56 protein-coding genes (2 of these 56 cut by a window edge) are annotated in these 57,671 nt (G+C 39.3%); 41 read left to right on the forward strand and 15 right to left on the reverse strand.

What is annotated here, in order from left to right; genetic code table 11:
* On the forward strand, positions 1-625 hold the end of the coding sequence (locus EHQ58_RS11010) for a thrombospondin type 3 repeat-containing protein (protein WP_135623943.1). Its footprint begins 1,001 nt before the window's first position; only the last 625 of its 1,626 coding nucleotides appear in the window; its start codon lies beyond the left edge, outside the window; the stop codon is at positions 623-625.
* Positions 626-645: 20 nt separating this feature from the next.
* On the opposite strand, the gene EHQ58_RS11015 is transcribed toward EHQ58_RS11010, so the two are convergent.
* Positions 646-1,020, reverse strand: coding sequence for a response regulator (locus tag EHQ58_RS11015; RefSeq protein ID WP_135623944.1), 375 nt, complete (start codon positions 1,018-1,020; stop codon positions 646-648).
* 1 nt (position 1,021) lies between these two features.
* Positions 1,022-2,866, reverse strand: a complete 1,845-nt coding sequence (locus EHQ58_RS11020; RefSeq protein ID WP_135623945.1) for a PAS domain-containing sensor histidine kinase — start codon at positions 2,864-2,866, stop codon at positions 1,022-1,024.
* Between the two features lie 253 nt (positions 2,867-3,119).
* On the opposite strand from EHQ58_RS11020, the gene EHQ58_RS11025 reads away from it, so the two are divergent.
* The 5 genes from EHQ58_RS11025 (at position 3,120) to EHQ58_RS11045 (ending at position 9,804) form a co-directional block, all read left to right on the forward strand.
* Positions 3,120-4,163: an esterase/lipase family protein gene (locus tag EHQ58_RS11025; RefSeq protein WP_135623946.1), complete on the forward strand. Its 1,044-nt coding sequence runs from the start codon at positions 3,120-3,122 to the stop codon at positions 4,161-4,163.
* A 125-nt stretch (positions 4,164-4,288) separates the two neighbouring features.
* On the forward strand, positions 4,289-7,186 hold the full coding sequence (locus tag EHQ58_RS11030; RefSeq protein WP_135623947.1) for an Ig-like domain-containing protein: 2,898 nt from the start codon (positions 4,289-4,291) through the stop codon (positions 7,184-7,186).
* Positions 7,187-7,193: 7 nt separating this feature from the next.
* The gene (locus EHQ58_RS11035) at positions 7,194-8,543 is read left to right on the forward strand and encodes a hypothetical protein (RefSeq protein WP_135623948.1); all 1,350 of its coding nucleotides are present in this window, start codon (positions 7,194-7,196) and stop codon (positions 8,541-8,543) included.
* Between the two features lie 136 nt (positions 8,544-8,679).
* Positions 8,680-9,375, forward strand: coding sequence for an OmpA family protein (locus EHQ58_RS11040; RefSeq protein ID WP_135623949.1), 696 nt, complete (start codon positions 8,680-8,682; stop codon positions 9,373-9,375).
* A gap of 6 nt (positions 9,376-9,381) precedes the next feature.
* Positions 9,382-9,804 (forward strand): globin domain-containing protein, encoded by a 423-nt coding sequence (locus EHQ58_RS11045; protein ID WP_135623950.1) that lies wholly within the window; start codon positions 9,382-9,384, stop codon positions 9,802-9,804.
* Here the strand turns inward: EHQ58_RS11045 and EHQ58_RS11050 are convergent, their stop codons facing one another.
* Positions 9,805-10,734, reverse strand: coding sequence for an ornithine carbamoyltransferase (locus EHQ58_RS11050; protein WP_135623951.1), 930 nt, complete (start codon positions 10,732-10,734; stop codon positions 9,805-9,807).
* A 101-nt stretch (positions 10,735-10,835) separates the two neighbouring features.
* Positions 10,836-11,177 (reverse strand): LEPBI_I2431 family sigma-54 regulated protein, encoded by a 342-nt coding sequence (locus EHQ58_RS11055; RefSeq protein ID WP_135623952.1) that lies wholly within the window; start codon positions 11,175-11,177, stop codon positions 10,836-10,838.
* Between the two features lie 257 nt (positions 11,178-11,434).
* Here EHQ58_RS11055 and EHQ58_RS11060 point away from each other — a divergent pair, with 257 nt between their 5' ends.
* From EHQ58_RS11060 to EHQ58_RS11070, 3 genes are all read left to right on the forward strand, one after another.
* Positions 11,435-12,421: a cytochrome-c peroxidase gene (locus tag EHQ58_RS11060; RefSeq protein ID WP_135623953.1), complete on the forward strand. Its 987-nt coding sequence runs from the start codon at positions 11,435-11,437 to the stop codon at positions 12,419-12,421.
* A 102-nt stretch (positions 12,422-12,523) separates the two neighbouring features.
* Positions 12,524-13,084, forward strand: a complete 561-nt coding sequence (gene pyrE / locus EHQ58_RS11065; RefSeq protein WP_135623954.1) for an orotate phosphoribosyltransferase — start codon at positions 12,524-12,526, stop codon at positions 13,082-13,084.
* The gene (locus tag EHQ58_RS11070) at positions 13,081-13,830 is read left to right on the forward strand and encodes a hypothetical protein (protein WP_135623955.1); all 750 of its coding nucleotides are present in this window, start codon (positions 13,081-13,083) and stop codon (positions 13,828-13,830) included. The genes pyrE and EHQ58_RS11070 overlap by 4 nt, the downstream gene beginning before the upstream one ends.
* Positions 13,831-13,832: 2 nt before the next feature.
* Here the strand turns inward: EHQ58_RS11070 and EHQ58_RS11075 are convergent, their stop codons facing one another.
* The 3 genes from EHQ58_RS11075 to EHQ58_RS11085 are packed head-to-tail and all read right to left on the reverse strand — an operon-like array spanning position 13,833 to position 17,929.
* A complete protein-coding gene (locus EHQ58_RS11075; RefSeq protein ID WP_135623956.1) occupies positions 13,833-14,726 on the reverse strand; it encodes a hypothetical protein in 894 nt (297 codons plus the stop codon).
* Positions 14,727-14,765: 39 nt separating this feature from the next.
* The gene (locus tag EHQ58_RS11080; RefSeq protein WP_135623957.1) at positions 14,766-17,246 is read right to left on the reverse strand and encodes an ABC transporter permease; all 2,481 of its coding nucleotides are present in this window, start codon (positions 17,244-17,246) and stop codon (positions 14,766-14,768) included.
* On the reverse strand, positions 17,243-17,929 hold the full coding sequence (locus EHQ58_RS11085; RefSeq protein ID WP_135623958.1) for an ABC transporter ATP-binding protein: 687 nt from the start codon (positions 17,927-17,929) through the stop codon (positions 17,243-17,245). Before EHQ58_RS11085 ends, EHQ58_RS11080 begins: the two co-directional genes overlap by 4 nt.
* 67 nt (positions 17,930-17,996) lie before the next feature.
* On the opposite strand from EHQ58_RS11085, the gene EHQ58_RS11090 reads away from it, so the two are divergent.
* The 8 genes from EHQ58_RS11090 to EHQ58_RS11125 all read left to right on the forward strand — a co-directional run bounded on the left by EHQ58_RS11090 (position 17,997) and on the right by EHQ58_RS11125 (position 26,250).
* Positions 17,997-18,290 carry a hypothetical protein gene (locus EHQ58_RS11090; RefSeq protein ID WP_135623959.1) on the forward strand — a complete coding sequence of 98 codons (294 nt, stop codon included), beginning with the start codon at positions 17,997-17,999 and terminating at the stop codon, positions 18,288-18,290.
* 66 nt (positions 18,291-18,356) lie between these two features.
* Positions 18,357-20,060 (forward strand): proton-conducting transporter transmembrane domain-containing protein, encoded by a 1,704-nt coding sequence (locus tag EHQ58_RS11095; protein ID WP_246047327.1) that lies wholly within the window; start codon positions 18,357-18,359, stop codon positions 20,058-20,060.
* Positions 20,060-20,944: a respiratory chain complex I subunit 1 family protein gene (locus EHQ58_RS11100; RefSeq protein WP_246047329.1), complete on the forward strand. Its 885-nt coding sequence runs from the start codon at positions 20,060-20,062 to the stop codon at positions 20,942-20,944. The genes EHQ58_RS11095 and EHQ58_RS11100 overlap by 1 nt, the downstream gene beginning before the upstream one ends.
* 7 nt (positions 20,945-20,951) lie before the next feature.
* Positions 20,952-21,563 (forward strand): formate hydrogenase, encoded by a 612-nt coding sequence (locus EHQ58_RS11105; protein WP_135623961.1) that lies wholly within the window; start codon positions 20,952-20,954, stop codon positions 21,561-21,563.
* Positions 21,563-22,777: a proton-conducting transporter transmembrane domain-containing protein gene (locus EHQ58_RS11110; RefSeq protein ID WP_342776241.1), complete on the forward strand. Its 1,215-nt coding sequence runs from the start codon at positions 21,563-21,565 to the stop codon at positions 22,775-22,777. The genes EHQ58_RS11105 and EHQ58_RS11110 overlap by 1 nt, the downstream gene beginning before the upstream one ends.
* On the forward strand, positions 22,770-24,197 hold the full coding sequence (locus EHQ58_RS11115) for a hydrogenase large subunit (RefSeq protein WP_135623963.1): 1,428 nt from the start codon (positions 22,770-22,772) through the stop codon (positions 24,195-24,197). Before EHQ58_RS11110 ends, EHQ58_RS11115 begins: the two co-directional genes overlap by 8 nt.
* Complete coding sequence (locus tag EHQ58_RS11120; RefSeq protein WP_135623964.1) at positions 24,194-25,009, forward strand: 4Fe-4S dicluster domain-containing protein; 816 nt, start codon at positions 24,194-24,196, stop codon at positions 25,007-25,009. The genes EHQ58_RS11115 and EHQ58_RS11120 overlap by 4 nt, the downstream gene beginning before the upstream one ends.
* A 5-nt stretch (positions 25,010-25,014) precedes the next feature.
* A complete protein-coding gene (locus EHQ58_RS11125) occupies positions 25,015-26,250 on the forward strand; it encodes an adenylate/guanylate cyclase domain-containing protein (protein WP_135623965.1) in 1,236 nt (411 codons plus the stop codon).
* A 1-nt stretch (position 26,251) separates the two neighbouring features.
* Here the strand turns inward: EHQ58_RS11125 and EHQ58_RS11130 are convergent, their stop codons facing one another.
* The 3 genes from EHQ58_RS11130 to EHQ58_RS11140 all read right to left on the reverse strand — a co-directional run bounded on the left by EHQ58_RS11130 (position 26,252) and on the right by EHQ58_RS11140 (position 29,659).
* Positions 26,252-27,094 carry an HDOD domain-containing protein gene (locus EHQ58_RS11130; protein ID WP_135623966.1) on the reverse strand — a complete coding sequence of 281 codons (843 nt, stop codon included), beginning with the start codon at positions 27,092-27,094 and terminating at the stop codon, positions 26,252-26,254.
* A 61-nt stretch (positions 27,095-27,155) separates the two neighbouring features.
* Positions 27,156-28,283 (reverse strand): SpoIID/LytB domain-containing protein, encoded by a 1,128-nt coding sequence (locus EHQ58_RS11135; RefSeq protein ID WP_135623967.1) that lies wholly within the window; start codon positions 28,281-28,283, stop codon positions 27,156-27,158.
* A 59-nt stretch (positions 28,284-28,342) separates the two neighbouring features.
* Positions 28,343-29,659 (reverse strand): class I SAM-dependent RNA methyltransferase, encoded by a 1,317-nt coding sequence (locus tag EHQ58_RS11140; RefSeq protein ID WP_135623968.1) that lies wholly within the window; start codon positions 29,657-29,659, stop codon positions 28,343-28,345.
* A gap of 46 nt (positions 29,660-29,705) precedes the next feature.
* Between EHQ58_RS11140 and EHQ58_RS11145 the strand changes: the two genes are divergently transcribed.
* Positions 29,706-31,760, forward strand: coding sequence for an adenylate/guanylate cyclase domain-containing protein (locus EHQ58_RS11145; RefSeq protein WP_135623969.1), 2,055 nt, complete (start codon positions 29,706-29,708; stop codon positions 31,758-31,760).
* Here EHQ58_RS11145 and EHQ58_RS11150 read toward each other — a convergent pair.
* From EHQ58_RS11150 to EHQ58_RS11160, 3 genes are read right to left on the reverse strand one after another with little or no spacing between them, the layout of a single operon-like run.
* Entirely contained in the window at positions 31,750-32,463 is a 714-nt protein-coding gene (locus EHQ58_RS11150) for a DNA alkylation repair protein (protein ID WP_135623970.1), read from the reverse strand. The genes EHQ58_RS11145 and EHQ58_RS11150 overlap by 11 nt on opposite strands.
* Positions 32,460-32,750: an ATP-dependent Clp protease adaptor ClpS gene (locus EHQ58_RS11155; RefSeq protein WP_135623971.1), complete on the reverse strand. Its 291-nt coding sequence runs from the start codon at positions 32,748-32,750 to the stop codon at positions 32,460-32,462. The genes EHQ58_RS11150 and EHQ58_RS11155 overlap by 4 nt, the downstream gene beginning before the upstream one ends.
* On the reverse strand, positions 32,747-34,249 hold the full coding sequence (locus EHQ58_RS11160; protein WP_246047333.1) for a cryptochrome/DNA photolyase family protein: 1,503 nt from the start codon (positions 34,247-34,249) through the stop codon (positions 32,747-32,749). The genes EHQ58_RS11155 and EHQ58_RS11160 overlap by 4 nt, the downstream gene beginning before the upstream one ends.
* 282 nt (positions 34,250-34,531) lie before the next feature.
* Here EHQ58_RS11160 and EHQ58_RS11165 point away from each other — a divergent pair, with 282 nt between their 5' ends.
* The 23 genes from EHQ58_RS11165 to EHQ58_RS11275 all read left to right on the forward strand — a co-directional run bounded on the left by EHQ58_RS11165 (position 34,532) and on the right by EHQ58_RS11275 (position 55,498).
* A complete protein-coding gene (locus EHQ58_RS11165) occupies positions 34,532-35,923 on the forward strand; it encodes an ammonium transporter (RefSeq protein WP_135623972.1) in 1,392 nt (463 codons plus the stop codon).
* Between the two features lie 17 nt (positions 35,924-35,940).
* The gene (locus EHQ58_RS11170; RefSeq protein ID WP_135623973.1) at positions 35,941-36,285 is read left to right on the forward strand and encodes a P-II family nitrogen regulator; all 345 of its coding nucleotides are present in this window, start codon (positions 35,941-35,943) and stop codon (positions 36,283-36,285) included.
* Between the two features lie 134 nt (positions 36,286-36,419).
* The gene (locus tag EHQ58_RS11175; protein WP_135623974.1) at positions 36,420-37,703 is read left to right on the forward strand and encodes an adenylate/guanylate cyclase domain-containing protein; all 1,284 of its coding nucleotides are present in this window, start codon (positions 36,420-36,422) and stop codon (positions 37,701-37,703) included.
* A gap of 77 nt (positions 37,704-37,780) precedes the next feature.
* Positions 37,781-38,635: an alpha/beta fold hydrolase gene (locus tag EHQ58_RS11180; protein WP_135623975.1), complete on the forward strand. Its 855-nt coding sequence runs from the start codon at positions 37,781-37,783 to the stop codon at positions 38,633-38,635.
* On the forward strand, positions 38,620-39,255 hold the full coding sequence (locus tag EHQ58_RS11185; protein WP_135623976.1) for a TetR/AcrR family transcriptional regulator: 636 nt from the start codon (positions 38,620-38,622) through the stop codon (positions 39,253-39,255). The genes EHQ58_RS11180 and EHQ58_RS11185 overlap by 16 nt, the downstream gene beginning before the upstream one ends.
* 243 nt (positions 39,256-39,498) lie before the next feature.
* Positions 39,499-40,167, forward strand: a complete 669-nt coding sequence (locus tag EHQ58_RS11190) for a hypothetical protein (RefSeq protein WP_167883611.1) — start codon at positions 39,499-39,501, stop codon at positions 40,165-40,167.
* 64 nt (positions 40,168-40,231) lie between these two features.
* On the forward strand, positions 40,232-42,145 hold the full coding sequence (gene thrS, locus EHQ58_RS11195; RefSeq protein WP_135623978.1) for a threonine--tRNA ligase: 1,914 nt from the start codon (positions 40,232-40,234) through the stop codon (positions 42,143-42,145).
* 225 nt (positions 42,146-42,370) lie between these two features.
* The gene (gene infC / locus EHQ58_RS11200; RefSeq protein ID WP_135623979.1) at positions 42,371-42,928 is read left to right on the forward strand and encodes a translation initiation factor IF-3; all 558 of its coding nucleotides are present in this window, start codon (positions 42,371-42,373) and stop codon (positions 42,926-42,928) included.
* A 12-nt stretch (positions 42,929-42,940) separates the two neighbouring features.
* Positions 42,941-43,141 carry a 50S ribosomal protein L35 gene (rpmI, locus tag EHQ58_RS11205; RefSeq protein WP_135623980.1) on the forward strand — a complete coding sequence of 67 codons (201 nt, stop codon included), beginning with the start codon at positions 42,941-42,943 and terminating at the stop codon, positions 43,139-43,141.
* Positions 43,142-43,144: 3 nt separating this feature from the next.
* Complete coding sequence (rplT, locus tag EHQ58_RS11210) at positions 43,145-43,498, forward strand: 50S ribosomal protein L20 (RefSeq protein ID WP_135623981.1); 354 nt, start codon at positions 43,145-43,147, stop codon at positions 43,496-43,498.
* A 58-nt stretch (positions 43,499-43,556) separates the two neighbouring features.
* Positions 43,557-44,198: a hypothetical protein gene (locus EHQ58_RS11215; RefSeq protein ID WP_135623982.1), complete on the forward strand. Its 642-nt coding sequence runs from the start codon at positions 43,557-43,559 to the stop codon at positions 44,196-44,198.
* Between the two features lies 1 nt (position 44,199).
* On the forward strand, positions 44,200-44,517 hold the full coding sequence (locus EHQ58_RS11220; protein ID WP_135623983.1) for a cell division protein ZapA: 318 nt from the start codon (positions 44,200-44,202) through the stop codon (positions 44,515-44,517).
* A complete protein-coding gene (locus EHQ58_RS11225; protein ID WP_135623984.1) occupies positions 44,514-45,098 on the forward strand; it encodes a 5-formyltetrahydrofolate cyclo-ligase in 585 nt (194 codons plus the stop codon). Before EHQ58_RS11220 ends, EHQ58_RS11225 begins: the two co-directional genes overlap by 4 nt.
* 36 nt (positions 45,099-45,134) lie before the next feature.
* Positions 45,135-45,638: a chemotaxis protein CheW gene (locus tag EHQ58_RS11230; RefSeq protein ID WP_135623985.1), complete on the forward strand. Its 504-nt coding sequence runs from the start codon at positions 45,135-45,137 to the stop codon at positions 45,636-45,638.
* Positions 45,639-45,655: 17 nt separating this feature from the next.
* The gene (locus EHQ58_RS11235) at positions 45,656-48,856 is read left to right on the forward strand and encodes a chemotaxis protein CheW (RefSeq protein WP_135623986.1); all 3,201 of its coding nucleotides are present in this window, start codon (positions 45,656-45,658) and stop codon (positions 48,854-48,856) included.
* Positions 48,853-49,926, forward strand: a complete 1,074-nt coding sequence (locus EHQ58_RS11240; protein WP_135623987.1) for a protein-glutamate methylesterase/protein-glutamine glutaminase — start codon at positions 48,853-48,855, stop codon at positions 49,924-49,926. The genes EHQ58_RS11235 and EHQ58_RS11240 overlap by 4 nt, the downstream gene beginning before the upstream one ends.
* A gap of 1 nt (position 49,927) precedes the next feature.
* Complete coding sequence (locus tag EHQ58_RS11245; RefSeq protein ID WP_135623988.1) at positions 49,928-50,290, forward strand: response regulator; 363 nt, start codon at positions 49,928-49,930, stop codon at positions 50,288-50,290.
* Between the two features lies 1 nt (position 50,291).
* Positions 50,292-51,032, forward strand: a complete 741-nt coding sequence (locus EHQ58_RS11250; RefSeq protein ID WP_135623989.1) for a segregation and condensation protein A — start codon at positions 50,292-50,294, stop codon at positions 51,030-51,032.
* Between the two features lie 2 nt (positions 51,033-51,034).
* Positions 51,035-51,724 carry an SMC-Scp complex subunit ScpB gene (scpB, locus tag EHQ58_RS11255; RefSeq protein ID WP_135623990.1) on the forward strand — a complete coding sequence of 230 codons (690 nt, stop codon included), beginning with the start codon at positions 51,035-51,037 and terminating at the stop codon, positions 51,722-51,724.
* Positions 51,721-52,809, forward strand: coding sequence for a prephenate dehydratase (pheA, locus tag EHQ58_RS11260; RefSeq protein WP_135623991.1), 1,089 nt, complete (start codon positions 51,721-51,723; stop codon positions 52,807-52,809). Before scpB ends, pheA begins: the two co-directional genes overlap by 4 nt.
* Positions 52,806-53,702: a prephenate dehydrogenase gene (locus tag EHQ58_RS11265; protein WP_135623992.1), complete on the forward strand. Its 897-nt coding sequence runs from the start codon at positions 52,806-52,808 to the stop codon at positions 53,700-53,702. The genes pheA and EHQ58_RS11265 overlap by 4 nt, the downstream gene beginning before the upstream one ends.
* Positions 53,699-54,850: a DUF1343 domain-containing protein gene (locus EHQ58_RS11270; protein ID WP_135623993.1), complete on the forward strand. Its 1,152-nt coding sequence runs from the start codon at positions 53,699-53,701 to the stop codon at positions 54,848-54,850. Before EHQ58_RS11265 ends, EHQ58_RS11270 begins: the two co-directional genes overlap by 4 nt.
* Positions 54,851-54,907: 57 nt before the next feature.
* Complete coding sequence (locus EHQ58_RS11275; protein WP_135624287.1) at positions 54,908-55,498, forward strand: LemA family protein; 591 nt, start codon at positions 54,908-54,910, stop codon at positions 55,496-55,498.
* Here EHQ58_RS11275 and EHQ58_RS11280 read toward each other — a convergent pair.
* Positions 55,495-56,925, reverse strand: a complete 1,431-nt coding sequence (locus EHQ58_RS11280; protein ID WP_135623994.1) for an MBOAT family O-acyltransferase — start codon at positions 56,923-56,925, stop codon at positions 55,495-55,497. The two genes, EHQ58_RS11275 and EHQ58_RS11280, sit on opposite strands and share 4 nt — an antisense overlap.
* Positions 56,925-57,671, reverse strand: partial view of an LA_2490 family SGNH/GDSL-type esterase gene (locus EHQ58_RS11285; RefSeq protein ID WP_135623995.1) — the 3' portion only. 501 nt of this gene lie beyond the right edge of the window; only the last 747 of its 1,248 coding nucleotides appear in the window; its start codon lies beyond the right edge, outside the window — the gene reads right to left on this strand; its stop codon occupies positions 56,925-56,927. The genes EHQ58_RS11280 and EHQ58_RS11285 overlap by 1 nt, the downstream gene beginning before the upstream one ends.

Below are 57,671 nucleotides of genomic sequence, written 5' to 3' on the forward strand. Positions count from 1 at the left end.
TACAGACCTTGACGGACTTATGGATGTAGAAGAAAGATATCTTGGTACAAATATAAAATTATCCGATACTGATAAAGATGGATTAAATGATGGAGCAGAAGTCGCGCTTGGAACAAATCCATTAGTTCCTGATTCACCAAACATCTTTGAAAATCGCTTAGAAATAAACGGACCCGTGTTAGATGGAAATGCGAGTGATTGGGATTTTATATCAAAAAAGAAGGTGGCAACATCTCTCGCAAATCCTAAGATCGCTGGACATTTTGATCTCGTTATGTTTCAATATTTCCTGGTAGATGACATACTGTATGGATTTTTAAAAACAAGAGAACTTCCCAGGATTGACAAAACTACCAAAGGGTTTTATTATTTTTTTGTGGATCAGTCGACAGCCGCGAAAACGGAAGGCTTTGGTTTTTGGTATGCCAGTGATGCACGTATTGGATGGGAGATTCGAAAAGAAGGTTCACCCGAAGTCGTATATGGAAAGGTGGGCGAGGGATTTGAATTTAAAATCAAGATTCCAAAGTCTGACCCCAAGCCCAAAAAGCTGATACCTATCCTCCGAAAAACAGAAAATGTTGGATTTTGGAGGGATTATATCCCGATCGAAATTGAAAAGTGAATCGATTAACAGAAGGCGCGTTAGACGTCTTTCAAAACACTCGCTATTAATTTTAATAGCACAGTTTCACTGATTGGTTTTGTTAGCTTCCAAGTATTCGTTATCAAGCTAGTTTTTTTGAGTGTTGCTTCGTCGTTATATCCAGATATAAATATAACAGGAAAATTATATCGTTTTCGTAGAATATTCGTAACTTCTATCCCATCTATGGAATTCCTCAAAGTAATATCCATTAACGCAATGTCGGGGCAATCCTTTTCAACACTTTTAAAAACCTCGTCTCCAATAGAAACAACACCACTGATTTCAAAACCTTTATTCTTGAGGATTTTCTTCAAATGAAGGGCATGTAAGGCTTCATCCTCGACAATTAATATTTTCTTTTTTGCCTCCATATCAAATTCTATCTGCGTTTAGCGTTTCCTTAAAAGCCAAAGTAAAACGTGTTCCTTCTTTTTTTTCCAATTCCAAGGAACCACCCAGCTGTAATTCTGATAACATCACAATTGCTTCTAAGCCATAGGATTCGGTATTTTTTAGATCAATCGAATCAGGGAAACCAATGCCATCGTCCGTTACGGATATCAGAATCTCGTCGCGTTCAGTTTTCTTCATTTGGATTTTAATAGTACCTTTCCGCCCGTCAGGAAATGCATGTTTGACAGCATTTGTGAATAGTTCATTTACAATGAGTCCACAGGGAATGGCTGTGTCAATATTGGCATTCACTTCTTCCATTGCTGTGACAATCACAATATTAGCACTCTCTATTAGTAGATTATTCTTAAGCAACTCTACCAATTCAATTAAATAAATTTTTAAATTAATTCTAGATAGGTCATTCGATTGGTATAATTTTTCATGTACCAAGGCCATACCTAGAATTTTGTTTTTAGTCTCATCAAGCAGGTTTTTTATTTCTTCGTTTTGGGAATATAAAGATCTCATAGAAAGCATAGAACTGATGACCTGCATATTGTTCTTTGTGCGATGATAAAGTTCTCTTAATAGTATCTCTTTTTCTTTCAGAGATTTCCGAATTTTTTCCTCTGTTTTTTTTAATTCAGTAATGTCTTGGCTTGTCCCAGCTAAGCTGACTACTTCTCCCTGTATATCTAAAACAGGTTGGCAAATGGCAATCACGATCTTTTGATCCAGGTTAGGCAAACAAATACGATGCTCTATTTCGTACGGGGTTCCCTGGTGAATCGCTTTGTTCACATAGGTTAAAAATAAGTCTCTGTCATCTGTATGAATTCTTTCTACCATGCTTTCAAAATCTGGTGCACCTTGCTCGAGATCGAATCCCCAAATATGAAACATTTCTTCTGACCATTCGATTTTCTGCGATTCAATATCATATAACCAACTGCCAATTTGAGCTAATTTCTGTGCGTTGTTTAAAGCCTTTTCAATGTTTCCTAAGCTGATTTTGGCTTTTAGAGTGTCTTCTTCGATTTGCTTCTGTTTGGTGATATCTTGAGTGACACCAAAGATTATATTTTCGTTTTCGCTGCCTATCTCTCCAAGTTCGAGCGCAATGATATAAACATTTCTAATCTCTCCCGACGGACGTTTGATTCTAAATTCAAAGGGTTCGAATATTTGATTTTTTAATAAGCTTTCCACTCCCTTTTCTAGCTTTGGCAAATCTTCTGGGATAACCGTTTTCGTTACGTTCTTATTTGAGGGATAAAAGTTCTCTTTGGTGACTCCATAAATGCGATACATTTCATCAGACCATTCTGCTTCATCGGTGGCCATATTCCATTTCCAACTACCGACATGGCTTAATTTTTGAGCTTGGTTTAAGGTAGTATTAAGTTCATGTAATTTCTTGTTTTGTAAATCTAATTCTTTCCGAAATAAATCTTGATTGGTAATCTCTCGCATAACATAGAGACTCACTTCGTCTTCTTTGTCTTGAATGACGGATATTTGAACATCTACAATTCGACTAGCGCGATCTTTTCTTGAAACCGAAAATTCTCTTCGGCCAAGGGAAGTAGGTGCCTTGTAGATGGACTGCTCTTCTTTGTTTGTAAGCTCTTTACCCATGGATGTGTCGATCCAATCAGAAAGTCGTTTACCAATACAATCTGCTTCCTCCAAAGTTCCAAATAATTCCAAAACAGCAGGATTTACAGACTCGATGAGTCCGTTTCTTGTGATGACAAAAGAATCAGCTGACGAATCAATTAATATTCGATAGGTAGACGCATTCATTTTTGTAATTTCCAAAGATGATTTTCTTTCCAGAAGAAGAGCGTAAAAATCGATAAGGATGCCCAATCATTGAGCATAAACTAAACAATAGTTATCAGATATGGCAAGTTTATTTTCAACTCGGATACCAAACCAAACCGTTGCCGTAACGGATGGAAAAGGGCGGAAAACAAAGAGAAACAAGTCGATTTTGTAGCAAAGGATGGTAAAATCGCATGACGTAAGTAGGCAGTACATCTTAATTACGCCTTAGGTAGATGAAAAGAAGATGAAAGATAAAAACAAGAATGGAAGTGTCGACACACCTAAACAAGGCAAAGAACCGATCGACTGGGCTGAAAAATGGGACACCACCAAAAAAGTTCTCAAACAATCTAAAACCACAAGCATATCGGTGTTAAATGGAGTCGTTGGGAACCATCTAGAAAAAATCGACATCCTTTCTCAAGAAATGAATTTTTATCAAAACCAAATGCCGATCAAGCTCAGTAAGGAGGAATTGAAGGCACTCAATATCGGCAATAAAATTTGTATTCTTGTTCACGGTCTTGTCAGCGACGAAACCATGTGGTCTTTTCCTAAATCGAATGAAAACTACGGAACACTCCTTAAAAGAGATTTTAAGTATGATCCATTCTATCTCCGTTATAATAGTGGTAGGCACATCTCCGATAATGGTAAAGATCTCGATCTATTGCTCCATCAATTGCTGCAAAATGCACCAAAACCGATTAAGGAAATCGTTTTCATTTGCCATAGTATGGGCGGGCTTGTGACGCGAAGTGCTTGTTACTATGGAACCAAACAGAAATCAAAATGGGTTTTGTTGACTAAAAAAATCATCTTCATCGGTTCCCCCCACCACGGCGCACCATTGGAAAAATTTGGCAACGCAGTCACAACGGTGCTTGGCAAAATACCAAATCTATTTACTCATCTCACCAAAAAAGCCATCAACTTACGGAGCGCCGGCATCAAAGACCTTCGGTATGGACTTCTGGTTGAAGAAGATTGGAAGGGAAAGGACCCCGATAGTTTTGTAAATTCAGAAAAAACGCACGTGCCTCTCTTAAAGCATATCGCATATTATGTGATGACAGGAACGTTGATGAAAAATCCGAATCATTTCCTTTCTGAATTTTTCGGAGACGCCATCGTCGGAAAATGGAGTGCCAAGGGAAAATCTGGCAATGCCAAATACGACCTCGAGTTCCTCGAAAAAAACACCAAAGAATTTCCTGGCATCACCCACATCAAACTGATGCACGACCAAACTGTGTATGATCAGATTTGCGTCTGGATGAAAAGGTGAACGCCGTTCAGAACGTAGTTCAGAAAAAAATCTAACACCCATCATATTTTTGCTTGCCCGTCTACGGATAAGACCTCATTCCTAGTGTAATTGTAAAAAGCAATGTTAAAAATTAGGAATCGAAAATGCAAACAATACGAAAATGGGTGGGCGCCGCTTACGCTCTAATTATATTCTCTAGCTCTTTCATGTCTTGTGCCGCCTTTCTAGATGAAAAAGGCAAGTTTTCTCTCTTTTCCGAGAGCAAAATCCAAGACCCCATTGCACTCCGGAACCAGTTCTTAAGTGCCTCTGTTTTTTTTCGAGGAAACGGAACGGTCACAGAAAATGTGGGCACAAGTGGTGGTCGCGTTTCCAACGGATCTGTGGCAGTTGATGTACCTTCTGGTGCCCTTTCTTCCGACACACAAATTTCCGTGAGTGTTGAAGAGATGTCGGAATCCGATGTCCCAGGCCTCACGCCAGTGGCTGCAAAAATTGTTCTCTCTCCAGACGGTCTGACATTCGCAAAACCGGTGACTTTGACGGTTAAGTATGATGCAGCAAAAGTGGCATCCAAAGTCCAAAACGAGCTCACTCAAATTTATTATTATAATCCTGCGACCAATGATTGGGAACAACAGACAACGACAGTTGACATTGCCAAAGGGACGTTAACGACAGAACTAAATCATTTTTCTACCTACGGTGCCCTTCATATCAACATCGAGAAAATTGTGAGCCGCATCATTACAGATTCCTCCTCCATCCGCACGGCCGCGACACAATTCAGAACTTACCTGCAAAGGTTCAGAAGGACAAACGACCGAAATAATTTTTACTCTCTTTACAACCAAACCTTGCTTCCCTTTTTAAACATTGTAAAAGCAGAGTATGCTCCTGCGAAAGACCCTTTGCTACTCACATTTACGAACGATGACTTTGACCAGGATGGTGCCAGAAACAGTTCCGATACATACCCTTACGATCCGTCAAACGGGAATGATACCATTGCGCCAACTGTTGTTAGTGGAACTCCCGTAACGAATGTTTTGCCTCTTGCTCCTGGAAATAATTTTGTTGTAACATTTAATGAACCAGTAAACGAACTCACCGTGCTTTATGCCGGGTTTGTTTCAAAGGATCAAAATTTATATGCTCCTCTAAAATTCAAATCGATCTCAAGTGATCGCAAAACGGTCACTTATACAAATGAATTCACTTTGGATTCCGATTCAAACTATGCCTTTTATATAAATGGCGTGACGGATGAAATCGGAAACTACCTTGCGGGCTATCGCATTGTGACTTCCTTTCATACGGCAGACGTGACCTCACCACAGGTCGTAAAAATGGAGCCGGAAGGTATGGGACTTGATCCCGCGGGGATCACGCAAATTGTGGTTCATTTTAACGAACCGATGAAAGAGGCGGGACTTGAGCTAACAAAGTTGATAGGATTTGGAGACCCGGAACTTGAATACGTGAGTCTTTCCGCTGATAAAAAAATCGCAACCTATAACATCAAAGCGACGACACCGCTTAGGGGGAGTGCCGCCTATGGATTAAAGGTGGATGAATCACTGAAAGATTTATCGTCAAACCCAATTGCCGTGGGTGGCAGGATTTATTTTTTTGGCACAGCAGACAATGAGCCTCCAACGATTACAAATTATGAGCCTCAAGGAAACACTGTTGCGCAAACAACACGAGACCTTTATTTAACTGTGAGCGAAGATATTGATAGTAGCAATCTTAGTTCCCTCATTTCCGTGGAAGACGAAACGGGAGCCAATGTCATCCCAATCACAAATGTCTCTTATGATTCTTCACTTCGTAAAATTTCAATTCAAGTTGCCGCCAATAGTTTCACCGAAAAGAAAAAATATAATATTAAGGTTTCAGCTGGTCTCAAAGATGGTATTGGCAATGCAACGCAGGTTGCCTCACTCCATCCGTTTGAAATAGGTGATACAACTCCGCCTTCGATACTTTCGGTCTCTCCGGAAATGGAGTATAATTTAGTTCATTTTGGTGGTCTCCAACTTAAAATTAAATTCAATGAAGCCATGGATCGGCAATCCCTGTTTACGAATCCTATAGTTCTGAAAAATCTAACAGACAATACAGAACTTCCGATTTCCCTCTCCTCCTACGATGACTACCTAAATGAGGCAACGTTTTATGTCGATGGAGAGATTCTTGGTAGCTATAAAGAGTATAATTTCATGACATCAACATCGTATACTGATAGAGCTGGTCTTATTGTACAGAACTCGAAGACAGGTTACTTTACAACTACAGCTGATCAGTTGATCCCATCGAATCCGACTGTCTCAAAATCAAATCTAGTTACGTGTAATAATGGATACCGTCTGAGAACAGAATTCAGTCGTAAAATTGCGTTTCCTGAGGAACCTAACTACCATTCAGTGGAAGCAAAATTTAATTACAGTCTTTCAAGATATACGTATGGCTATTTGCCCGGTGTTGTTGGAACGAATCGGAATTTCTGTGAGGTTCGTAGACAGGATTACTACAAACCAAATCCAGAGTTTATATCTTGCATTAGTATTTTATGGGGAAACCCGTGGGGGATCGTATGCTGGCTTCTTCCTACAACAGTCTATGCTGGATCTTATGATATTGCTGGACCTTGTAAAGGATATAACTATTCAGGCGTAACGAGACAAACATCATTGGACTTAAGGACGGTCTCGTATTCTGCTGATGCAAAAACATCAACGTTTTCCACTCAGTTGGGCACTTCATTTAAAGTGATACCTACAAATGATAATTTTTGCCAAAGGATGGATTACAATACAAACTATGCTTATATTGGTAGCATCAAATATCCAGTGATTGCTCCAGAAGGATATAACTGCAATGAATTGAATACATATGTTTGGCCAGAGATTACTTCTCATTCTTATGCCACTGACTTTGTAGACTTAAACAATAAAACTTTTAGATTCAGTCGTTGGAACTATGGGTATTGGCAGGCATATTCTCAAAATCCGAAAACCAACGAATGTTCGAACTGAGATAAAAATGAAAGAAAGATACATTTTAGCCTTATTTCTGGCTATCAGTTTTGCATGTAAGCCTGGGCAAAGTGATAGCAATGATTTGGTGCGATTACTTTTGGTTTCCGATTTATTCGGAAACCAAATCAATTTACAATTAGACCGACAAGGATCGGTTATATCTACAAGAGCATCATCGGATACTCTTTCCTCTTTACCAGAAAAGTTTAAGGATGGACGACCAACTCAGGTAGTTCCCGCGAAAAATTTCCGCCTGGACTTGTTACGCATTTTCCTTTGGAAATCAAAGGCTATGGGTGGTGTAGAATACGGGAAGGAAACCATTGCCAATGCGGATGTCACGATTTTAGATATGGGCGCGCAAGGTACAGGGGCTGAAGCTTCTGGTAAGGTAGCATATGGGGTCTTTGAAGGAAACATACTTCAGAATTCGTATGCATATGGAGATTTTGATGGAAATGTTGTTACCCAATGGTCGGTCAGCGAACAGTGGAAAGATGGTAGCTATGACCGCATCGGACTAGAACTTTCAGAGATAGTATTCGAGTATGATATGGCGCGTCTCTCTTCGAAGGCAAGCAGAGTTGTTTCTTTAGAAGTGAAGGGAATCGCAACTCCAAATAATGCCGTTAGCAGTATGGATCGTTATGTGCAAGCCAAAGCAGTACCTGTTATGTATGTTCTTTCCTATCCAAGTAAATACAACACGGAAACCGATACTCCTTGCTCCGACAGAAATCCGAACTTTGTTTCTACTGTGAGTGGAAGCCAAAATCTCCGTTGCACGGGTGTAGATGTAGATAGATTCTATGTCGACGCAAGAACGGGAGGTCCTTCTCTAGGAAATCCTTTTTATTTTCGCAGTTTTGCTTCCAATCTTACAAACGTTCCAAACTTTACAGCAGCCGAATACGATCGTTTTGCTACGGATGCGTTGCCTTATCCGAGAGTTCCTATCGATATCAAAAGTCATTTTTTAAATTGGGAAACGCCGACAAACACTGCTGAATACGAAAATGAAATCTGGAAAACAGAGCGAGTCATTCTCCTTAAGCTACCCAATGCCTCCAATAAACGCAAAAAGATTAACATCAATATAGATGCCTCCGTCTCCTTTGTTTACCAGACTGCCGCCACGGATGCCAAATTTGAAAGGAACGAAGTTCCGACGTTTAACTATCCGGCTCTATCTGCTTCCGATTTGTCGGTCAAACTCGATTCCACTTGGCTCACTGCCTACGGCAATGACTACTCCGCTTGGTCCTATGCTCCGAAAAATGGGAACCAACCAGATCCGACGAACGGGCGCGATTTTGGATATTTTTTACCTAAGTTTAGTGTGACTGCGGAGTAGGGGAACCGAGATTTGAATCCGTCGAAGGACTTGCAAGCTTCAATTTCCGTGAGCCTAACATCGAAATCCGTCCGAACGCTCATAAAAAATTTGGTTATTTTCTTCCCAGAATCTCGGTGAAAGTAAAATAGCTTTTATGTTACGTTTTTTTTTACCATTCCTAATCCTATTCTTCTTATCTTGTAAAAGTTTGGGCATTAAACTTTCGGAACTCAAACCTGTGGATTCATCTAATAAGTGCAATACGGAAAGTGAAGTGAGAAGTTACCGAGTCCTCTTCCTGTTGCCATTTTATCAGCAGAAATTGAGTGAGCCAAATTTTGGTACCAAAAGCAAAATCGTAAATATCCGGGAATATGCCAAACCTTGGGACATTGCTTTTACTTTTATTGGATTTTTATTCTCTCTCAATTCCTCGACTAAAATCTACACGTTTTGTGATTCGACCGATATGGAAACCATGGAAGGAAACACTTCTATGTTACCTTTTTCGCATTATAAGGCAGTGAATTCGAGTAAGCCCGCAGAAATGCTAAGCTTTCCCAAGGATGACTATCACGTAGATGAAAAGGAGCGAGTAAAACTCGTTCAACTTGCACATACTTTATTAAAGGCCGAGGAAAAATTCCAACTGATACTCGTAGGAAAAACGAACTCATCCGGTGATATCGCCTACCAAACACGACTGACTAAAAGAAGGGCAGAAGAAATTAAATCGGTGTTCGTTGGTGAATCTTTTGATGCAGATCGTATCACACTTGTTTTAACGGAAAAAGAGTTTGGTGGGACCGAATCTGTATCCAATATCGCTATCTTCTTAATCAAAGAGTAGAGCGTCGTGTTACCTGAAAGAGAAATTTATACTCCTCAGGAGGGGCCACCGGGTCCGCAGCCGGGGCTTGCGGAGCTTTTTGCAGAATGGGGGGAGGCTACCATGCGAGATTTGGTGTCTTCATTTTACGATCGCATCTCTTTATCAAAAATCGCAAAGATGTTTCCGACAGATTTGCAAATTGCCAAACAAAAGCAGGCCGATTTTATCATTCAGGTGACAGGCGGACCAAGTTATTACTTAAACAATTGGGGTCCCGCAAGAATGCGAATGCGCCATTTTGCCTTTGAAATTGACGAAGAGGCGAGACGAGAATGGTTGCGCTGTTATAAGGAATCTTTGGCTGAGATGGAAGTTTCTGTTCGATCCAAAGAAATTTTCACTCAGTTCTTAGAAGAATTCAGTCGGTGGATGATCAATAAACGCTAGTTACGCGTTTTCGAGTAATTTTAATATCACTGCTTTTTGAGCATCTAACCTATTTTCTGACTGGCTAAAAATAATGGAACGCTCGCTTTTTACTACGTCTCGAGTGATTTCATAACCAGCATGGATTGGCATGTCGTGCATTATTTTTGCCTTCGAATTTTTGATTAGCTCCATGTTCACCTGATATGGCATCATTAAGGAAATTCTTTCCTCCTTCTCTTTTTTGTAAGCGGGATCATTAAAAAATTCCATATCTACCCAAGTGTCAGTGTATATATAATCTGCATTCTTTACGGCTTGGTTTACATCTGTTTCCCAAGAGAGAGTTTTTTTTGCTAAACCACGATCAATGATTTCTTTTACTTTGGATTCTTCTGATGCGATTGGAGTTACCAAGGTTAAATGAATGCCTAGTGCCGCAGTGATTCCGATAAGTGAATTTACTACATTGTTGTGTACGCCAATATAGCAAATGTTAGTTGATTTCCAGTCCTTTGGTCTATCCATAACGATAGTCAAGATGTCCGCCAGTGACTGGCATGGGTGGAAAAGGTTGCAGCAGCCATTAATGACAGGAACTTGAGAACCATCTTTTAGAACTAGTAGGTCCTCATTTTTCTTAAGGCGAGCCATGATGATTGAGACATTACGGGAAAGGTATTCCGCCTCAAAGTCTATATCAGAAAGGGAAAAATTTGAAGACATCCAATCCAGAAATATAGCATGACCCCCAAGTTCGGTCATGCCCGCTTCAAAGGAGACACGAGTTCTTGTCGAGGTTTTTTGAAACAACATGGCCATAGATCTGCCAGCCATGTGCCCCGAGAAATAAACTCGGTTTTGTTTTACATAAATGGCAAAGTTCAGTAATTCTTCAATTTCGGAATCAGTCCAATCCTTCCAGGATATGAGGTGTTTGATCACAGACATAGGTCCTACCTATTATCTATATCGGCATACACTGTAGTTGTTTGAAGTGAAGGATGTAAAAAAGGTCGGAAGGAAGGTACACTTCCTCCCGAAGGTTTTGTTTAAGCAGCGGCCATGGACAGGGCAATCATCACATCAGGCAAAAGCATTTCTTCCGTGAATTTCAGTCCAAATTGGGTTCCATCTTTCGTCTCTTTTGTCCAAATGACCCGTCCAGAATACTTTATTTTAGATCGAGTCAAATCGCTCTCAATGACTCCAGAAAGTATGTCCTTCTCAGTCAACTCCACGCCTAAATCTATCGTTCCACTCATTCCAATTTCTGAGATTGTTTCGACTGTCGCGATAAGGAATTCAGGGGTTTCATTTTTGGAATAAACTTTGATTACAAAATCTTTCCATGCCCCCGAGATCAGTCTTTCTTTGGTTCGTGATTCTATCATAAATCATCTCCTAAATACACTAAACACTGTGCATAATTCGTGCCAAAGCTAGAAAACGTTGATTGAAATCTTGCCGAAACAGAAAAATCATAAGCTTGACTCAATATGCCTGTTCGTTATTCACCTGGACACAAATTTTGTATCATTTTGCTTAAATTCTGTACAATTTAAATTTATTCTAAAAAAAGATTGAATCTAAAAAGTATGCTTGGAAGTCTAGATATAAGAGATTATTTACGGTAATAGAGGGAATCAATATGAATCTAAATCGATTAACAACATCGTTCTTCCTCCTTGTGATTTTAGGACTAGTGGCTTGTGGTCCTTCGCAGGAGACCAAGGATTTGCAGCTGAAAGCAAAACAAATGTTTGGTGCTTTGCCAAATAAAATGCCTGGCTCTGAAAATGATACTGAGGCACTCATTTCTCTCGGGAAAAAATTATATTTTGAGACTAAGCTTTCTCAAAATAATACCCAATCATGTAACTCTTGTCATAATGTCGAAGGAAAAGCTGCAGGCGTTGATAATCTACCGACATCGCCTGGTGCGTTTGGAAAGAGTGGCGATAGAAATTCTCCAACAGTCCTTAATGCAGGATTTCATTTTGCCCAGTTCTGGGATGGGCGTGCACCTGATTTGAAAGCACAAGCAAAAGGGCCGATTTTGAACCCAGGTGAAATGGCAATGCCTTCGGAAGCAGAGGTAATCAAAAAGCTAAAAGCAGAAGCTGACTACCCGGCTTTGTTTGCAAAAGCTTTCCCAGATGCTAAAGATGCGTTGACTTATGATAATCTAGCAGGTGCTATTGCCGCGTTTGAACGAACTCTTGTCTCAAGTTCACGATTTGATGATTTCGTGAACGGAGATCATAAAGCTTTATCACCGGAAGAACAAGCAGGATTAAACACTTTTGTCGCCTCAGGTTGTTCTTCTTGCCATAATGGTAATCTTTTTGGTGGCAATTCTTATCGAAAGATAGGACAAGTAAATGCATACGGAACAACGGACCTTGGCAGGTTCAATGTAACAAAAGATCCTAGTGATAAGTTTTTCTTTAAAGTTCCATCTCTTCGCAATGTGGCGCTAACGGGTCCGTATTTTCATGACGGTAAAGTCGCAAGTCTCGAGGAAGCTGTAAAAAAAATGGCTTACCACCAGCTTGGACAAACAATGAAGGATGAAGATACAACGAAGATTGTAAAATTCTTAGGATCGCTTTCCGACAAAACGAAAACCAATTAAAATTTTGTTTTTAGTGGTGTCTACTCTCGTAGATACCACAATTCGCTTCCGTACCAGGATTTTTACTTTTCTTCTTCTCCTTGTATAAAATACTTCCTTTATATGTCAGTATCCCTGAAACCACAGATCCTAGATTGGATGAAAAGCTATGCATATCGTTACGCGGAAGTTCCCTTTCGATTGGCAAGCGGACTGGAGTCTCATCATTATTTCAATTGTAAGGAAATAACCTTACATCCAGAAAGATTATCCATTTTGGCAAGTTGTTTGATAGACGAAATCATAACTAAGTTACCTGGCAGTTTTGATGCGGTTGGAGGTCTCACCCTCGGAGCTGACCCTCTCTCTTATGCACTCTCGCTCGAATACCAGAGGAGAAGCAAATTGATCTTCCCTTTGATTGTCAGAAAAGAAGCAAAGGGACATGGGACAGGACAACAAATTGAGGGCTTTTGGAAAGAGACTAAACAATGTTTGGTGCTCGACGATGTGATCACTACGGGAGGATCTACGATCAAAGCCGTAAATGCCTTGCGCGCTGCAGGAATTGAAGTAACGAAAGGTGTTTGTATTTTAGATCGGGAAGAGGGCGGAAAGGAAGCACTTGAGAAGGTTGGTGTTCACATGGAAAGTTTATTTAAAAAAGCGGATTTTACAATATGACCAAAAGAATTTTCTCTTATAATACAGCATTCTTTAGAAAGAAACTTCTTCTACGTACTGGAATTGTAATTTCTATGTTTTTTTTGTTTTTGGCATACAATACATTCCAACTGCCTGCCTCAGAAAGAGGAAAATTTCTTCTGATCTTCTCACCCTTATTCTTATTATTGATTTGGTTTTTGCAAAAAAATTATCTTAAACAATTGGAAATTCTAACTAAGGGAAGGATAGAGATTGAAGGCGGAACTCTAAAGCAATTTGACGCATACGGAAGCTGTGCGGCCGTAAGACTGAAAGATATTGTCAAAATATCGCATGATAAGTTTAGATCCTATGATCGTCTGGTGATTGAGACAGAAGAAAAAATCTATCCCATGGTAAATGTTCTAGAGTTCGATGAACTTAAGACGGTGATAGAATCAAGCTCGGGAAAAAAAGCCGAAGTCGACACAAAAGAATTCCAATACTTAAGCCTCCGGACTTTTTTCTTTTTTCTTCCAACAATTCTATTTGTAGGCGCTCTGTATTCACCAGTGATTGCTCAAAAATTTAGTTTTCTAAATCCAGAAACGGCGTATTTGTTTTTTAACGTAAACTTAATTGTCTTCTTCTTATATCTTCCTGAAAAAAACAATTATATCTTAACAGGGTTTTCTCTAAAAAGAAGAATGCTTTTCATTTCGACAATGGTATTCTTCTTTCAAGTTTATACAAATTTAAGTAAGGCTGGCTTTTTCGAAAAATAAAATCAGTTTGATTTGGCGTTGATTCCCTGACGGAGCATATTCAGTTTCGCCTGACTATACCGTCTAAGTTCCGTCATATCTTCTTGATATCTTTTAAGTAATCTGTCTACGTCTGTTCGCGTTTCCATTAATATCAAAGTATCACGAATAAATTTTAATTCTTTTTCTTCTTTGATTTTCCCGGTTTGTATGAGTTTCTTGATAATATCAAATTCATACTTTCTAAAATGAACGCGTAATAAAAATTCTACGGAAAAGTTTTGAGTTGCTTTTGACCAACTAGGATCTATTTTCTCTTTTGTTCCTTCATTGATACTATCTACAGCTCTTTTAGGATCGGAAGTGACAAGAGATGGCGCTAATTCTTCTATTGCACCCTCTTCATCTTTATAAAAATCTTGGAGCTTGTTTTTGCGCCATTGGTCGGTATATTCGAAACTTGAACTGAGGATGATTCGATTGTATTCCTCGAGCATCACCACAACATTTATGGCCCTGCCGAGTGGTGTGTTATTGTATTCTTTGATCTTGGGAAATAACTCCCTTGAAATTTGGAAAGCCGACTTTCGCTTATAATTGCTCGATTCGTAAAGGCGTTCTAGATTCTCTTCTGCTTGTCTTTTTAAGTCATTGATGATTTCAACTTCTGTGAAGATGTAGGCCTCTTCTCCGTAAACGAATAAATTTGGATCTGGTGCTACGATGTTTACGATAAAAATAAAATGGCAATCGCGTAAGGCCAGAAGGATCTTTCGTATTTCCTCTTCGGGTCTACTGAAATTGGAAGACCATACACGCAAAAAAGTATCTGAAGCGGGTAATCTTTCCTTACCTTCAATATTTTCCTTCTTTATGAGCTCAGCAAGCTCTAGCGCAATTTTGATTGATCCTGCCATGTACTTTATTTCATGCAAATCCGCTTATATGTAAAGAATTTATTCGTAATTTAAGGCCTCCCGGAGCGACTTCTTTCTCGCCTCGAGAAATGGATAGACAGAAACAAGAAGAGCCATGATTGGACTTGCTAAAATATAATAGAATAGCAATTCGAATGAATAATTAAAATCGAGAAGCCAACCAAAAGCATTCCGATTGATTCCGTAAATCACAAGAGGGGAAAGGATAAGACTATTGAGTATACCCATAGACAGTCCCATAAAGATAAAAAATAGACTCTGGAAGAAGATGAGTTTAAACAATTGGAATTGGCTTAATCCAATGGATTGAAGGGTGGCAATCAGTTTAGATTTTTCTTTAATATTGTATATCAGAGAAGTAAGCAATGCGAGTAAGGATATCAAGATGGCCGTATGTTTTAAAGATCCTAAGATTGAAAATACCTCTCTCATCCCATCTAAATAAAGGGCTTTGAGGCTATTCTTATCTAATATTTTTAAGTCGGTCGTAAAACTCTTAAGTTCTCTTTCTAGGATATCAATCTGCTGTTTTTCAGGAACATCTTGTGTAAAAGAGACTCGTAGGGAATTTAATTCAATTAGCGTGAAAAAATTTTGGTAGTTTTCTACATTCATCATAATCGTTCCTCGTTCGGAGAAAAAATGATCTCTGACTGAGATGATATCAAAAAAAACTTTTCCATGTTTTTCAGTTTGAATTTCTATTTTTTCTCCTTTACATTTGGATTCTAGATAACAGAAGTTTGATGAGACAATAACCTCGTTTTTGTTCGAGGGGAAAGGGTAAACGTGTAAGGTATAATAATTATCACCAATAGGAAACTTGGTTTTAATGATGAATGGTTCAATTTGTTTGAAAATAGGATTCTTGTTTAATTGATCCTGTAAGGAGATCGGAACACCAGGAAGCCCAGAGGTTAATTTAGATATATTTATGATCGAATAATCGAATTGGTTGTCTGTATCAACCCATTTAGTTAACGTTTGTTCGTAGCTTTCGGTAAGCGATGTTAAGGTAAATACAAGAGAAGTCGCGAGTAAAATAGTTGCCGAAGTTAAGGAATTTTGAAGCGGCTCTAATTTAATTTCCTCCCAGGCAATGCGAAACGTCGGGAAAAAGAAAAATCGTTCGAGAAATCTAATACTTACTGAGATCGTAAAAGAAAGACTCAGAGGAAAGATTAAGACAAATCCTATAATTACCAAAGCAACGCCTGTTAACCCAGGTAAAAGTGATTTTGGAGAAGGCAGAAAACCGATAATTACGCCCAAAAAGATAAACAAAATACCTAAACTTGCAGCGAAAAGAAAAAGTCGATTTAGACTTTTGAATCCCGTCGTAGTATCACTCTCTCGAATCAATGCAATCGGTTTGATAAAATAAGATCTTAATGAAGAGAATAGCGAAGAGATGGCAGCTCCGAAAATCCCGATCGAGATTGCACTCAAATAAATCCAACTTGGGATCTCTCGGTAACTAGCCATTTGGGATCCATCTGTTATCGTATTACTTCCACGTAGGAAATCAAAATTTAAAAGTAAAGTTCCGAAACAAACTCCGATGATACTTCCGATCATTCCCAATAATATGCCCTGAGAAAAAAATAGGAATAAGTTATGAGTCCTGGAATTCCCCAAACTTAACAATATCCCAAACTCCTTCCGCCTGGCTAAATAGATTCCTGAAAAAGTACTGGCAACCATAAAGAAGGAAATAAGAACCGAAACTAATGATACGATGGTTAAATTAATTTTTAGAGATCCGAGCGCTTTCCCGGAACGATCCCTTACGAACTCTCTTGTTTCCCATTTCCAGTTATATTTTTCTGATAGGGCAAGAATTTGGTCAGACGGGAATTCGCTGAGATCGGTTTCAGAATTGTTTGTTAATAATACTCTATGGATTTTATCTTTTTTGCCGCAGTAGATTTGTAGAAACTGTATATCAGTGATGATAAAATTTCCATCTTGTGAAATGGGAACCGTCTCTGTTTTTCGGATCTGTAGGGACTTGTTACAGAGGCTTAGAGAAATCAATGTATGTTTCTCAAATAATCGCTGATAGAGTGCTTGACTTAAAATAAATTTTTTTACCTCTGAATCCTTAGTGTCAGGAATACTTTCTTGATTGCTTGTAACGATTGTTAAATCTTTCCCAATCATAGGAAAGCGCAAGACTGAGGAAGCTGAAACGTCGAAAAAAGCATCTTCGATTAGTAAAGGTTCCAAATTGATCTCATTCGGGACCAAATAATAAAGTTCTCTTAGAAATACCTCTTCTCCTAATAATCCATCTTGATTCGAAACAAATTGACCGAGATAAATTGAATCAGAATATCCAGACTCGGCATCTATGATGCTCTCTTCTGCTCGCCATGAATTGACTTGTGTCGTAAAAAAGAGAGCAATACCGAGAGAGATTCCGCAAAGAGAGAATAGAATTCTAGACTTATGGTCTTTAAAATAGCCGTATAAAAAAAAGAAATAGATATGGATCATATGATTTTGGCTATGCCATCTAACATCGAAATGCGTGTTTCACCTAGGTTACCAATCTCTTGATTATGAGTGACAAGAAAAACCGTAAGTCCTAGATCTTTAACACATCTTTGAAAAAGAGAAACGATTTGATCAGACGACTCAGAATCCAAATTCCCCGTTGGTTCATCAGCGAGTAAGAGTTTTGGTTTATGCACAAGTGCTCTAGCAATGGCTACCCGTTGTTTCTCGCCTCCAGACAGCTCTTTCGGAGTAAAGCCCACCCGGTCTTCTAAATTTACCATTTCGAGTGCAGCCAGACCGAGCTTTCTGGCAGTATGTTTCGAGACCCCTTGTAGGAATAGGGGCAAGATTACATTATCAAGTGCGGATAAATACGGGAGAAGATGGAAAAATTGGAATACGATTCCAATTGTCTTTCGCCTGTACAAGGTAAGCTGGTCTTCGTTCTTTTCGTTCAATCTCTCCCCAAAAATATCAATTTCACCGGAGTCTGCTGTTTCGATGGCGGATAGTATATTTAACAAAGTTGACTTGCCGCTACCGGAGGGGCCCATCATGGTGATGAGCTGGTTCCCGGGAATTTCAAGATCAAAACCTTTTAGAACCGAAATACCTACATTACCTTGGGAGTAAGTCTTAAAAATATTTCGGATTTGGATATCGAACTGCTTTTGCTTCATTTAATTTTCCCTAAAACCTAAAAGTGCTTTTCATTTTGTAAAATGGCAAATTAATAAGATTTGAGCCATGGAACTTCGTTTCATCTTCATCATCGCGGTTTTTATATCCTTTACAGGTAAAACAACCAACCTATCCATTGCCAACTTAGAATTTTGCGAATCTGAGGTTTCAGAGCTTTCTGAATCTAAATCCACGCTTAAGGAAGAAACGAACTCTGAATTCTATTCTCTCTTACCTTTCTTTGTACTTCCTTACGATCTCTCTTTTAGTCGTCTTTCCCTTACCGAACGTTCGCTCCTTTTTATCTTACCAACACCTGCTGATATCAATCGCGGACCTCCTTCCTTCCGCTTGCTTTAAATTTCTTTTTATCAATTTCGTTAGAATCTGAGAGGTTTTATGGAAGAAGGACGTAAGTTCTCCTTTGTGAGTTCAATATTAGTAGGCGCAAGTGCCTTCATACCGCTGTTATACTTTATTTTTAATGGGGCTGACCCATTGGGCGAAGATTTTCCTATTTTGTTAGGACTTTCCCTGCAGGTTTACATTGGCTTTTCAGCCTTTATGCTGGTTCAATCTTATGAAACCATATTTACAGAACGAGTAGCTTTCGGTTATGCGATCTTTTGGGCATCATTAGGTGTATGTTATTTAGCGGGGAAATCCGTACTTCTACCAGTCGCACTCGAGATCGCATCTTTTTCTACGATCATCATTTATTCTGGTACCGAATTTGGTAAAAAGCAAATTGAAAGCTTAGGTTCACTCCTTCTAGCTTCTGGCATTTCTGCTCTCTTTCTTTCTGCTTGGGTCTTTCTTCCCGATAATGATCCTAGAGGTTTATTTCTCTTAACCATTGGACTGCTTGTAAAATCAGGATTTTCTGGATTTCATATATGGTTGCCAAAAGTAAATGAAGGCGGTCCATCACATGCTTTAGGTTCCTTTGCCGGAGCGTTAGAGATTTTCCCATTGCTCTTATTTACTAGATATGTCTTACCAAACTGGCAAGATCCATTTCTATACAATATTTTATTTCCATTGGCGGCACTTGGTGTTTTTTTTGGTGGCATTACTTCGTTTTTCCATAAAGATCCCAAGAAAGCTTTGGCTTATAGCTCGATAGAATCGATAAATTTTCTATGGCTCTGTTTGGCGACCTGCGGGATGTTTCAATCGAGCACCGAGCCTGAATTAAAATTTTTAAGCAATTCGTTTTTTATTTTATTTTTCATAAGTCTTCTTCATCATTCCTTTTCAAAAACATTCCAAGTATTTTCTATCGGTCTTGTCGCGCGTCTGAGAAATTCGAGTTCTACAGATGAGATGAAAGGTATTGGTAGATACATCGGTATCTCGCCTCTTTGGATGGGGATCGGTACTTTTAGTTATGCGGTAATTCCAGGTACCTTGGGCTTTGTCTCCGAAGCAACGTATTTGTTTCTGAATGCAAAAATCCTCGATATGCCTTTGGGTCGTTCTGTATTTTTGCTTCCTGCAATGATATTTATTTTTTTCGGAATCGTTCTCGGAGGATTTACTCACATTCGATTATTTTTAAGTTTATTTTTATCTTTTCCTGACCCAAACATTGCATTGCCTGAGTGGAATCCTATTAAACGAAGATGGGTATTGATTTCGGTGGGAAGTCTCGCAGTAATGATTGTAGCTTTGCCTCTTCTGTTACCGTTCATTTTGTATTTACCAAATTTAGCAAAATATGTAGATGAAAGTTTGAGACAATGGATCCAGAGCTTGGCAATTGTCTCTGGAATTACTGTTTCGTTTGTCGTAAGTCTGATTGGTTTTCGTTGGGCACACAGGATTAAAAAACGTAAGTATTGGGACTGTGGAAATGGATACTTCGGCCCGGAACTTTCTATTCCTGCAACAGTTTTTTCAGAACCGCTCAGAAATTCCATAGGTCGTTACTTTTTAACGAAGGAAGGCACCTCAATCGTTGATCAGAGCGTTTTGAATTTCTTTAAAAGATTTTTGGATTTTGGAGAAAATATTCTCAAAGCAGAGGAGCACCGAGATGAGGAAGTCAGTCACTACCTTGCAATTTCCTCCGTCTTTCTGATCACAATTTTAGCTGTATTAGTAATGAGTGATTGGGGGAAATTTTAATGTCGATTTCTACTTTTCTAATCATCGCATACCAGTTATTAATTTTTTTTGGCCTTCCATTAGTGTTAGGTGGAATTGTCCGAAAGGTTCGAGCCAGGACTCAGGGAAGAAAGGGGCCTAAGATTTTACAAGTATATTACGAAATAAGGAAATACTTACAAAAAGAGCCGATTGATAATCCAAATTCTGGTGTATTCGCGGAGATCTCTCCTATCATTGCGCTGTATGCATCGATCATGATTTGGTCGATTGTAATCTTTGAATGGGCCCCTTTCATTCTGATTCCTTTTTTTCTCGCTTTGTATCGATTTTGTTTTGTAAGTTTTGCGATGGAGAGTGGTACCTCTTTTGGTGGGCTTGGTTCTGGACGTGAAATTCTTCTTTCGGTAATGGCAGAACCAACGATCATACTCATGATTCTAGTAGCCCAATCACATATTGAACTTTCATTGACGCCTGTAAGTGCTCTAATTGGGGTCTTGTTTTTACTTTTATCATTTGTCGCAATTCTAGCCGAGCTTGCAAAACCTCCATTCGATGATCCTCGGACCCATTTAGAGCTAACAATGGTTCATGAAGCAATGATACTCGAGGCTTCAGGAAGAACTATGGGTTTTTTTGAACTAGCAAGCCAAATAAAATTGGCTGGGCTTTTGTCCTTTCTTATCAAGCTTGCTTTAGAGCATTCGAAACTATTTCCGGTTGGTGAATTCGGAAATATGACTAGGGAGATACTCGTATTGCCAGGTGCTCTGGTTTTGGCGATTGTATTAGGGTTTTGGGAAGCAGATTCGGTGCGTCGTAAATGGTCTTGGGTGCCTGAATTTATGGGTCTTTGTTTTCTTGCGATTTTAATTCTTGGAACGCTAGTGAAATTATCTTAGGAGTTATATGTTATACGATTTTGTTTATTTATTATTATTTTTATCGGGTGTCGTTGTACTAGTTGAAAATCGACTCCATCGAATTACCTTATTCTTAAGCCTGCAAGGGATGTTGTTAATATTTCCAGTATTGCAAACTCACGAAGGTGACTTTACACATTCAATGGGACTCATCGCGCTTGTCGTATCTTTTAAAGGTTTCTTGACACCTTTCATTTTGAATTGGACTGCCAAAAAATCCAAGATGAAGGAAAGCACCGTACCGAGGTTTGGTTATCTGGCGACACTCCTGTTTCTCGTTCTTGGTCTGGTTTTTGCAGTTAAAATAACAGAAAATGCTTCCGAGTTTAGTATCCCTGTGCATAAAATTGGTTTAATATATGTTATACTGATGATCTACGTGGGTGTCTTATGCTTTATTGTTCGAAATAATTGGCTGGCTTTGATCGCTGGTTTTTGCGTGTTTGAAAATGGAATCTTTGTGCTAACCCTTGTTTTGGACAAAGGTTTACCCTTCGGATTAGAATTCGGATCCTTTTTAGATGCGGTTCTTGTCATTGTCTCAGGTGGAATTTTGCAATTATCACCCCACATGCAGGCAAAGGGAGATAAATTATAATGGAATCTTTGTTTTATGGGACCGGAATTTTCTGTTTTCTAGTTGTTTTCGGAATTTTCATCTTTGCTCCGACAAAGGGGCAAACGAGGATTTGGTTGTGGTCGGCTCTTAAAATATTATTTTTCGGTGCCTTGTTCTCCTCTTGGTTCACTGAGAATATTGTTTTAAAATGGATATTGATCGAAGCATCTACTCTATTTGGATCGCTTCTGATTTCATCGAGTGGTACCGAGAAGTCATTTCAAGTGGGTTGGAAATTTTTGCTAATCAACTCTTATGGTTTAGGTATTGCATTTCTTGGACTTGTGATACTACTTTTTACTTCTAAGCCAGTCGATAGTTTAGATTTTTCAGCTCTTCAGTTGGGCTTAGAAGGTCAAACTGGTCTTCTAATAAAAACTGGCTTACTTCTGACTATCTATGGATATAGCGCCAAACTAGGATTAGTTCCAAATCATTATTGGGTAGGTGATACATATGCAGAGAGTCCGAGTCAGATTTCTTCTCTAATCGCTTCTTTTGTTCCAGTATCAGTAGCATTAGCTCTCCGTCCACTGGTGCAATTGGAAAGAGAAATTAATCATTCACTCATCAATTCTGCGAACGGATTGCTCTTAATTGGTATATTGACAATTTTGTATTCTACTTGGATATTGCATCGAAGAGATGATATTCGAAGGATAGCCGCCAAAGTTGCCTTATTTCATACAGGAATGCTTGCCATCTTTATTTGGTTAGATGTAAATAATAATGTATTTTACTTCCTTCTTGCTTCAACGCTCATTGTTAAGGTTATTATTTTTGTTTCGATGGGAATTCTGAGAATGGATTCAGGTAAGCGAATGATTGCCCAGATAGTGGATCTGAATTCAATCAATCAGAAGTCATTTTATGGATATTTTTTTGCTATCATCATTGCCTTTGTTTTTCCCTTATCCCCAGTTTTCATATTAGATATGGAGATGATCAAAATTAGCCTAGATCGAAATCTTATTTGGTTATTTTCGTTTCCGTTAATGGGTTTGATTTTCTTTTTCATCGCTTTGAATAAAATTTTACCCATCATTCGAGTGCGAAATCGTGATTTTTATGATTCTCAGAAAACTTTATTAAGTATAAGGCTAGGATTTTTGATTATTAGTATCGTAGTCGGTTTGTTAATTGGCACTTTTGGGATGTATGAACTTGTGACAGGAGGATTTGAAAATGTCTAAACCTACGGGATTATTTCATTCGCAATCTGAAAACGTTTATTATCAATTTATACTTGAAGATCAAAGTATACGCATACAAAAAGTTACGGATAAAAAGAGTCCGATAGACTATTTGATGGATGAAAAATATCCCATTTGGATGTTACGGCATTCGTTAGGTAGTGATATGGGACCAGAAGATTATTCATTATTACCAGAAGAAGATTACTTAACGGAAAAACGGAGTAAGGTTTTAGGCCTACACCAGAGATCTGGGCATCTACGTGATCTGTTTTTTCATGGTTTAAGGGTTCCTTGCAGCGAACAATCGTATTCGCATGCAGTAGGTCCGATACATGCAGGGATTATCGAACCAGGACATTTTAGATTTGTTGTCGAAGGAGAAAAAATTCGGCATTTAACCATTCGTCTTGGGTTTCAAAAGAGAAATATCATAAACGAACTAAAAAAATCAAATCTTCGAAGAGTGATGCATCTCTCGGAAACGATATCGGGTGATACATCTGTGAGTTATGCGTTAGCTTTTGCGAAGATTTATGAAGAGGCAGCTGGTATTCAGGTCTCCGAATCAGTTTCTTTGTTCCGTTCGTTACTCATTGAAGCCGAACGCATTGCCATTCACATCGGAGATCTCGGCGGACTAGCTGAAGATATTGGGTACTATCCATTATACGGTGTTTGTGTTACGGATCGTGGTGCAGCCCTTGCACTTATGGAAAACTGGACTGGCAATCGATTTGGCAAGGGAGCAGTCCGACCTGGTGGGGTTAGAGTGAACCTAAAGATTTCCTACAAGGATGCAAAACAAGCATTACAGGCACTTAAAAATACTTTCTTGAAGAATATAGAGCCTCAGATCAAACGAGCGCTTGCTGATTCCACCATCAAGGAAAGATTGCAAGAATGTGGGAACGTAAAAAAAGAGGATGTAGATCGCCATGGTTTTGTTGGCATGACAGCCCGATGTGCAGGTGTTTTGCGAGACATTAGACTCAGAGATGTAAATTATCCAGAATGGGAAGCTTTGCCATTACATGAAGAAAAAAACAATTATTCTGGAGATGCTTGGTCTCGCTTTTACATCCGTTATGCAGAAATTAAACAGTCTCTTTCTTGGATGGAAAAGACGATCGAGAAAATTGATTGGGAACAAATATGGACGAAAGAACAAATTAAACAAACGCTAGTGGAGATTCAATGTAAGCCAGGTTTGTATTTTCAGTCTGTTGAGGCATGGCGAGGTCCGTTAATTGTCGCATTGAAAATTGATGAAAAATCCAATATCGAAGAAGCATACATAAGGGATCCTTCTGTTCTAAATTGGCACGCTTTAGAAATGGCCGTCAGAGGTGAGCTCATTGGAGATTTTCCGTTAAACAATAAGTCGTTTAATCTTAGTTATGTTGGTTTTGATCTATGAGACATTTATTAGAAATTAAAAATTTTCTTACAAAATCCCAAGTTATGAATTGGGCAAAAGCATCCCCGGTACATCCGAAGAATAGAGGTATTCCTACTCCTACCAAAAGAATGTCCGAAGGTTGCTCTAGTTGTCAGACTTGCGAATCTGTCTGTCCAGTTACAGCCATCAAAATAGAATCCAGTGAAAAGATTAGAATTGATTATGGTTCATGTATTCAATGTGGAGAGTGTGTATTGCATTGTCCGGACGAAAAATTAATAAATTCTGGATTCATCTACGTGTTCTCTAAGCACAGATCTTCGCTTAGTATAAGTTATATGAAAGGAGATTTTGTTCCTGAAGCGAAAATTCCGGATACAGAAAATCATATTAGATTTGAGAAACTTACCAAAACGAATGGATTTCTTTATCGTGAAGTTGCTGCTGCGGGAAACAATTCTGCAGATTGTGAACTGAATGCCTCTTTTAACTCTGTTTTCGATTCAGAGCGTGAGGGAGTCCGGAATGTAGCAAGTCCAAAACATGCCGATGCCATTGTTTATACAGGTCCAATATCCGTTAACATGGCAGGGCCTCTCGCTGATGCCTTCGAAGTGATCGCAGAACCAAAGGCACTCATTGCTTGTGGCTCTGAAGCCATAAATGGGGGACTTTTTCCTCTAGGGACAAGACCTAAAGAACCTGATCTTTTCATCGCTGGAGACCCACCAAGACCAGATGTCGCGATCCAAGCCTTCCGATATCTAATGGGAAGATTTTCATTTTCTTTCCAAGAGGCGCTTCACAAATTTCTACAATCTTCAAAATAAGACCTGTGGAACTAGAAAAAGAAGAAATTGTACGGATTTTATTTATTGAACCAAAACAAAAGTCTTTCGATATCTTATCAGGGCTTTTGAAAAATTGGTTTCAAGATTATGTAGAGATTGTTTGGCGGTCGCAGTTTTATAATGGAATGGAGGAGTTAAAGAAGGGTAATTTTGATCTTCTCATATCAGATATCATTTTTCCAGAAAAATCAGACAGCGAAGAAACGAATCTCACAGAAATCGCCGATGCTGCTGGACCACTAGAAGTACCCATCATCATATTTTCAAGTTCTAATGACAAGAATATGCCTATACTTTCTTTTCAATTAGGTATCAGTGAGTATTTTTCGAAAAAGAGAATCAAAAAATCCTTAATTGAGCATAGGTTTAGAAACTTATTCCGAGAGATTTATAGAAAAAAAGTAATTTCCCTACAAATGGATGATTCACTCCGTCGTTTTCAAGAGTTATACGGAATGAACCAAACTGAGATTCAAGATTTAAATTCTCTTGTTAAGAAATTTAAAAAAGAATTAGAAAAGGAATATGAAGAAAAATTAAAGTTAGATTTTGAAAAGAAGAAAATGCAGAACGTATTTGGAATGTATGTTGATCCAATTGTTGTTGAGAGCATTATGAATAATTCTCTTTCGCTGGAACAAAAAGGTCATGTCCAAGAAATTTCAGTTATTTTTTCGGATATTAGAGGCTATACGACACTATCGGAGAAACAAAAGCCGGATCAGGTTATCTCTTTTTTGAATGAATACTTCACCTCAATGACGGAAGTGATCCTTGGATACGGCGGGATGATCGATAAATACATCGGAGACTCCATTATGTGTTTGTTTGGCGTACCCATCGCCCAGCCAGACCATAGACAGAACGCATTGGATTGCGCGATAGAAATGCTCCAAGTTTTTCAATTATGGCAACCCAAATGGCAAGAGATTTATGGATTCACACCTCAATTGGGAATTGGGATCGCTTCAGGAAATGCCATTGTTGGAAATGTGGGTTCTTTCCAAAAGCTTTCTTATACCGCTGTCGGAGATACTGTCAATATGGCTGCAAGACTTGAATCCATGGCTAAGCCTATGCATGTTTACGTGTCGGAAGGTCTGTACAATCACTTGCCGGATGAGTATGCAACACGATATATTTATGAGGAGCTAGAACCAGTGAAAATCAAAGGAAAGGAAGGGCTACACCGGATTTTAAGCGTTCAGCCCAAGTCTTAAATTAGAGAGTTGAGCAAAATTGATAGAGTTCGTTACTCGATAATTTTGCCGAGTAAACTTCTGTAATTGGCGGAGCTGCCTCTTTGTCCAAAGCGAAAATATCCTGGTAGGCGGCAAAGTTACTGTCTGTATCGAGATCTTTTTTGCCATGATTTGTAAGTTTAGCAAGGGTTCCACCAAATCCGAGAATTTGTCCGATCGTAGATTGTTCATTAGGTGGCTTTGCTTTATCAGCGATCGCATCAATAATCGGTGTTGGAAGCTTCCATAGTTTTGCAGCTTCAACTCCCATTTCTATCGAATCAACTCCAAAGGCACTTTTTTCCAATTCACTGAGTAATTTATCCGTTGTTTGGTATTCTGTTAAAAGTTCTATGTATTTTGTCCTGTCAATAGTATTGAGAACAATCTTACCTAAATCCTGCATTAGCCCACAGGTAAGAGAAAGTTCAGCTTCCTTCCGCATTTTTTTTTCCTCGCAAAGGAATTGAGAAAGTATACCTCGGGCAATCGAATGGTCCCACACTTCATCGCGAAATTTTTTATAATTTCCTTGGCTGAAGAGGGAATCAGTCATGGACATGGCGACCATGGATCGTACGGTTTTAAAACCCAGACGAGTGATCACTTGTTTCATGTTCGCTATCGGATTCCCGCGTGAAAAGAAAGGTGAGTTGGCAAGTTTTAGAAGTCGGGCAACTAGTACTTGGTCTGATTGGACTTTTTTTTCGAGTTCACCAAAACCTAATTCGTTATCATCCTCTAGGGAAAGGATTGAGATTAGGACGGGAGGGACGATCGTCAGGTCTTTAATTTGAGAGAGGTATTCTGTAACTGTTGCCATGATATGACTCTTCTGTCAAAATCACACGGGCAAGATCTCAGTAAAATCAAAAAGAGTCGGATTAATTTTGAGACATACGTGCGAAATCGATGCCTTTGTAATAATGATTCAGGATTTCTCTGTAATTAAAATTCTCCTTAGCCATGGCATAACTTCCCCATTGAGAAAGTCCCACGCCATGACCAGATCCAAGGCCTTTTACGAAAAAATTTCCATCATCCTCTCGACGAATTCCGAACCTTGTGGATTTCAATTTTACAGCCCCAAGAAGTTTTCGTAGTTCAGTGCCTTTGATTCTTTTTGAACCTTTCGTGCCGATGATATCAATTTCATTTACTCTTGAAGTAGTGAATCGATTTACAACGACGATGTCTTGAATTTCACCTAATCCAAGTGAGCTGAGAGAAGTTGTAATTTGGGCAGGAGAGATCTTTTCTTCCCAAGAATAATTTTCTCCTTCCTTATCATAATCGGAGCGTACACTTTTCAGATATTCGACTTTGTTTCCCCAGACATTTTGCGGATCCTCAGTGATGCCGCCACTATTTGAATGAAAAAAACTTTGAATCGGTGCACCGTTATGAAGAAGTATGAGGCCTTGCGTATCAGAGACAGCGCGAGTCGTATTCTGATTTTCTTTTGTCATTCCTAGATACACTTGCGTATTTGTTGTTGTATCAACATCGTACATTTGTTTTTTACGTGCCAACATTTCCCTAATCACATAAGTTCTTGCACAGACTGCCTGGGCTTTTAAGGCCTCCATAGGCCAAGAAGCCGGAACTTCGGACGGAACCACTGCCATAAGGTACTGTTCTAAGTTTACAATGTTGATGATTAATACTTTGCCATTTGTGGGTTTAATTTCTATGATTCCACGATAACGACTTCCCTTGTATTCTAAATAATCACCATTTGAGGTAATTTTCACTGGTGCTTTCAAGAGAGTTGGATCGAGACTCACGAATTCGTATGCTTTTTTAATGATCAAATCATTTGCATCTAACACTTCTATGGTGCCAGAAGATTTAAATTTCTCTTCGTTTGTTGCTTCTGATAAAAGAACTCGAACCGTTGAAAATCCCTGGCTCGTATCAGACGGAACCCAAGTCGATACTACCATCGTACGACAGCCGATTGAGCTTAAAATTGATAGTGTCAGGATTGCGGATAGCCTAGCGATTTTCATAATTCCTCTCTAAGAATAGGAATCGGTTGATTTTGCATTTTTCCTTTTAAAAAAATGCTTCAGTTTTTGCGACGTAAATGGACCACCGATTCGCAATGAGGTGTGTGGGGATAAGGATCAAGGAGTAGGCTTGCGATCGGTTCGTAGATATCTCGGTATTGTTTCAAGTCTTCGAGTTGACTGTACGGATTGCAGGAAACATAGAATAAATCCTGTGGCCCTGATTGTCGGATCCAATCATTTACTTTTGCACCCGCGCCCGCTCTAGGAGGATCTAATATGAGAATCCCTTTGGGATCGGATCGGAGGAGTGAGGTATCCTGAAATAAATTTACTACCGTTGCCTCAATTTCCTTTTCGGGAAATAAGGTGCGCAAATTATTTTTTGCAACGTCTATGGAAGAAGCAGTCAATTCATAACAACGAATGACCGGAAAGGATTGCCCGAATATCGTGGCAAAAAAACCATTTCCACAGAATAAATCCGTGAGGGAGCTTCGTTCTTTCGGCATTCTTGTTTTAATGAAGTTTAAGATAGGCAAAAAGCCTGCCGGATTTGGTTGAAAAAAGGAATCAAATGGAACCTGAAAGGGAACTCCTAAAATTTCTTCTTTGTAAGTTGAATGTCCTTTCAGAATTTCTAAATTTCCACTAGCAGAGACTTCTGATTTGACTCGATTAAAACAATTTAAAATGTTCTCTGCACCTAGTAATTGCAAGGCGCGTTCTTTAAAGGCCTCATATTCCGGATGAGAGGCAAATCCTTCCGTAAAGGTAAATATGGTCATGCTATCGGAAGTAAATTTAGCTTTTCTGAGCGTAACATATTTCAGACCTCCGATTTCACTCCTTCTATCCCAAGGAAAATATGAGAATTCACTTAAAAGAGTTCGTATTTTCTCAAGTTCTTCGTTTGCCCAATTCGTTTGTATGTAGCACTTGTTAATATCGATGACACGTCTAAAATTTCCCCGAGCTCTCAAGCCAATCGTTGGACCTGGGAAAACGCTAAAATCCATTCGAGATCGATAATGAAAAGTTTCTTCTGAGGATTTCGTTTCGAATTCAATGTCCAATTCCTTTTTGAATAAATTCTGAATCGGTTCAAATTTCAAATCACATTGTTGTGAATATTTAATATGCTGGCCGGCACATCCTCCGCAGTCAGAAAAATGAGGACATCTAACTTCGGTCCATTCATGTTTGTAAATGAAGTCTACGAGTCTATATCTGCCAGGACGGGATTTTTTTTTTGTGTATTCTACACTTACCAAATCACCAGGAAGAGTATAAGGATATGAGATTTTTCTCCCGTTAGGTGAGGTACCTACACCTAAAAAATCAGCGGTCAGATAATCAATTTGAATTTGTTCCAATGTTTTGTTCTTGCCAACGGTGTCCGATTTCTATAATCTTTAGGACATGGTTTCATTGCAAAGGCACTTTTTTTTAATTTACACTTTCTTATTTTTAATACTACCCATTTCTCTTCCTGCACAGGTCCTATTCACTGGCCAGATTTTAGACTTAAGGACTCAAAAATCTTTTGGTGCCTCGGGACAAAAGTGGAGTTTTCGTCCTGGTGACTCGCCGCTCGTGAAAGCGGAAGGGAAGTTTTCACAAGGGGAGGATGATCCTGATTTTGATTCCGTTCGTCCCTTGCACTTCGCTAATGCTCAAATCCAATTGGGTGACGAAGTCAAAAATGGTTGGATTTCGGGATTTCAAATTCAAACTTCATGGGATAAAGTTAGGGACGGAGATGGAGAAATCTACTTCCCAGATTTTTCAGATTACGTTTCAAAATACAAAGGTTACGGATGGTATCGGACGGAAATCCTTATTACCAAAGAGGATTTGAGATCGAAATTTAAATCCCGTTATCTAACCCTCCGCTTAGGTCAAATTAGCCAAGCAGATGCGGTCTATTGGAACGGAACCTTCATCGGTAGCTCCGGTCTAAGTATTGATACTCCAGACAATACGATACTTGACGATAAATCATTGTTTGCTGATAAAACTCGATTCTACAGAATCCCTGCGAGTCTCGTCAAGACGGATGAGACAAACATTCTAGCCATCCGTGTATTTGCAAAATACCCTCTTAGCCCAGGACTATCGCATGATAAATTTTATATATCCTCGCAAAAATATTCGGAAAGAGCCGAGTATTGGAACGATTTTAAGAAAATATTTGTCATCGTGCTTACTTTACTTTTAGGGAGTTTCTATTTATACTGGCAGTTTCTATTTCGAAGAGATGAGCATGCCACTATCTATTTCTCAATAGGTAGTATTTTTATGGCTATTAACACCTTATTCCAAAGTCAGATCATATATTCGATATTGAATGATGGATTTTGGATTAAGAAAATCGAATATGCCGCTTGGATTGCCCTCGTCCATTTTCTTTTTAATTTTGTGGTCCAATTTGCCCAAGTGCACAAAGGATGGATCAAGAAAGCAAATATCGCAGTGGATGTAATGGGTTTGTTAGCTTTTGGCTCTGTTTTCTTCCTTCCTGACCTTTATACATTATCCAAATTTTTCTTCTATTGGTCTTTCGTTACGATTTTACTTGGACTTTCTCTATGTTATATCATTTTCCTTGGAAGAAAAATTCCCTCGATGGGAACGGTTTCCTTTGGTATTTTTATTATGATCATACTCATTATGAATGATGTATTGGTCGAAATGCAGTTGGATATCTATCCAGGTGAAACTTTTGTTAAAGATTACGCATTTGCAGGTTTTTCTGTCTCCGTTGCTTTATCGATTATCGGAAATATGGTCGCATCTAGAAAGTTAGTTGAAAAGCAGAAAGAAGAAAAAGATCGTTTGTCCAGGTATTTTTCACCAGAAGTGATGGAAACAATTGTAAACGATAGTATCAAGCTTGGCGGTGAGGAACGTGATATCGCGACCTTGTTCTCTGATATTGTCGGCTTTACTACATTCTCTGAAAAAAATCCTCCTGCTGTCGTTTTGGCTAACTTAAATACAATCTTTGAATCCCTCTCTGAATTGATTTTTGAATACTCGGCGACGCTAGATAAGTTTATAGGAGATGCGATCATGGCTTTCTGGGGTGCACCCAAAAAGACTGATTTAGATGCCTACCATGCGGTTGCTTGTGCCGTAGAAATGCAAAAAAAAATGATACTCATCAACGAACAATTGGGCCTTCCTCCCGATACATTTCGTCTTAGAATTGGTGTCAATTTTGGAGAAGCCATTGTCGGCAATATAGGTTCAGTTCGTCGAATGGATTATACTGTCATTGGTGATGCTGTCAATACGGCAGCAAGGCTAGAAAGTCATGGCGTACCAGGAAAGGTTGCAGTTTCAGAAGCTGCCTTTCTTGCTGCTGGCGGAGACAAATTCTTAAAGTATGAAGAATCAAGAGAACTGATGTTGAAAGGCAAGGCAGAACCGGTTAAAGTTTATTTTGTAACCGAAGTGTTGCCTAGAACGTAAGCCAGTATTGTCTTTCCGTCTGTGGGAACTTTTCTATCGCATAACGGAGCATTGTTCTAGGCATATCCTTTGCGTGCTGATTTAGGAAAGCAAGTAATGTCTCTTTGTTTCTATTTCCGATTTCGCGTAACATCCAGCCACTAGCTTTGTGAATCAAGTCATGCTCGTGGTTTAATACTTGTCTGCACATGACTAATGTATCTTCAAATTGGTCACATCTGATGAAATAAAAAGTAGCAAGGATTCCGATTCTCACTTCCCATAGGTTTTTGGATTTAGAAAGTTTATGCAAATAACCTCTGTTTTTATCAAAATAAAAGCTTCCGAGAATTTTATCGGCGCTAGAGTCTACCAAATCCCAATTATTGATACGATCAAGTTTCGATTTATAAAGATCTACAATTCGTTTTTTCTCTACTTCAGTTTTTGCAGTCTTTTGGTATTTTAAAACTAGAGCTAGCAAGGCAGTCAGTCTAACCTCATGGTATTCATTGTCTAGGAGGAGTTTAAAATCATCTTGGCTGAGAGAACTATAAAATGATTTTGCAATTTTTCTTTGCTCGGGGACCGTCACTCCCAGAAATTTATCGCCATATCCGTACTGTCCTTTACCTGTCTTAAAAAATTTAGGGAAAAAGGCTGCTTTTTTCGAATTTGTTACTTTTTTTAAATTAGTAACAAGCGGATGATCTTTAGGCTTCATGCTTGAATGGATACCGTGAGAGTTTCTTTTGATAATTTTTCAGCAATACTTTCGCATTCTTCTAAAGAGCCAATGTAGCAAATCGCCTTGCCCTGATTATGCGCTTCGATTGCAATTCTTTTGGCTTCTCGTTTTGTTTTGAAACAAATTTTCATCAAGCAGTCTTCTACGTGAGAGAATTCGTTGATCGCATCATTAAAAAGAATGATTTTGTGAAAATATATATTTTCTAATCTTGATTCAGATAATTCCTCTATGATAAAATCTGGTTTACCAATCGTGCTCATGGGAATAGGGAATCATTTTTTCCTTCTAAAGAATTTACATAGTCCAAATACGCATTCATCTTGAACTTTTTTCGTGTGGAATCCGAAGACATATATCGAATATTACCCAGGACATTTCTTTCCGGAAACCAAGGCCTGTCAAACAATCCAAAACACCAAAGGATTCCGGTATAAGAATTAGGATTTCTTCCATCGTAAGCATACTTATTATTAAGATATTCTAAAGTATCGAAAGCCTCCTCATAAGAAATTGACCACTCGATTACTTTTTTACCCCAGAGCATACGCATATAATTATGCATACGTCCCGTAATTTTCAACTCTTTCTGGGCAGCATTCCAGAGATCATCATGTGTTTTTGCGTTTTCGAACTCCTCTCTTGAGTAGACGTAGGGACGGGGGTCCAAAGCATGTTTGTCTAGATTCTTTCGCACCCAATCAGGTAAGTCAGAGAGATTGATGCGAAAACCAGATTTCTTGAAAAAGTAGAGATACCCAATATCACGCCATGTAATCAGTTCATCGAGGAAATGGTTGGCTGAACTCGAATTCGTATAAAAATTTTCACGATCTCCTGCTTTTTTATGCGAAAGTGATTCTATATCCCATCCATTTGGCTCAGCCTTTTGCAAAATACGCATGAAAATTTCTTCGGCGCTTATGTAACCAAAGTGCAGGTAGGGGGATAATCCACTAACGGGAGTTTCTTCGAAGTTATTTGGATTCGATCTGCTCAAAGCATATTGATCCATTTTATTCTTTATGAATCTATCGAGTAAATCATTTGCTGTTTTTCGCCCCCCCTGTATTTTCTCATTAGGAGAGACATCATGTGAAAAAATGAAATTTTCTAAATAGACATCAAGCCTCTCTCGAGTAATCTCAAAATTTAAAAACGGAGGTTTTGTTCCCTTGTTTAGTCCTTCAAAATCTTTTTTTGTATACCTAGGTTTTGCGAATTGTGAAAAGTAGTTTGGAAATTTTTTATGAATCCAGATTCGTAGAATTCGAGCAGAACTCGCAAATTTTTCAAATTGCGAAAAAGGGATAATTGAATTTCCGTCGACGGCTAACATTGCACAGCTTATTTTGTCTGCTAATTTTTGAGATTGTTCTGGGATGATAAAACAGGGAAAATCATCGGTGACAAGGACACTTGCTTTCTCAGCTATTTTTTTTAGGAGTCCATTAGCCTGACGATTCTCATCTTCCACGAATGCCCAAAAATTGAGTCCCAATCGCAGTGCTTCCGACTGATTCTCTATGATCCCTTCGAGGATGAACCGATGAATACGTTTTGAGTTCCAAGGATAATCCTTCCGTAAACCTTCATATACCACGAGCTCTTTGTTTTGAGAATAGGCGAGTTGACGCGCATAATCGAGGGAATGGTTCGATGCAAGTCTACGATTGGTTTGCATCCAATAGAATACGTACTCTCCGTTCTCATTTACTGCCTTCTGGTTCAATCTCCGAATGCGTTCCTTTGCTATGGTCATATCTTGCGTTCTATCAGGATTTTAGACAGGGTGTCTTTCCCCAATAGAGAAAATTGCGGATCGTATCCAATACGAGCAATATGCCTTCAATCCGAACAGTTTGTTTTCTGTATAGGAGAACTCAGGAGATTTCCCTGGTGCTAATTTATCTCTACAATAGGCAGAATGAGAGCTTTCTACACAACCTCTGGTTTTTTTTCTCACAAACTGTCTATTTTTTAACAACTAGGTACCATTCTTGCAAATCCTTATTAGAAATACACGGAAAGGATAAATGGCAATATGAAAAATCATTTCAAAAAAATCGCCCTCCTGCTCCTGGTAATCCCGATGTTCCTTTATGCAGATGAACCTGCAAAGGCTGTGGATCCAGTTGCAGAAAAACTTGCGGAGATTGATACACTGAAGGTGGGTCTCGATACGCTTTGGGTTCTCGTAGCTGGTATGCTCGTATTCTTCATGAACGCCGGATTTGCGTTAGTTGAATCAGGCTTCTGTCAGGCTAAAAATACGGTAAATATCCTCGCAAAGAACTTTGTAGTTTTTGCTGCAGCGACCTTCTCATACTGGGCAATCGGATGGGGTTTAATGTTCGGAGATGGCTCTACTCCCTACCTAGCAACAGAAGGTTTATTTTTCCTAGGTGGAGCCGATAACTCCCCGTTAACGGGGGATGCATACGTTGGTGTGTATTCATCAATGAATTGGACTGGTGTTCCTCTGCTTGCAAAATTTTTCTTTCAACTGGTGTTTGCAGCAACCGCAGCCACAATCGTTTCCGGAGCAGTTGCCGAGCGAATCAAATTTCATTCCTTTTTAATATTCTCCTTTATCCTAGTGGCATTTATGTACCCCTTTACAGGTCACTGGGTTTGGGGTGGTGGATGGCTCGCAGGTCTTGGGTTTCATGACTTTGCAGGGTCCACGGTAGTTCATTCCGTTGGTGGTTGGGCTGCGCTTGCTGGAGCGATCGTTCTGGGTGCCCGTAAAGGCAAGTTCATGCCAGATGGTCGAACGAAACCGATTCTTGGCCATAATATGACATCTGCTGCTCTTGGAACATTGATCCTCTGGCTCGGTTGGTTTGGTTTTAACCCTGGTTCAACCATGGGTGTTGGCGACGGATCCGTGATGTCTCACGTGATCGTTACTACGAATATTTCTGCAGCGATGGGAGCTCTTGCTTCCACGATCACAGCATGGGTGATATTAAAGAAACCGGATTTAGGTATGATTTTAAATGGAACTCTTGCGGGACTTGTGGGAATCACAGCGCCTTGCGCCATTGTAAGCCCAGCGTCCGCTGCCATTATCGGTATCGTTTCTGGGGTCTTAGTCGTTTTATCAGTATTGTTTTTTGACAAAATCAAAATCGACGATCCTGTCGGTGCGACTTCTGTTCACTTGGTTTGTGGTATTTGGGGAACTCTCGCTGTCGCCATCTTTGGTTACGAAGGTTCACCAGCTGGCGTGGAAGTTCCATCGCTAATCACTCAAATTTACGGAATTTTAGCAATCGGTGGAGTGACGTTCGGCGTTTCGATGATCCTATGGCTTGCCTTGAAGTTAGCTGGTGGTATTCGAGTGAGTGAAGAAGAAGAAGTTTCTGGTCTTGACCTTGGGGAGCATGGTGCGGAAGCATACCCTGATTTCAATATCCGGGCACACGGTTAAGAAGGAAGGAGTAATATATGAAGTTGATCATAGCAATCATTCAACCGCATAAACTGGAAGAAGTTAAAGCGGAACTTACAAAAAACGAAATCTATCGTTTGACTGTTTCTGACGTCCAAGGTTATGGACAACAGAAAGGAAAAACGGAAGTTTTTCGCGGACATGAATACACTGTCAATCTCCTAAGAAAAGTTAGGTTGGAGATAGCTGTTAACGATGAGTTTGTTAAGCCGACAGTTGATGCCATACTCAAAGCGGCTAAGAACGGCGAAGGAAAGATCGGAGATGGTAAGATTTTTATCATGCCATTGGAAGATGTTGTAAGAATTAGAACTGGCGAGAAAGGCAAAAACGCCATTTAATCAGATCCTCAAATAAGGATAAATCGGAAACGCAAATTCTGGGTAACTAGGGTTTGCGTTTTTTTTTTGGAACCTACATTTGAAAATTCAATCTAGCTAGACGAATTCAATTCAGCAGATCGAATTTAGGAATTATGAACAATTTCGATGAATTTGATCGATTGGTCGAAAAACAGGTAAATGCAACTTTAAAAGTTGGTAGTTTGTCCTCAGCAGTGCTGGGATTCTCAAGCGGACTGATTCTTTGGATCGGAAGTTACTTTGAAATTGCAAAACACATTGAAGTCCCGATTTTTTGGACGGTATTCGGAGGAACGTATTCCTTAATTATATTTTTTTTAGCTAAGCAGGAGAAAGTTAGAAACTATACTAAATATGCAGTGATGCTAGGATTTGTCAGCTTACCAAGTGTCATTTACTTAATTGCTTATCTTACTTTACCTGCGGGTGCGGCCACCTATATAAATGGCCCTCCAGGCTATCTATATTTTTTCTTAATCATTGTCACTGGTTTCTCATTCGACTTTAAATTGTCATTCTTATCAGGGATATTTGCGGCAGTTCAATATTCGATAATTATATTCGTCTCTTCCGAAAACATAAGTAAACTGATTCATGTTGACCTTCTCATGCAACAGGACAATCGGTTTTTAATCTTTTATTATTTTCGACCAATTATGATGGTAATCTCAGGTTATGCAGTCGCGACAATCGGGAATCATGTACGCTCCCTAATCTCTGAAACGATTGAAAGAGAAAGGGAAAACACCTTTATGAATAGAATTTTCGGACAATATGTTTCACCAGAAGTTCGGGAAAAGGTCATGCAAGAAAATGTAGCTATCAAAGGAGAGAAAAAAAATGTCGCAGTATTGTTTTGTGATATTAGAGGATTTACTACCGCCTCTGAGAATAAACCGCCAGAGGAAATTGTATCCGAATTAAACGAATATTTTGATGCCATGGCAAAAGCAATCACTACAGCTAACGGAACCATCGATAAGTTTATCGGAGATGCCATCATGGCTGTGTTTGGTGGAGTGATTGGTCTGGAAAACCCTTCCGATTCGGCTCTAGACGCGGCTAGACGTATGGTCCGAAATTTGGAGGTTTTAAATAGAAAACGAATGCAGAAAGGATTACCGAAAATTCGAAACGGAATTGGACTACACTATGGTGAAGTATATCTTGGTGCGATCGGAAGTGAAAATCGGAAAGATTACACCGTAATTGGAGATATCGTAAATACAACCTCGAGGATCGAAAGTCTTTGCAAAGAACACAAAGTGGCTCTACTCCTATCAGAGCAGTTTTATGATGAGTTACCGGATTCGCAAAAATTTGAATGTTATAAACTGGCTGAAACCTTGCTTAAGGGAAGAAAAGAAAAAACCATCCTATATGCCTTAAAAAGCTGAAATTTTTTCAATAATAGAAAAAAACTAATCGACATAGTTTTAAAACTACTCAAATTAGTTTTAAAATAGGAGGAAGGATGAAACTTGCATACATTTGTTACACATTATCTCTTTTCATAATGACAGGCATTTCAGCCGAAAAAGTGAGCATCAATGAGAAGGGTGGTCAACTTGGCTACTTGAAGATGGGAAAAGGGACGCGAACTTTGATTTTGGTTCCAGGGATTGGAGATTTAAAGGAAAATTATCTTGATTTGGCAAACGAAATGGCAAAGGACGCGACAATTTATGCACTCGACTTGCGCGGTTTAGGTGAATCGTCTATAAAATTTGAAAGTTTTGGAGCGGATGAAACGGGAAGCGATATAGAATTTTTCATAAAACATTTTGACCTGACAAACGTTACGATCGTATCTAATTCGATGAGTGCGGCCTCCGCAATCTATGCTGCCACGAGACTGCCCGAACGTGTGGAAGCTATCATACTGACCGGGCCGTTTATCCGTAACAAAGAGATGGGATTTTTTTTAAAAGGTGGGATTGGTGCAATGTTTAGCGGACCTTGGGGACCAGCTATGTTTAAATCTTTTTACAAAGGTCTTTATCCTGTGAATCAGCCAAAAGATCTAGAAGAACATAGTGATAGGATTAAGATCAATTTAAATGAAGATGGACGTATGTCGGCCGTTAGATCCATGTTTTATGCAGGCAAGCCTGAATCGGAGAAGTCGATTTCAAAATTAAAAACAAAAGTGGCAGTCATTATGGGCGATAAAGATCCAGATTTTGACGACCCTTTGCAAGAGGCCAAAGAAATTGCTGCTTTGACTAAGGGAGAATATCACATGTTCGAAAATTGCGGACACTATCCTTATAAAGAAGATCCACTGTTGTTAAAGAAGATAATCATCGAGTTATGGCAAAAAAAATAAAGTTTAAACACGGTCGACCGAACAAGAATTCACGAATCCTCAATCGAGAAACAATCCTTGAGGCTTCGTTTGCCCTAGCAAATCAGATAGGGTATGAAAATTTATCGATGAAGCTGATTGCCGATCAATTGGAAATTCGACCGCCGTCGCTTTATAATCATATCGATGATATTGCCGTGGTTAAGATAGAAATCGCAGGAATGGCACTTAAAAAATTGGCAAGCCATTTAAAAGAAGCTGTAGAAGAGAAAACAAAAACGACAGAGGACAAACAGAAAATTTTTAGAATGCTTATTTTCGCCTACCGAGAATTTGCCAAGAGCAATAGAGGTGTCTATGCAGCTGTTCTTCCTTCGGCTGAAAAGCATGATGTCCAAATGGAGGCCTCGAAAGAAATTATCTCGATTTGCATGCAAACGATGGATCTCGGACCAGTACTTGATAGCTCAGGTGTGCATAAGATTCGAATTTTGCGTGCCAGCTTACATGGTTTTGTGAGTTTGGAAGCCGCCGAAGGATTTGGATTGCCAGAATCGGTAGAAGAAACATTTTCAATTCTCACAGATCAGTTGATTAAAATGCTACTCCCTGAAAAACCAACTAATACAACTTCTAAGTGAATCCATTCTTAACAGTCAGGAGCTTGAAGTTTTTTCTTTTGATCGATTAAATTATGTGAGCGCTATTTCCCTTCTATAAGTAATCTCCGCAATTAGGGGAAGACTACCATTGCCATTCATTTTACCTCTGCTAGACTAAATAGCATGCCGTTATATAAATCAATCTTGAAGCTAAAAAACTTGCCATTGCATGTGGTGAGTATTGTTGTCCTTTCCCATGCAATAAATCCACAAGGCCTTCAAATGACGTCTGGTAATGCCTCTCTGTTAGATCGAGAAACTAGAAACCATCTCTATGAGAATGATGTTAGGAAAAAATATATTTTTGAAGATACGATTTCGGATAGGACATCATATCCTTTCCTTGAAACAAATATTAGTTTGCTGCTTGGTGATTATTCTTTTCAGGCAGTCAATCGAGACGGGATCCGGATCAGCTATTCTAAAAGAGGAGAGAATGGACAATATCATGAATGCAAAGGCGATATCTGCTTGTTACTCACAGATCGAAATTTCCTGGCGATTTCAAATGATGTAGGCGATTGGAGCAAGGCTTCTTTTTTTAGTGAAGAGAGGTTTATGACAAAATTAGGAAACAAAGCAGCCTTTGTCGTAACAGAAAGAGCTGTTTATATGTTCAACGGTTATCTCAATGAATGGACCCGAATAGGACTTGAATCAGAATCCGTAACTGCCGTTAGCAATAAAAATGAGTTGGCTTTGATCGTCACTTCCAAAAGAGTTTTTTTCTTCCAATTACCTAGTGCTTTGGTTACTGAAATTAGTGTCTTTGCAAAGCCAATCCGTAGATATGAAATCAGAGCTAGTACGATTGAATGTATCAGTTATGACAGAGTATTTCAATTTGACAGTCGACATGACCTTGTAACCGAAATGAGAACAGATAGGTAGCTTATTTTCGAAAAACTCTTCTTTTCCTGGGAAAGAGATTTAGAAATTCTGTCTATTAGTATCTATGGCGAACTTAAATATTACTTTACCTGATGGATCTTCCAAAACTCTAGAAAGCGGCAAATCTTTTCTAGAATTCATACAGCTGCACCTTCCTTTTTTGAAAGAGAAAGCCCTTGCCGTTACGGTCGAAAATGGCCAAATTTTAGATTTAAGTTATATCCCGACCCAAGATGTGAAAGTTAATTTTCTTACCTTTGATGACAAAGAAGGAAGAGAAGTTTTTCATCATTCTTCCGCCCATTTACTTGGGATGGCCGTACAAAGAATCTGGCCGCACGCGCGTTTGACCGTAGGCCCCGTCATTGAGAATGGACCAGGATTTTTTTTCTATGATATCGATTTTGGAGAGACCGTGATTTCTCCAGATGACCTTCCTAAAATTGAAGCCGAAATGGCAAAAATTGTGAAAGAAGATCTACTGGTAAATCGATGGGAACTGACTCGCGAAGAGGCGATTGAGAAATTTAAAAAAGAGAATGAACCCTATAAGGCTGAATTGATCGCAGGATTTGAATCCACAACAGTTTCCTTATATGGGCAAGGTTCTTGGTATGACCTATGTCGTGGACCTCACGTACCAAGAACTGGCCTCCTTAAATCTTTTAAATTGACAGCCATCTCAGGAGCCTATTGGAAAGGTGATTCAAAAAACCAAATGCTAACACGCATCTACGGTGTCTCCTTCCCGAATAAAAAATTATTAGATGAATATTTATTTTTGATTGAGGAAGCAAAGAAGCGCGATCATAGGAAACTTGGAAAAGAATTAGATCTTTTTAGTTTTCAAGAAGAAGCACCAGGTTTCCCTTTTTGGCATCCGAAAGGGACAGTGCTTTGGAACACTCTCGCTTCCTACATTCGTGAGGAGTGCTTTCAGAGAGGCTATCAAGAAATCAAAACACCTGCAATTTTGAATTCATCACTCTGGAAAAGGTCTGGGCATTGGGAAAATTTTAAAGAGAATATGTATTTCACAGAAATTGATGAAGTTGATTTTGCTGTGAAACCTATGAACTGCCCTGGGTGTTCTTTGATTTATAAATACCATATGCATTCCTATCGTGAATTGCCACTGCGTTATATGGAACTAGGAACAGTCCATAGACATGAGTTATCCGGCGTATTGCATGGACTCTTTCGTGTTCGTGCCTTTACACAAGATGATGCCCATATTTATGCTCCGCTTGATAAAGTTGAAGTGGAGGTCGAGAATATCATAGATTTTACATTTGATGTCTATAAGAAGTTTGGATTTAGCGAATTTAAAACTTTCATCGCTACTCGTCCAGAAAAATCACAAGGATCTGATGAAGACTGGAATATCGCCACACAAGCGCTACATGATGCTTTGAGGAAAAAAGGTATCGAATACGGCATTAAAGAAGGAGAGGGAGCTTTTTACGGTCCAAAGATCGAATTTAATATTAAGGATTCTCTTGGAAGGCTCTGGCAATGCGGAACGGTACAAATTGATTTTTCGATGCCGAGTCGTTTTGAACTCGAATTCACTGCTTCAGATGGAAAAAAACACGCGCCTGTAATGATCCATCGAGCGATTTATGGTTCCCTTGAGCGTTTTATTGGAATTCTCATTGAGCATTTTGAAGGCAAATTTCCTCTTTGGTTAAATCCGACCCAAATACGGATTGTTACCGTAGCAGAGACACACAATAGTTATGCGAGAGAAGTTTACGACGATTTACATTCAAAAGACTTTCGTGTAGAAATGGACCTTCGGAACGAAAAGATTGGAGCTAAAATTAGAGATTCGATTATGAAGCGAGCCAACTATACGGTAATCGTAGGGGACAAAGAAATGGAGAGCGGTACTGTATCCATTCGTAAACTCGGCGAGGAAAAAACAGAATCGATTTCACGGGATGGTTTCCTGGCACTCCTTAAAGGTGAGCTGTAAAGGCGAACTTTCTGCCACAAAAAAGGCGTTTTTTAACCAAACTCTTGCCTTCCCGAGGGTTAAGTGGTAAAGGGAAAGCAATTGGGCGGCGGGTGGTTATCCCCACCCATAATCGGGCGGGGATTTACGTACCCTCACCCTCCCGCGCGCTTCCCGTAAAGAAATTTACTTGATCGCTCATATCCTGAACTGAGCATGGGAATTTAAAGAAACTTCGGAGACTGAATGCAGAAACGGCCAAACCCTAGAGGGAACCAACCCCCTGATAAATTCGCCCATATTAGAATTAATGAACAAATTACCAATGTGAACTCCATTAGACTCGTGTCTGATGAAGGGTCTGACATTGTCACTTTGGAAGAAGCTCTACGAAGGGCCAGAGAAGCGAATCTGGATTTGGTGGAAGTCTCTGGAGATCAGGATGTTCACGTCTGTAAATTGATCGATTTTGGAAAATACAAATTCGAACTCCTGAAGAAAACAAAAGAAGCGAAAAAGAAACAACATATCGTCACAGTTAAGGAAATTAAAATCCGTCCGCGGATTGATAACCATGACTTTGAGATAAAGAAGCGTCACGCACTGGAATTCTTGAATAAAGGAGACAAGGTGAAAGTGACACTTCGATTCCGAGGCAGAGAGATGGTTCACTCTGAGATAGGAATGAATATTGTAAACCGGTTTGTCGAGGACCTAAAAGAGCACGCCTCTCCCGAAAAAATGCCGGTACACGACGGAAAAACCATAGTGGTCGTGATGAACCCAATTGGAAGCAAAACCTGAAGGAAAACAACTATGTATAAACTAAAAACAAACAGGGCTGCAGCGAAGCGCTTTAAGTTTACCAAAAATGGTAAAATTAAACGCGGATGTGCATTCCGACGTCATATCTTGGAGAAAAAATCTCCGAAGATGAAACACCAAAGCCGTGGGATGCATGTCATCCACGATACTGACTATGACCGTGTAGAAAAACTTCTACCGTACGGAGGTTAGTCGATGCCACGTGCCGTAAACGGAACTATCCATAAGAATCGTCGTAAGAAAGTATTAGCAAAAGCAAAAGGTTTTCGTGGTGGAAGATCTAAACTTTTCAGAACTGCTAAATCCGCTGTTATGAAAGCTGGCCAATGGGCCTACCGTGACAGAAGAAAGAAAAAGTCTGAGTTTAGAAAACTTTGGATCACTAGAATCAATGCTGCTGTTCGTGAGAACGGTATGTCTTATTCTAAGTTCATCCACGCGTTAAAAACTCATGGGATCAATCTAGACCGAAAGACTTTAGCTGACCTAGCATACAATCACAAGGAAGTTTTCAATGCCCTTGTGGAAAAAACTAAAGTAGCAAAATAAAATTAATGCTTGATTGGAATAGAATGGCTCGTCTATTCTATTCCATCGGATCACCATCATGTTGAAACTTGAAACCATTGAAGAGCTTGAAAGTAAAGTAGTCAAAGCCCTGGAGTTAATTCAGGACTTAAGGACTGAAAATAGTCGATTAGAGACAGAAAACGAGTCTCTACGAGCTGAAAACGATCAAATGAAGCTTGCGATGGAGGAAAAAGAGCGCGAATTAAAAACGCTCAAATCCCAGTTACAAGATGCTAACAGCCAATTAGCAGAACTCAGATCAAGAGAAGAGCAGTTAGAAACCAAGGTTCATAAACTTCTTGGAAGGTTGGATGGAATCCCAAGCGGAAGTTCACCTTCGAAAGCGAGTCCCTCCGAGCCGAAAAAAGTAGAAGCTCCTCCAGAACCGGTGGCGATGCCTGTATCCAGTTTAAATTCCTCTTCCGAGGACGATGATGAAATTATCTTATTAGATGAGGACGATTCTGACTTTTCGCCAGAAGAATCCATAGAAAAAGCGCCTGTTACTCCTTCCGTTCCGAATGAAGAAATCACGATCATCTCTGAAGAAAGTGACGTGCCAACTGTCGAACTAGACGATGAGGACGACATCATTATTGACGATGACGATGAAACGATTAGTGTCTTTGACGCTGACGATGACGACGATTTCCTGATCATAGAAGACGATCCAAAGTAAAATGGCAGATTCTGCCCCTACACCGCAAAAGATCACAAAACAGATTTTTGGCGAAAGTTATACCATAGTAGGGGAGGCATCTGCTACTTATATCAATTCCATTGCAGAATATGTTGAGGAGAGGTTAAAAGAAGTTTCCTCCTCATTGCCAAACGCTTCGAAGACAAAAGTGGCAGTTCTCTGCGCTCTGAACCTAGCAGATGAGTTGTTTCAGTTAAAAGAAAAATCACTAGAGCCCGCCGTTACAAAAGAAATTGAAGATCGAACTAAAAAAATCATCTCACTTTTAGAAGAGGGCATCATAGGTGATATTTATTGAATCTTTTGGAGAAAAAAGATGTCCGCGCCAGATTGAAGGCACATTTGCCCAAGCTTGCCGATCGTGAAGAATCCGAGATTAAAATTCTAAATCGCATTTACCCGTTACTCAAGGGAAATGAAAAGATCATAACCTATGTTGCAGATCAAACACTTGAAGTAGATGTACTTCCGTTGGTTGCTTCCTGCCCTCTCCCTCGTCCTGCTGCGTTCTGGGAATTCCATCACTCGGCCAAATGGTTTTTTCCCAAGATTTCTGATTCAGATGAACTCGTTTTTATTCGTCCTATTTCTTGGGAGAAGGGAAAATTTGGCATTTGGGAGCCCGTGGGCGACGATATAATCACTCCCTCCCAGGCGGATTTGATTTTGATCCCTGGCTTGGGGTATGCGGCCAACGGAGCCCGACTCGGAAGAGGCGGTGGGTATTATGACCGTGCACTCAGAGAAAAAGATTTAAGAGCAAAGACGGTAGGCATTACATTTTCAAAATTTTTTCCTGTCCCGGTGCAACCAGAGGAGCATGATGTCATTGTCGGCAAAGTCATTACAGAAGTCGGTATTCATACTTTTTTAGATTGAACCATTACGCAACTTTTCGATACTTAAAGGATTGATATGGACCAAGAAAAATTATTGAATCACCTCTCCGAAAGGACTCGAAATGAAGCGGATAATGATCTTGGAGATATAGAACAGTTTCTCACATTCACTATCAATGGAGAATATTTTGGACTCCAATTGTTGCATGTACATGAGATTCTAAAACCTGTTATGATCACTCGCATTCCAAACGTAGAGGATTATATTCTCGGCGTGATCAATCTCCGCGGGGAAATCATTCCCATCGTTGATTTAAAAAAGCGTTTTCACGAAATTGATTCTGACATTACACCCATTTCTCGCATTGTCGTCGTTATGCTGAATGAGAAAAGATGCGGCATTTTGGTAGATGAAGTCAAACAGGTTGTTAAAGTTCAAAAAGATTTTATAAGTTATACGGTTGATGACTTATCCCTAAATTATTCTAAAATGGTTGAGTCTGTTTCTAGACATGAAAATCATCTTATCCTTAATCTAGATTTCACACAAATCGTAGATTTTATTTCGTTTAATAAATAGAGGGAAGGGTTACTACTTTGGCAGGAATATTAGGCGAATATACAGAAGTTTTTCTTGAAGAATCTGAAGACCAAATTGAAGAACTGAATGCCAATCTCCTTCGATTGGAAAAGGATCATGACAATCCAGAAATTATAAATGATATTTTTAGAGCAGCACACTCACTTAAAAGTTCTTCTGCCTTTGTTGGATTATATAATCTTTCCGACCTTTCCCATAAAATGGAAAACCTTCTACAGAAAATTAGAGAAGGCACACTTGAAATAAATGTAACACTAGTAAATTTATTGTTTGAGTGTTTCGATTTGATCAAACATGTAATCGAGGGTGTTGCCCATGGTCAGAAAGTGGAGACTCCATTTAGTGATATGATCCAAAAATTAATGGATTATGAAAATGACCATCAAGGCGGAATCACAAAATCTTCTGATACAAAGCCAAAGGATGCCGCGTTAAAAGAAAATATACCAAACGTTACTTCCGAATTTAAAATTCAAGAAGAGGAATGGGCAGAAATCAAAAGCCAAATATCTGAAATTGAAAATTCCAAACTATTTCAAGTTTCCTTATCTCTAAAGTCTGACACACCTATGCAAAACTTGAGGCTGATGCTGATCCTTCAGGCAGTCAAACAAGCAGGTGTTATTGTCAAGTCAAATCCTTCTGAAGAGGCACTCGATAAGGGAGAAGGTGGCCAGTCGTTATCATTCCTTGCTGTTACAAACCAGACACAAGAATTTCTAAATTCACAATGTAACATTGATATGGTGGAATCTTTGAAAATAGATGAGATCTCTCCGCCGATTTCCGAGATGGATGCTCTCGTTGAAAATCCAGTTGCTGAGGTGAAAAAGGCTTTTGGTTCTGCATCTGAGACATCAACGGAATCCGTTGCCACTGGTGCTAATTTTGAGAAAGCAGTGAGTGAATCGAAAGTTGTTATGCGGACGATTAAGGTATCATCAGATAAGCTAGATGAACTGATGAATAACGTCGGTGAGCTTGTCATTACAAATTCAGGATTTCAGAAAATCTACGACGACCTAGTAGTGCAGTTTGGCGAGGATTCACTCTTTAGTGAATTAAAAGGAAAAATTGATCAAATCAATCGAATTTCCAAAGACCTGCAGACTGGGATTATGAATATACGAATGGTTCCCATTGGTTCTGTATTCAATCGATTCACACGCCTTGTCAGAGATCTTTCCTTGGAAACGGGAAAGCAAGTGAATTTGGTGTTACGTGGCGAAAACACCGAACTTGATAAAAAAGTAATCGATGCGATTGGAGAGCCTCTCATCCACCTAATACGAAATTCAGTGGATCATGGGGTAGAAGGTCCTGAAGAAAGAAGGGCTGCTGGCAAACCTGAGGAAGGGGTTGTAGAATTAAACGCCTACCAGGGCGGCTCGAATATTATGGTTGAAATCCGTGATGATGGCCGGGGCCTCAGTAAAAGTAAAATTCTAAAGAAAGCTATTGAGCGTGGATTGGTTTCGGAAACAGAAGCGCTTTCATTAACTGAATCGGATATTTATAATTTTATTTTTGCACCAGGATTTTCCACAGCAGATAAAATTTCCGACATCTCCGGAAGAGGAGTCGGAATGAATGTCGTAAATAAACTCATTGAAGAGTTTAAAGGTAAAATTTTAATCCATTCCGAAGAAGGAAAAGGTTCCTCTTTCATTCTGTCTTTCCCGCAAGCACTTGCAATCATTCCTTCCATACTTGTTACTATGGAGGAGGAAGTTTACGCGTTCCCTTTGTCGGAAGTTTCTGAAACAATAAAAGTTAGTGTAGATCAAATAACAACTCTCGAAGGACATGAAATCATTAATCTTAGAAGTGAAGTTTTACCGATTTATCGGTTGAATCGAATCCTCGGTTTAGCTGATCGACCAGAGATTACAGAAGTTCCAGTCATCATCGTAAATTACAAATCAAGAAAGCTTGGTTTCATCGTGGATGATTTAATTGGAAAACATGAAACAGTGATTAAATCACTCGGTAAAAATTTTAAAGATGTTCCTGGCTTGACTGGTGCAACGATCATGGGCGATGGAACGATCATTTTAGTCTTGGATATTACAGGTCTCATCGAAATAGCAGCAGATACATTAAGTTGGGAAGAAAACGCCGTCACCGGTATGCAGATGAAGAGATCATCAAGCATTAGATCTCTTGAAATGACAGACTCAGATCTCATTTTTAAGTCTAGCTTATCGACTAATGCATATAATGCTAAGCTTATGGAGATTAAATCAAAAGAAAAAACGAAACTCAAAAAGGAACGTTTTAAAACCGAATCACATGTCATCGTTCCTAGGGAAGAGGTCTTCGTTGAAGAAAAAACGAGCAACCAAAAGTATGAAACCAATGGGAATTCGACTTCAAATGGCAGTGATCATAATTCCTCCGTCGCCATTGAGGTAGTCGAGACGGAAAAAATCATACCAGTTGATGCTAAAGAAACAGAAATCAATCGTCTTGTAGAAAAAGCTAAACTTGATAATAATTACGATAACGAACGTAAGCAAGCTGCAGAAATCATAAAAGGATTTGTTGAAGAGAAAGAAGATCGATTAGCAAATCTAGCAACTTCTCATTCGACCGATATCACGGAGATGATGTCCAATAAGGATATCAAGAAGTTAGAGAATATTGTCAATACTGGCATGATGAATGCTGGCGTTGTGCTTTCTCAATTAGTGGGTAAAGAAGTCGAGCTATTTATACCAGAGATTAAACTGACGGACAGAGAAGGTCTTGCCCGAGAGTTTAGATTTTCACATGAAGAATTTTTTGGTGTTAAAATTCGAATGAATGGAGATTTGAACGGAAATTTGTTGATGTTATTTTCCGAAGAAAACGGTTCCGAGATCGCTAAAGAATTATTGGGTTCCGAGGATGCAAAGAATGGCAGCAATGGAAATAGACTTTCCGAAGACATGATTTCTGTTCTTTCGGAAATATCAAACATCGTTTGTTCGAGTGTTATGAATTCCTTGTCCAACAAAATGAAAAAAGAGATTTTACCTTCAGTTCCAGAGATGATCACTGGAAATTTTCTTGATGTCCTTGATATCGTGAAGCCCGAACGAACAAAATTCTTATCAATGCATACGGAATTCAATCACCATGGAAGCAATCTGTTAGGTGTCTTACTATTCTTACCCGATTTTGATGAGTTAGTTGAGTTGATTCAAAAGTCATGATCACTCAACCAAAGATCGTTATCATCGATGACTCTCTGCTAGTCAGAAATATCCTTAGCGATGTTTTGGAAAAGAAAGCTGGCTTTCAAGTCATAGCGACCGGAAAAACAGGTATCGATTGCATTGAACTCGCTGAAAAGTTAAAACCGGATTTCATCATTTTGGACATTGAGATGCCCATAATGGATGGCCTTACGGCGCTTGCCGAGTTGAAGAAAAAGAAGCTCCCTTCCAACATCATCATGTTGTCCGTTCTAACGCAACATGGCGCGGATGCCACATTTAAAGCATTGGAATTGGGAGCAGTTGATTTTGTCCCGAAACCGTCTAGCGGGAACCAGTTTTCACCGGATCAGATCGCGGATGTCTTAAGCCAAAAAATCAAGGGGATCTTGGATTCAAGGGCAGTAACGAAATTGCCCGAGAGAACTCCCATCATTCCCCCGAAGAGAGAATTACCAAATAAAAGTTTCCAAAAACAGGTCTCCATAAACGCTATTGCAATAGGCACTTCTACTGGTGGTCCGAAGGCACTTCAAACTGTCTTTGCGGCGCTACCCGCAGATTTTCAGAAGCCGATTCTCGTAGTACAGCATATGCCAGCAGGTTTTACGAAAGCTTTTGCGGACCGCCTAAATTCGTTGAGTAAGATTCAGGTAAAGGAAGCGGAGCAGGGTGATGTGATTGAACCAGGCAAGGCTTACATTGCTCCTGGGGATTACCAGATGCGAGTAGTCTCGCGAGACGGAATGAAGGTCATTGATTTACAGCAGTCGACTCAAGTGAATGGGCATCGTCCTTCCATTGAAGTCTTATTTGAATCGATGACAGAAGTTTATGGGGGAGGGCATTTGCTCTCTGTGATTATGACTGGTATGGGTAAGGATGGAGCTCATGCTATTACCAACATTCATGCCAAGGGTGGGATTACACTCGCACAGGATGAAACTACATCGGTAGTGTATGGCATGAACCGTGCGGCTGTTGAGTTAGGTGGGATCGATTTTGTTCTGCCGTTAGATGATATTGTACCGAAGATGATTGAATTATTAAGAGCGAGAGGAAATTAGAATGGCTAGAATTTTAGTTGTAGATGATGCAAAGTTTATGCGAACGCTTGTGAAAGACGCGTTAGTTGGTGCGGGTCATGAGATTGTTGGTGAAGCTGAAAATGGCAACATCGCAGTAGAACAATACAAAGCCTTAAAACCAGATCTCGTTACCATGGACATTACCATGCGAGAAAAAGATGGAATTGAAGCTACAAAAGAGATTATTAAGTTTGATGCATCTGCAAAAATCATTATGGTCACTGCTCTCGGCCAAGAAGATCTCCTTGCAAAAGCGATCAAAATGGGTGTGAAAGATTTTGTTGTGAAACCCTTCCCTCCTGAACGATTGCAACAGGCTGCGGCAAAAGCTCTAGGTATTTAAATTGAGTCAGACCCCGGAATATGTAGTCCGGTGGAATAACCAGGACGGTGGACTCACTGAGGGACCTATCAGTGTCCTATGGAGCCTGATAGATAGTTATAAAGTGGATATATTTGAGGTCTCACTCGCTCGGATTACTTCAGATTTCATTCAATTCCTAAGAACAACGCAACTCTTATCCATAGAACTTACATCAGAATTTGCAGTAATGGCTTCTCATTTGGTTTACTTAAAATCCAAGGCTCTCTTGCCAGACCCAGGTTTCGAGGAAGAGGACTATGATCCGCCTTTACCAAAGGAACTTGTTGATAAATTATTAGAGCATAAAAAATTTCAGATAGCAGGACAAAAACTTGCTGAACTTGACCGTATAACATCTGGTATGTTTGCTCGAGAAACGAATCAAGTTTTAGAAGAAGAAGAGACTTGGCTTGATGTTAGTTTGGTTGATCTTATTTCTGCATTTAATTCTATACTTGAAAAAGAATCCTTAAATGATGAATCACCCGCGATTTACGAAGGACACCAGCAATATTCTGTAGAAGAGAAAATGGAATACTTACTTTCTCAATTGGATGCAAAAGGTGAAATTCGATTCCCCGATATCTTTTCTGTCGCCAATCCAGATAAGAAAGAAATAGTAGCAGCGTTTTTGGCAGTGCTCGAAACAGTAAAAATTCGATTGTGCAAAGTAGTCCAACATCAGGTATTTGGCGAAATTAAAATAGTTAAGGTTGCATAGTTTTGGAAGATCGTAAATACATTCGAGGACTACTCGAGGCGCTATTATTTCTATCCTCATCGCCCATAAAATTATCTGCCTTGGCGAAATCTTGTGGCATCGAAAAAACCGATGCTCGCGAAATTCTCGATGAGCTTATCCTTGATTATGAGGAAAAAGAAGGAGGATTTGTCTTACGGGAAATCGCAGGTGGCTATCAATTCATTACCAGCCAACTTTATAGTGAAGCTCTATCACATATATTTAAAGACAAAAAACGCGAAACCCTTTCTCGGGGAACACTCGATACACTAGCTATTCTTGCCTATAAACAACCGATCACATTGACTGAGTTAGACGAGATACGCGGAGTATCCTCTCGTGCCATGGTAGCTTCGCTCATTTCAAAAAAATTAGTAAAGGCAGTTGGTCAGAAGGAGGTGCCTGGTAGACCAACATTATATGGCACCACAAATGATTTTTTAATTCATTTTGGATTGAGTAAGCTTGCAGATTTACCAACACCGGTAGAAGTAAAAGAATTAAATTTTGAGGAATTGAGCAGCGAATCCATTGATATCATAGAGACTGAGAGTGAGATGAACCCTGATTTTGATAAGGATTCACTACCAGCTGAATTGAGAGAGGATGTGCAAGGATCAGTCGAAATTTCATCTGACTCTGTTTCCCATGAAGTTGAAGAAAAAATATGAGCTCTACAGAATCAGAATTAAATCAATTACGAGCTGAAATTGATTCACTCGATGAGCAAATTATCAATCTTATACAGAAAAGAGCTGGTTTTGCAAAAGAAATTGGTCGAGTCAAAAAAAATTCGAATGAACCCATTTACCGTCCAGATCGAGAATTAGATGTCTACGAAAAAGTTTCCAAGAAGTCCTCAGGACCATTGCCAGCGAGTGTCATACGAGCAATCTATAGAGAAATGATGTCAGGTACTATTGCCTTAGAACATCCGTTAAAGATTGCCTATTTAGGACCTGAAGGATCCTTTTCCTTCGAGGCACTTCGATCGAAGTTTGGCTCCTCCATAGAATCAGTGCCACTTCCTACGATCGCAGATGTTTTGAGATCCGTTGACGCCGATCGAGTCGATTACGGGATTGTTCCTGTAGAAAATTCTACAGAAGGCCAAGTCAGCTCGACACTAGACATGTTTTTAGAAACAGATGTTCTCATTTATTCTGAGATGTATAAGAAGATCCAATTCTCCTTACTCGGATTTCAAACAGATATTAATTCCATTCAGAAGATTTACGGTATTCGCATTGGAAATGAACAGTGTAGAAGTTGGCTATCGGCTAACTTGCCGCATGCAGAGATCATTGAAACTTCTTCGACGGCGATGGCTGCCAAAACGGTAGCAGAACTTAAAGAGGGTGCTGCAGTAGCCTCAAAAATTGCCGGTGAAATATACGGTTTACATGTAATCCAGGAAGGGATAGAAGACGTCTCGGGCAATACGACCAGATTTATTGTGATAGGTAAGACTCACTGCCCTCCTACTGGTAAAGATAAAACGTCTATCGTATTTTCGCTCGCGAATAAAACAGGTGCACTTTTTTCCGTATTAAAAAAATTCAATGATCATAACATCAATTTAACGAAAATTGAGTCGAGACCAATGAAGAAGAACCGTTGGGAATATAACTTCTTTATTGATTTTATAGGTCATAAAGACGATGAGCGTGTTAAGACCATTCTCAGCTCAATCAAAGCTGAATGTCTAGAATTTAAATTTTTAGGATCTTATCCATCGACAGATGTCAATCAATGAACGGGAACAGTAAGATTCTGATTTTTGGCATGGGACTCATGGGGGGCTCGTTATCGCTCGCCATAAAAAAAAGTTTTCCCGGTGTTACTATAACAGGTGTAGTTCGCTCATTAAAATCAAAACAAGAAATTCTCAAACTTGAGCTTGCAGATTACGTATATACCGAGTCTGAGTTTAATAAGCAGTTAAGCTGGGAATCATTTCAATTTGTTATTTTTTCAACTCCCGTTCAATCTGTTGTCGATTATATTTCTAAATTGCCTCAACATTCGGAAACCGTCTTTACAGACCTTGGTTCGACGAAAGAGACGATCATCGCCGCAGTTGATACACATTTTCAGGGAAAACATAACTATGTATCCTCTCATCCTATGTGTGGTTCTGAATTTTCCGGGCCATCGGCGGCTAGAGAAGATTTATACCAAAATAAACTATGTATTGTTACACGTGGAAAGGAAACAAGTTTGGAAGCGTCTGACTTTGTTCGAAATTTTTGGGAAAATATTGGTTCATGGACTTTGGAAATGGAAGGCGTAGAGCATGATGAAACATTAGCTTACCTCTCTCATCTACCTCATATAATTTCAACGGTTCTAGTGCAAACGGCCATCAAAAATGACACAGTGCTTAAGCAAGTTAGCAAATCAGAAAAACCGATTACAGGTGGGGGATTTCGCGATATGTCTAGAATTGCTGGGTCTAATTTTGAGATGTGGTTTTCAATTTTCGCAGAAAACCAGAGGAATATCTATCAGTCCTTGATCCAATATAGAGATGAATTAGACGTCATGATTGGTTTTTTTGATCCTAAAAGGAATATTGAGAGGGAAGGTATTAAATTGCTTTGGGAAAAAGCACTCATAGCAAAAGAAGAGATTCAGAAATTAAAATGAAATTTGTTAAAAATCTTTCCAAATTTAAGGGATGTAAGGCTGGAATTCTAACAAATCAAAGTGCGTTCGGCTATAAAAACAGATATCATTTTGATGTATATCGTGAATTTGTAGACCTAAAAAAGATATTCTTACCCGAACATGGGTTATTCGCAGAATTGCAGGATCAAGTTAGTGGATCAGAGCTTAGTTATATTTTCGGCGAAGCCGATATTATAAATTTATATGGTGATACGGAAGAAAGTCTGGTTCCAAGTCCCGAAATTTTAAGGGATTTGGATATAGTTATATTAGACATTCGAGATGTTGGTTCTCGTTATTATACGTTCCTTACGACGGCCTATTATATACTTGAAGCCATATCAAAATTGAATAAAATTTCTGCTCCAATATGTATCATTGTGGATTCCCCAAATCCGATCGGAGAGAAGGTCGAAGGTTCTCCTCTGCAAGAAAAATTCGAATCTTTTGTTGGTGTCAGATCCGTCGTCCACCGACATGGGTTAACGCCTGCTGGGTTATTGAACTATTATAATAAACAATTTAACTTAAATGTCGAGATTGCCGTCATTCCAGTCGGTGTGTATCATCCTGAAAAGTTTAATTCCAGAATGTGGGTACCACCTTCTCCAAATATTCCGACACAAAATACTTGCTTGGTGTATCCGGGGCAATGTCTCCTTGAAGGGACAAATCTTTCAGAAGGAAGAGGTACCACGAAACCCTTTGAAACCTTTGGGGCACCCTTTTTAAAAGGCAAAGCAAAGGAAGAGTTAGACAAACGTTTGGCAAAACACCAAACAGCTCAGATCACGTTGAGAAATTTAAGATTCCTGCCTACGTTTCATAAACATAAAAATGTGATCTGCGAAGGATACCAACTGATGGTTGAAAAGCCAAAGAAGTTTCATTCCTTGTATTTTACCCTTTATTTGCTAAAAAATATCTCAGAACTATTTCCAAATGAATTCGAATTCCTAAAGGGTGTGTATGAATTTCGTTCTGATCGACCAGCCATTGAATTGCTGGCAGGTGATTCTTTCCTACTTGGTTACTTAGACGGCAAATGCAAGGAAGAGGAGCTAGTAGAATATCTTTTGCATGCGGAAAAAGCTTGGACTTTGCGGACAAAAGAATTTCAATATTAGATTTTTTTTACCGAAATTGTCTTGATTCAGTTCTAATATGTAGATATGAAACATCCTATGGTACAATTTATCCGAAGATTTTCCCTTACGCTCATTTTACTGTCCGTCCTTACGAATTGTGGATACAATCGCATCCAAGAATTAGATGAAGAAGTTGTAGCTGCGTGGGCAGAAGTGCTTAACCAATACAAACGAAGAGATGACCTAGTTCCTAATTTGGTTGCTGCCACAAAAGGTTTTGCGAAACAAGAAAAAGAGATCATGCAAGGGATCGCTGATGCCAGATCGAAATTGGGTTCAATTCAGGCTACGCCTGAACTACTTAAAGATCCTGAAGCGTTTGCAAAGTTTACGAAAGCCCAAGGAGAGCTAGGTGGATTCCTCGGAAGACTCATGTCGATCCAAGAAAATTATCCAGAATTAAAATCAAGCCAGCTTTTCTCTGATTTGACAGCCCAATTAGAAGGAACTGAAAATCGAATCACAGTGGCTCGAAATCGATTTATCAAAGCGACAAAAGATTACAATATCTTTATCAGACAATTTCCAGAAGTTTTGACGGCAAAGGCTTTTGGATACGCCGCAAAACCTACGTTCACTGTTGAAGACGTAAAGAAAGTAGAAAACGCACCTAAAATCGAATTCTAAAACTGAAAATACACGAACGGGCTAGAAACCGTAACACTGTATATTAAAAACGCTGTGATGTACATCACAGCGCATACTGTATAAAGAATGAATGGCCGATTCATAATAAAGTCAAAAGCATCCTCTTTGTTGTTTTGAACGATATCCACAAAAAATAAGAAGCCAATGACAGCGATTAGTTCTAGAGGAACTGCCTGAAATTTACCTTCCGAGAGCGTAAATGCCTGTTTGATCATCTGGAAAGAGACATTGATTCCTTGAGGGATTGTTTCTGTAGGTCTTGCTCGAAAGAAAAAGATCGCGAAGAGAAAGATAGACAGAGGATATATGGGTTGTAGCCAACGAGGCACTTTCTCCCAGCCATTTTTTATAATTTTAAATTTAAATAAGAATTTTTCGACTACCATCATGAAGGCATGCGTTGCTCCCCATAATACATAAGTCCAATCCGCGCCGTGCCAAATCCCTGAAACAAAAGTAGTGATAAAAAGATTTAAGAAAGAAAAAAATTCGCCTCTTCTGTTTCCGCCCAGCGTGATATAAACATAATCTCTTAGCCAGGAAGAAAAGGAGATATGCCATCTTCGCCAAAGCTCTGTTAGGGTGCCAGAAAGATATGGCCTATCAAAATTTTTAGGTATATGAAAACCTAAAATTCTTCCTGTTCCAATCGCAATGTCCGAGTAACCGGAAAAATCGCAATAGATTTGAACTCCGAAAAGAAGTGCGGAAACCCAAAGCGCCGCACCACTGAAAGCAGTCGGATCAGCAAAAACCGGATCAATTACTGCAGTAATGGGATCAGCAATAAACGTCTTTTTGAATACACCCCAGAAAAATTGTTTTAAACCTTGGTTGAGATTGTCTTTTTGAAATTCTTTTGGTTCTAAAAATTGATGTAGTACGTCGCTTGCTCTAAGGATAGGACCTGCCACCAACTGAGGAAAAAAGGATAAAAACAATCCAAAATGAAATATGGATTTTGCAGGTTGAACAACACCTCGATAGACATCCACGGCATAAGAAACCGCTTGTAATGTAAAGAAGCTGATTCCCATGGGAAGGATGATTCCGATCAACGGCACGTATCCAGGATCGCATGCTTGTAGACCGAGATATAAATTCCAAGAGGAGATCGTGAAGTCCAGATATTTGAATGCAAATAAAAGTCCTAGGTTTCCCCAAATCGAAACACTTAGCCAAAAGATTTTCTGATTTTTACTTTCAGTTTTCACCATATAGTCTACAGCGAGCTTCGTAAGAACAAAGGAAAAAATAAGTAAAATCAAAAAAGGAACTTTAAAAATCGCGTAGAAATATAGACTAACTATAAAGAGTAGGATTCCTTGAAATCGTTTCGGCAATACGAAATATAAAAATATGACGATAGGTGCAAAGATAAAGTAATGCGTTGAATTAAATAGCATTATCTGGTCGCTCCCAATACTGATTTGAGTGATTCAGCGACCCATTTATTGCCTTCCTTTGTTAGGTGGCCATCTCCTGGGATAAAGTAGTCTCGAATCGAACTAAAGGATACTTTTCCATCAACAGAAATTGGAGAACCACACATTTTATTCGTGTATGGAGTTAAATCGATCAAACCAATGCCTCTGGAATTCCAAAATTTCTTCGCGCGGATCGCATAATTTCCTAGTGGATGGTATTTCCCATTTAAATAACAATAGATTTCTTCAACTTGAACAGGAATGACGATTGGGCGTAATCGAAAGTTATATTTTTTACTTAAGGTGATCATACGTTCGTAAGCCCTGATAGTCGTTGGCGTAAGCTCTGGAAGGGTTTTTGAATCCGGAGGATGGTCTATGCACGTAAATTGTTCTACGGGAATAGGTTCGGGACAAGAATGTTCAATCTCTAGTTTTTTAGAAGTGCATTTGTTTCGTTTGGCTTCTTGGAAAAAGGAATCATAAATATAATCGGAAGGGTTCCTTATGGCAGCTTGCCATTCAAGAGAAAATGCATTTTTATTTTGCGCCCATATAACCAAAGTTTGTTCGTATGCCAGTTTTAGCGCTTGTAGGAAAAATGAAATTCGAGTGGCTTCAAATTGAAGTCGAAAATTGGATTTCCATCTTTCATCATTTTCGTGCATCGCATCAAGTTCATCATCGGGAAGGATCCCTTGGTTTCTTAAAACTTCAGGCATTGC

This window comes from Leptospira ognonensis (genome assembly GCF_004770745.1).
GTDB classification, from domain to species: domain Bacteria; phylum Spirochaetota; class Leptospiria; order Leptospirales; family Leptospiraceae; genus Leptospira_A; species Leptospira_A ognonensis.

Coding starts and splice junctions, on each gene's coding strand:
- EHQ58_RS11015 (WP_135623944.1), bottom strand. CDS start 1,020: ATGGAGGCAAAAAAGAAAATATTAATTGTCGAGGATGAAGCCTTACAT.
- EHQ58_RS11025 (WP_135623946.1), top strand. CDS start 3,120: ATGAAAGATAAAAACAAGAATGGAAGTGTCGACACACCTAAACAAGGC.
- EHQ58_RS11030 (WP_135623947.1), top strand. CDS start 4,289: ATGCAAACAATACGAAAATGGGTGGGCGCCGCTTACGCTCTAATTATA.
- EHQ58_RS11035 (WP_135623948.1), top strand. CDS start 7,194: ATGAAAGAAAGATACATTTTAGCCTTATTTCTGGCTATCAGTTTTGCA.
- EHQ58_RS11040 (WP_135623949.1), top strand. CDS start 8,680: ATGTTACGTTTTTTTTTACCATTCCTAATCCTATTCTTCTTATCTTGT.
- EHQ58_RS11050 (WP_135623951.1), bottom strand. CDS start 10,734: ATGTCTGTGATCAAACACCTCATATCCTGGAAGGATTGGACTGATTCC.
- EHQ58_RS11055 (WP_135623952.1), bottom strand. CDS start 11,177: ATGATAGAATCACGAACCAAAGAAAGACTGATCTCGGGGGCATGGAAA.
- EHQ58_RS11060 (WP_135623953.1), top strand. CDS start 11,435: ATGAATCTAAATCGATTAACAACATCGTTCTTCCTCCTTGTGATTTTA.
- pyrE (WP_135623954.1), top strand. CDS start 12,524: ATGTCAGTATCCCTGAAACCACAGATCCTAGATTGGATGAAAAGCTAT.
- EHQ58_RS11070 (WP_135623955.1), top strand. CDS start 13,081: ATGACCAAAAGAATTTTCTCTTATAATACAGCATTCTTTAGAAAGAAA.
- EHQ58_RS11075 (WP_135623956.1), bottom strand. CDS start 14,726: ATGGCAGGATCAATCAAAATTGCGCTAGAGCTTGCTGAGCTCATAAAG.
- EHQ58_RS11080 (WP_135623957.1), bottom strand. CDS start 17,246: ATGATCCATATCTATTTCTTTTTTTTATACGGCTATTTTAAAGACCAT.
- EHQ58_RS11085 (WP_135623958.1), bottom strand. CDS start 17,929: ATGAAGCAAAAGCAGTTCGATATCCAAATCCGAAATATTTTTAAGACT.
- EHQ58_RS11090 (WP_135623959.1), top strand. CDS start 17,997: ATGGAACTTCGTTTCATCTTCATCATCGCGGTTTTTATATCCTTTACA.
- EHQ58_RS11100 (WP_246047329.1), top strand. CDS start 20,060: ATGTCGATTTCTACTTTTCTAATCATCGCATACCAGTTATTAATTTTT.
- EHQ58_RS11105 (WP_135623961.1), top strand. CDS start 20,952: ATGTTATACGATTTTGTTTATTTATTATTATTTTTATCGGGTGTCGTT.
- EHQ58_RS11110 (WP_342776241.1), top strand. CDS start 21,563: ATGGAATCTTTGTTTTATGGGACCGGAATTTTCTGTTTTCTAGTTGTT.
- EHQ58_RS11115 (WP_135623963.1), top strand. CDS start 22,770: ATGTCTAAACCTACGGGATTATTTCATTCGCAATCTGAAAACGTTTAT.
- EHQ58_RS11120 (WP_135623964.1), top strand. CDS start 24,194: ATGAGACATTTATTAGAAATTAAAAATTTTCTTACAAAATCCCAAGTT.
- EHQ58_RS11130 (WP_135623966.1), bottom strand. CDS start 27,094: ATGGCAACAGTTACAGAATACCTCTCTCAAATTAAAGACCTGACGATC.
- EHQ58_RS11135 (WP_135623967.1), bottom strand. CDS start 28,283: ATGAAAATCGCTAGGCTATCCGCAATCCTGACACTATCAATTTTAAGC.
- EHQ58_RS11145 (WP_135623969.1), top strand. CDS start 29,706: ATGGTTTCATTGCAAAGGCACTTTTTTTTAATTTACACTTTCTTATTT.
- EHQ58_RS11150 (WP_135623970.1), bottom strand. CDS start 32,463: ATGAAGCCTAAAGATCATCCGCTTGTTACTAATTTAAAAAAAGTAACA.
- EHQ58_RS11155 (WP_135623971.1), bottom strand. CDS start 32,750: ATGAGCACGATTGGTAAACCAGATTTTATCATAGAGGAATTATCTGAA.
- EHQ58_RS11160 (WP_246047333.1), bottom strand. CDS start 34,249: ATGACCATAGCAAAGGAACGCATTCGGAGATTGAACCAGAAGGCAGTA.
- EHQ58_RS11165 (WP_135623972.1), top strand. CDS start 34,532: ATGAAAAATCATTTCAAAAAAATCGCCCTCCTGCTCCTGGTAATCCCG.
- EHQ58_RS11170 (WP_135623973.1), top strand. CDS start 35,941: ATGAAGTTGATCATAGCAATCATTCAACCGCATAAACTGGAAGAAGTT.
- EHQ58_RS11175 (WP_135623974.1), top strand. CDS start 36,420: ATGAACAATTTCGATGAATTTGATCGATTGGTCGAAAAACAGGTAAAT.
- EHQ58_RS11180 (WP_135623975.1), top strand. CDS start 37,781: ATGAAACTTGCATACATTTGTTACACATTATCTCTTTTCATAATGACA.
- EHQ58_RS11185 (WP_135623976.1), top strand. CDS start 38,620: ATGGCAAAAAAAATAAAGTTTAAACACGGTCGACCGAACAAGAATTCA.
- EHQ58_RS11190 (WP_167883611.1), top strand. CDS start 39,499: ATGACGTCTGGTAATGCCTCTCTGTTAGATCGAGAAACTAGAAACCAT.
- thrS (WP_135623978.1), top strand. CDS start 40,232: ATGGCGAACTTAAATATTACTTTACCTGATGGATCTTCCAAAACTCTA.
- infC (WP_135623979.1), top strand. CDS start 42,371: ATGCAGAAACGGCCAAACCCTAGAGGGAACCAACCCCCTGATAAATTC.
- rpmI (WP_135623980.1), top strand. CDS start 42,941: ATGTATAAACTAAAAACAAACAGGGCTGCAGCGAAGCGCTTTAAGTTT.
- rplT (WP_135623981.1), top strand. CDS start 43,145: ATGCCACGTGCCGTAAACGGAACTATCCATAAGAATCGTCGTAAGAAA.
- EHQ58_RS11215 (WP_135623982.1), top strand. CDS start 43,557: ATGTTGAAACTTGAAACCATTGAAGAGCTTGAAAGTAAAGTAGTCAAA.
- EHQ58_RS11220 (WP_135623983.1), top strand. CDS start 44,200: ATGGCAGATTCTGCCCCTACACCGCAAAAGATCACAAAACAGATTTTT.
- EHQ58_RS11230 (WP_135623985.1), top strand. CDS start 45,135: ATGGACCAAGAAAAATTATTGAATCACCTCTCCGAAAGGACTCGAAAT.
- EHQ58_RS11240 (WP_135623987.1), top strand. CDS start 48,853: ATGATCACTCAACCAAAGATCGTTATCATCGATGACTCTCTGCTAGTC.
- EHQ58_RS11245 (WP_135623988.1), top strand. CDS start 49,928: ATGGCTAGAATTTTAGTTGTAGATGATGCAAAGTTTATGCGAACGCTT.
- pheA (WP_135623991.1), top strand. CDS start 51,721: ATGAGCTCTACAGAATCAGAATTAAATCAATTACGAGCTGAAATTGAT.
- EHQ58_RS11265 (WP_135623992.1), top strand. CDS start 52,806: ATGAACGGGAACAGTAAGATTCTGATTTTTGGCATGGGACTCATGGGG.
- EHQ58_RS11270 (WP_135623993.1), top strand. CDS start 53,699: ATGAAATTTGTTAAAAATCTTTCCAAATTTAAGGGATGTAAGGCTGGA.
- EHQ58_RS11275 (WP_135624287.1), top strand. CDS start 54,908: ATGGTACAATTTATCCGAAGATTTTCCCTTACGCTCATTTTACTGTCC.
- EHQ58_RS11280 (WP_135623994.1), bottom strand. CDS start 56,925: ATGCTATTTAATTCAACGCATTACTTTATCTTTGCACCTATCGTCATA.